Origin of the sequence: [Clostridium] hylemonae DSM 15053 (genome assembly GCF_008281175.1) — a bacterium.
Taxonomy (GTDB): domain Bacteria; phylum Bacillota; class Clostridia; order Lachnospirales; family Lachnospiraceae; genus Extibacter; species Extibacter hylemonae.
Genome location: NZ_CP036524.1, coordinates 2755259 through 2812929 on the forward strand (window position 1 = coordinate 2755259; position 57671 = coordinate 2812929).

Below are 57671 nucleotides of genomic sequence, written 5' to 3' on the forward strand. Positions count from 1 at the left end.
TCCCCCTGTCATGGCCAGTACACCCTTCCCCGCGGACCAGAGGGCCACAATGACCGTAACGGGAATGATCCCTGACGACTGATTATACACCTGGTTTACTATGGATGTGATGAGAGAATCCACAGAAGACGGAAATACCCGTATGACTGCGGTCATCACGTCCGCCTTCGTCACCGGCGTATACTGTACCATTGTTATCAAAAGAAGAATGATGGGGATAAGGCACAACATAAAAAAGAAGGCAGACTGCGCCGCATATGCCCCCACGTGATCGTCCGTGACTTCCTGTGATATCTCTTTCCCTTTTTTGTATAATTTTCTGTAACTTTTCATTGCTCACTCCTACTGCGTTCTCCTTATTTTACCCGATTTTTCCATCTTTGTCTATTGAAAAACAAAAGGTGATACGTTACTATATGATGTATACACAAAATACGGTAAGGAAGGTAGAAACATGCAGCTTTTAAAAGAACGAATCGTGAAAGACGGAACGGTAAAGCCGGGAAATGTACTAAAGGTGGACAGTTTTCTCAATCACCAGATGGATATCGACTTGATCAACGAGATAGGAAAGGAATTCCGCAGGAGATTTCCAAGTGACAAGATCACAAAGATTCTGACCATCGAGGCATCCGGTATCGGAATTGCCTGCATTGCAGCACAGTATTTCCACGTACCAGTAGTATTTGCCAAAAAAGCGCAAAGTATTAATATTGACGGGGAAGTCTACCATACAAAGGTGGAATCTTTCACGCACAAAAAAGTATACGATGTCATCCTCTCGAAAAAATTCCTGGATGCAGATGACCATGTCCTTGTCATCGATGATTTTCTCGCAAACGGCTGTGCGCTCATGGGTCTTCTTGACATCATCAAAGAGGCCGGCGCGACCATCGAAGGAGCCGGCATCGTTGTGGAGAAAGGATTCCAGCAGGGCGGCCAGATCATCCGCCAGAATGGTATTCATCTGGAATCCCTTGCAATTATTGAGACAATGACCGATACATCACTCACCTTCCGGGAATAGCCGGCGCGGCGACGCTGTCCATTCTTCAAATTTCACGACAGTAAGCGGCTTTGAATAGTAGTAACCCTGCACGAGCTCACAGTCAGCTTCCTTAAGAAAATCAATCTGCTCCTGCGTCTCTATTCCTTCAGCTACAACATGGATCCCCATATCTTTGGCAAGCCGGATGAATCCGGTGATGATGCTGCGGGCTTTGCTGTTTGTGATATCCATGAAAAACTCCCTGTCCAGCTTTATCGTGTCGATATCAAAATCCTTAAGCAGCGCCAGAGAGGAAAATCCGACGCCAAAATCATCGAGCGAACATAAGAAACCTTGTTCATGCATCTTCACTATTGTCTCCTTTACGAGCTCTCTCTGCTGTTCGTCGAATAATATAGACTCTGTCAGCTCGATCTCGATTATTCCGTCCGGTATTCTGTATTTCTCTTTCAGCGCCACAAACTCACTGAGAAAATTAAGATTTTTAAAGTGTACTCTCGAAAGATTTACAGATACCGGCAGAAGCTCTCTGTTATCCTGCATGCATCTGTACAGAAAAATGCACATTTCCTCAAAAACGTACAGGTCAAGTCTGCATATATTGTCACTCTTTTCAAACAGAGGGATAAATTCCGAAGGCAGTATCCTTCCCTTCTGCGGGTGGAACCATCTCACGAGCACCTCTGCCCCGCCGGGCCTGCCGTCGGAAAGCCTCACCTTAGGCTGCATGTATATTTGAAAATCATGATTTTCGACAGAACCGTCAAACAGAGCATTCAGCTCATGCTCTTCCCTTATCTTCTGCGTCATAGCCGGAGTGTAAAAACAGCACGCGCTGTTTCCATCATACTGTCTGCAAGCGATTCTTGCCCTGTCCTGAATAACCGCAATATTTAAGTCCGGCTCATCAACAACGCAGACTCCCCACTGCGCCGACAGATGATATTCTATAGCAGCATGTTCATTGAAGGCATTCATCGCCTCCGTCATCCGGGTCACTCTCGACTGAATGACATCCTCCCTGTTCTCCCGCATACAGATAAAGAAATGATCGGCTCCGGCCCTGGCATCTGTCTCTCCTTCACGGATATTTTCCATGATCTTTTTATAAATATGTATCAGAATGTCATTCCCTGTTTTCATTCCGAAATTCTCATTCATCATCTTGAAGTTTTTTATATTTAAAAATATGACCGCATGCGTACATGCCGGCGCTTTCTCTGCCAGAGATCTATATTTCATCCGAAAGGCGGCCTCATTCATTCCACCGGTAAGCGGATCTGTGAAAGCAGCTTTTTCCATTTCTCTTCTGCCCACTCTGTAGAAGCGCAGCACCATGGCAAGAAACAGACCGCACGCCAGTATGATGCCCGCCAGACAGAAAAATGTGTGAAATACATATGTATCTGTCTCCTGCGAAAGCAGATCAGCCGGAACAAGGGTGAGCAGCATCCAGCCGTTGACTCCCAGAGGACAGTACGACATAATAAGCCTGCTCTTGTCAACCGCTGTAAAGGAATATACCCCCGGACGTCCTGCTGCCCAGTCATCTCTCATCTTTGTGATGTCACTGCGGTCTTCTGTATCAGACCGAAAGATATCATCCAGCTGCAGAAACGGCTTTACATCTGTCGGTGAGATCACAACGGTCCCTTCACTGTCCACAATACAATTCAGCCCTTTGCCGGCAAAACTCTCCGACTGAATGAGCGCCTGCATATTCTCCTTTCTGCGCACTCCAACAAAAACTCCGTTGACCGTACCGTCTCTGCACAGCGGAACAGAAAAAAGCAGATTCTGTCCTTCCACACAGTCCACCGAAGGCCCCTTTCCAAAAGAATCCTGAATCGCCGGCATAGTCTTTAAGTCTTCTGCCGCACCGTCTCCGTAGATCGCTGTACCGTCACTGAAGATCACAGCATAAGAATCAAATTCTGTTTTCTCTGTCTCCTTCATTAAAGTATCAGCCAGCTCCTGGCTGTCCTGGTACTCAGAAGCGTGATCTGCCAGAAGAGACGCTGCCGTCAAAGATGACGCAAACTGCGACGATATACCGCCTGTCAGCTGATCGGAGACATCGGAGGCATAACCTTCCATACTTCGTTCGAGCGTCTTCTTTAAGTCCAAAGTCTTAAAGACCATGACCGCGATAATAAATATCACGATAACTGACAAGACGATCCAACGCCTTTTCCACATGACAGCACCACTTCTATCAAATAATAAATGATTTGTACTACGCATACTGTCCACTCCTTAACTCTAAAAAAATGATATCACTGATCAGACAGCACGACAATAATTAATCTGTGTACGTATGCATATAGTTCCTTGCCATTTTTTATATCCTTTTGTATAATTATCTAAATCCGGCGCAGGGAGGTAAGCGTGATGAATGTGAAGAAGACTTTAGCAGAACATGTCTACGGGGAACTGAAGGAGCAGATCGTGAGCGGACGTCTGAAATATGGAGACAGACTCCCGTCCATGAACAGTCTGTGCGTTTTTTACAATGTAGGGATACGCACGGTAAAAGATGTCATGCGCAGACTGAAGGAAGAAGGTTATATACGCACAGAAGAACGAAAAGCCGCTGCCGTTATTTATAAGGCCGCTCCAGAAGATTCCGGGATCCATTCCGTACTGCAGCGAAAAACTTCCATTCTCGCTGTACATGAAACGATCTATATACTGATTCCTCTGCTGTTGTCGTTTTCCGCCAGTCTCTTTGATGAAGAAGAATTGAGGCAGATGACGCGCCGCATCACGACATTGAGGCGGAGACATCCAAAAGCTTCGGAACAGGCCTGCCGGAACTGCATCTACACTATGCTGGAACGCTCACACAATCTGCTGTTCCGAGATCTGTTCTCCAGCCTGGAGACGTACGCCAGGCTGCCCTTCTTCCAGGATCACGGCCGCTTTCTGGAACTTGTACAGGAATATAATGAATTTGACAGTACCGCCTGGGTGATGGACTCTATACCTTCCAGAGATGCCCATGAAATAACCCGCCGCTTCCGGCTTATGTTCAAGGCTGTATCCTCGGCCATCCGCCGTTATCTCGATGAGATGCACATCCGATACGGTGATGTTTTGGAGGAGACATCTGTTGAATACGCGTGGGCAGCAGAACGAGGACGGGACCATTACTATACACAGATAGTCCGGGACTTAATTAATAAGATAGGTACCGGATTTTATAAAGAAGGTGCTTTTCTGCCGTCTGAGGCAGCCCTGGCCCGTCAGTACAAGGTGAGTGTCTCCACTGTGCGCAGAGCACTGTCCATGCTCGGTGAACTCGGCTTCTCGAAGACATTAAACGGCAAGGGTACCGTCGTATTTCTCCAGAGTGACAGCTCAACTTTTCAATGTATGAAAAACAAAACATACAGAAGAGATACCATGTTATATCTGAGCGGTGTACAGCTTATGGCCATTGCTGTCCATCCGGCAGCCCTTCTCGCATTTGACCACATCGACAGACAGACGATACAAAAGCTCCGGCAGCGTACTTCCCGGACCGGCTCCATACCACTAGCGGACCTCACACGCTGCGTCATAGACAACCAGACGCTCAAGCCGATGAAGACCATTCTGCAGGAGCTGGAGAAACTCATGAACTGGGGCTATTACTTCTCCTTCTTCAGCGAAGGACCTTCACATGCCGATCTGCTTACGAAATACAGTCTGACAGCGCTGGAGCATCTGGCCGGCGGCAGGAAAGACGCGTTTGCCTCCTCGCTGTCCGAATGTTACTGCCATATCCTCTCTTTTGTCCGGGATTTCATGTCACGATGCGGGCTGCCCGAAGCCGCCGGCCTCCTTACCCCCGGCATTGTCAGCATATGACGGCGCTTAACTGATAAAGGGTGCGTTTCCTGCTCTGAACAGGAAACGCACCCTTGTTGTCTCTGTTTATTCTATCGTGACATCATGGAAAAAGAGCGTGAGGATCTCTTTGTAGTCTTTCCCCTGTTTTGCCATCTCGTTTGCGCCGTTCTGGCTCATTCCGATGCCGTGGCCGTATCCTCCGCCCTTTATGACAAATGCGTCTGACGTCTTTTCGACCGTAAAGAAGGCGCTCGGCAGCAGCGCGCTGCTGTCTATGACCGTGCCGTCCTGCTTCGTTATCTGGTAGCCCTTTCCTCCCAGCGCCCTTCTGATCTTATTTTCCGTCTCTACGGTCACACTTCCGCTGCTGCCTGTCGCTTTTATCTGCAGCGCCACATCACCCGGCCCTTTTTTTGTCACCTCCACACTGGACAATGTCCCCACGTCCGTGCCGGTATTGAGCCCAACGAGATCGGACAGTGTCTGGATGGGAACTGACGCCTCCCATCTGTACCACGGAAGCCCTTTTTCGTAATCCGCTTTTCCGTCCGACACATTTACACTCTGCAGGTATCCGTTGCTGTCGTTCGGCGCTGTACCCCAGGCTTCCATGGATGTCGTCTTACCGCAGGAGGTGGAATAATAATATGTAGTAACGACTTCTCCCTGATATCGGACGACCTGGCCGGCGGTCTCAGCCACGGCCTTTGATGTCGATTCCTGTTCCTTGGAATTGCCGTACACCTGGTAGTCTGTACTGTCATTTACATGCGCTTCATACTCCGGATATCCGTAGTCTGCCATCTGGCGGTAGGCATAACTTCTGGCGCAGACCGCCTGCACCTTCAGCGCCTCCAGTTCATACGAAGCCGGCATCTCACTCGGCACCACGCCGCACAGGTACGTCTCCACAGGCAGTTCATTTATGATGACAATCCCCTCAGCGGTAGTGCGCAGTTCGATCACACCGCTGTAGGAGGGAGTGCCGTAACCTCTTTTGATGCTTGACAGCGTGACCTTTCCCTCCTTTGCCTGTATACGTATAGTTCCTTTCTGAAATCTGGCGTCATCCGGCGCTATCGTAAGACTGTCCGGCTTATCCCAGTCTTCCTTTTCCTCTCCGCACGTAAGTGTCATCCCTTTGTCAGACGACACCGTCACAGCCGGATGGACAATATTGCTGTATCCGTTATCCATAATAAGGACGCGTATATTCGGATTATCTATGGCCGTTTTTTCTTCGCTTCGGCCGCCCTTTGATTCCTCTGACTTTTTTTCCTTTCCGGGCGTTCCTGTACCTTTTCTTATGTCTGTTCCCTTTAACGCCGACACGAGCCCGACTATAATAAACAAGGTGACGAGAATCGCCAGCCCGTAATACAGATATTTTTCTTTTCTTCTATGTCTCACATTATGTACCTCTTGTCCACCTGTTTTTTCTATATTTATGACAGCATCCGTAAAATAGACCGGAATGCAGAAAAAAATGAATTCCCCCATATCACAAAAAGACAGCCGTATTATCTACGACTGCCCTTTATCTTTTGTGAGTTCCCCAAAATGCCGGTTCCTGTATTTTGACTCCTAGCCGCAGCCAGGTGGGTGTCCGCATCTGTTTTTCTGTCTTCCCCTGCGTAATCGGGGGCCTGACATATTTCAGAGATATAAGAGTCCCGTTTAAAGTTTTGTAGGTTCAAAATTACAGGAGTTGTCGTGCATCCCAGGTTTTCCTAAAATCATTATACTCTATTATCTCTCGTTTTTCAACAAAAATGTGCCGGCTGTGACAGCTGGCACATTTTTACAATTTTATGAGGATTGATTAAGCCAGTTCTTCTACCAGTTTATTGAGTGCTGCAAGCGCCTCGTCCGGCAGTTTATCATAACCGTCTTTTGCTGTTGAGAACTTCTCTACTGCATTTACACGGTTGAGCATAGCGTTCTTAAGCTGGGCTTTGTAGTCTGCGTCATTCAGGTCAGGAACAAATCCTTCCCACTCCATGATCTCGATATCTTCAAATGGTCCCCACTGTTTAAAGTCTGCTCTTCTCTCTACGATAGCTTCGAGAATTCCAAGCGTATCCTTTGGCTGAACCTTCTTGCCCATGAAATCGCCTGTATTGACGATATAGCAGTCTACGTCTTTTTCTTCCACGAGCTTTTTGAACTTCTCATAGTCGTTAACAAGAGGATAGGTTCTGAACGGGTTAGCGTATGGCACGATACGCAGTGCGTTCAAGTCTGTGCCTGCCGCAACACGCTCTGCCGTGGATGTCTTTGTCGCAAGTGTCGCACCCATCACAGATGCAAGGGCGGAGCCTTTTAATTTTACTACCGGCGGAATGGTAGGATCCTTCATGATCCAGAAAATGGCATTGACAGGTGCGTCTATCTTGTCCACGCGGTTTGGTGACCACAGCTTGGACTTGATGGCGCGTCCGTTACCGTTTCTGATATCCTCTGTCACAAGCTGGATCTTTCCGTCCTCATCTAATGTCGCAGAACAGTTCTGCGCGGATAATAAGTATTTGTTATCTTCGCAGCCTGTAGGATAATCCGCTGTCTTGTCAAAGTATGTCGGCTCTAACGCTACGGAAGCACATGTATCTGTGTTGATGATGAACGCATCGTCGTGCAGCACTGTGATAGGATACTTACCGTTGTGCTTTGCGTGTGTAAGAGTAGATTTACCGGAACCTGAAAGTCCAAATACGGAAGCAACATATTTGGAACCGTCAGAAAGTGTGTATTCCTTCTGTCCGCCATGGCAGGAAGCGTATCCGTTTCTGTTGGCGATCGCCCACGCCATTGTAAGCGTACCTTTCTTGTGTTCTCCGAAGTATCTCATGCCGAGGATACAAGCACAGTTTTCGGCTGTGTCGAAATAGCAGAGAGTGAGAGGATCGCTCAGACAGCTGTAGTCAACGTCAGGACGGTCCTGCGGGAACCACTGAGGATCGGAGAAAATATAGATATCAGGCTCTTTTCCGTCTCCAACTGCTTTGGAATTTTTGTACATCTTTACATATTCATCAGACATATACTGGAAGTTCAGCATCCAGTTGTACATGATGTTCTCTTCTCCCTCTGGAATAAGAAGGTGTGCCTTTACCATGAACTCTGTATCAAGACCTACATATACGGTCGCGTGATACATCGTCTTCCAGCGTGATTCGTAAACAGCATCCATCGTCACCTTGTCAAGCTTTGCAGCATCCACTCCCGGTTCTCCCTTAATGCGGCGCGCGCCTGCGTAACGTCCTGTCACTGCACCGTCGTTGAACAACAGTACCCTTGCATCGCTGTCAAGACCAAATTCTTCTCCCCTATATACGGGCATATCTGTAACGATTGTTCCCGGTGAATTCTTCGCCAGGTTGTATGCCTCTTTTAATGTGTTAACCGGAACAACATTATTTCCATAAAATGCTGCTTCAATTATAGAGCGTGTTTTGGAAAAACCAGTTTTTCCGGCACCAATTTCACTGATCGGATAATATGCTTTTGTTGCCATGTCTCTTTTCCTCCTTAAAATTCCAAATTTGATTCATTATCTCATTTTTCAGAAGAAAAGTCAAGACTTTAACAATGTTTTAACGAAGGTTTTTTGTTTTTATCATTCATTTATCTCTGAATTGTTGTATGTATTGTGTATATAATTTCAAAAAATGCAGGATTACAAATATAATCCTGCATTTTTCACCCTTTAAACACCAAAATATTTTTTATTGCACTTGCGGACCGCCACAAAAAACCAGATAAGCGCAACCCATACAAGAGCGAACATTATCAAAAATAATATGCCGATACCGCCCATATAAGAATTGTACAGGTCGAGCGCCCCATATGCCGTTACGATAATGCCCAGCGTCAGAAGCGGAGCGGACATCTCCCTGCAGTAGGCGTCCACGTCCTTGCATTTTTTGAATCTTGCATCCTTCGGCAGCAAGATCGTCGTATTGATCTCCTTTTTTGTCTTCATCATGAAGAAGGCATACAGACAGTACAATCCGCATCCAAGCCCAAATATTCCAAATATTCCATCTAACATCTGTCACACCTCTACTATTGTATATTTAATATCTCTTTTACAGTAACTTCCATCTTATCCGCATCACACTCCGTTCGGTGGAGCACGTCCGCATCCAGGATATCCGCGATGGCGCGGGGCATCTCCACTCCGGAAACCTTTTTAAGCTCCTCCAGAAGGCGGAATTCATCTTCCTCCCCATATTTGCTGTCAATGGAGGTCATAACGCTTTTTACGAACTTGAACGGGCTGGCCGTCGAGACGATGAGACATTTGCCGCTGTCCCCGGAGGTCTTCCTGTATTCATCACACACGTATGATGCCACAGCCGTATGCGTATCCAGTACATACCCGGTTCCGTCCCAGATATGTCTGATCTGCCTGGACGTCTGCTCCTGCGTTGCGTATCCGGCTTTGAAGTCTTTCAGCTTCTCCTTCATCTCCTCTGTCAGCGTATAACTTCCCCCGCTTTTCAGCTCGCTCATGAATGCGGCCGTCTGTTCGGAATCTTCTCCTGTAACAAGGTAGATAAGGCGCTCCAGATTGCTGGAGATCAAAATATCCATGGACGGGGAGGTGGTGAGCACAAAGTCTCTGTTTCTGTCATATGTTCCCGTCCGGAAAAAGTCAAACAGCACCTTATTTTCATTGGAAGCACACACAAGATGGTCGATCGGCACTCCCATCTGCCTGGCGTAATATGCGGCCAGTATATTTCCGAAATTGCCTGTCGGGACGACTACGTTGATCTTCTCTCCTTCAGACAGCTCCTCACCCTCAAGCAGCTTTGCATACGCGTAAACATAATAGACGACCTGGGGGATCAGACGGCCGATATTGATCGAATTGGCGGAGGAAAACTGATATCCGTTTTCGGCAAGCTTTCCGGCAAGCTCTTCGTTCTCAAACATTTCTTTGACACCGCTTTGGGCATTGTCAAAGTTACCGTGTATTGCGACTACATCTACATTCTTCCCCTTCTGCGTGACCATCTGCAGCTCCTGCACCCTGCTCACGCCGTTCTTCGGGTAAAACACAATGATCCTCGTACCTTCCACATCCGCGAATCCTGCCATGGCCGCTTTTCCGGTATCTCCGGAAGTCGCCGCCAGTATGACGATCTCATTCTCCACATTGTTTTTCTTCGCAGCGGTCGTCATGAGATACGGAAGGATAGACAGAGCCATATCCTTAAAGGCTATCGTTGAGCCGTGGAACAGTTCCAGGTAATATGTATCATCAACCTTTGTAAGCGGGGCGATCTCCTCTGTGTCAAACTTGCTGTCATACGCCCTGCCGATGCAGTCTTTCAGCTCTTCCTCCGTAAAATCAGTCAGAAACAGCTTCATCACCTCATAGGCAGTCTCCTGATAGCTCATATCCTTCAGCTTATCCATCGGAATATCAAGCGCCGGGATCCGCTCCGGCACAAACAGTCCGCCGTCCGGCGCAAGCCCTTTCAGCACTGCCTCAGACGCGGCCGCCTTCAAGTTGGAATTTCTTGTGCTCTTATAATGTAGATTCATCTTTCTCATCCTTTCACTTTGCTTTCCTGAATGCAATAAAAAGAATTGCACTGATTGCCATCAATATCGGATAAAACAAATATGGCATTATGTTAAATGGTGTCAGTCCCGTAAGGCTGGCCGCGGAGAGCAGCTGTGCCCCGTAAGGGATCAGTCCCTGCCCCACGGATGTGAATATATCGAGCAGAGACGCGGAACGTCTCGGTGATATATCAAATTCTTCACTGATATCTTTTGCGATAGGACCTGCCATAACGATGGCGACCGTATTGTTGGCCGTGCACATGTCGACAAGCAGAGAAAGCCCCGCGATTCCCGCCTCGCCTCCGCGCTGCCCCTTTATACTGCGCCTGATCAGGTTCAGGATGAACTGGATGCCGCCGTACTCTTTCACAAGTGACACGATACAGGCCACCACGATGGATATGACCGTGATATCGTACATGCCTGTCACGCCTTTCCCGACAGCGGAGAACATCTCTCCTGCGGCAAGGCTTCCGGTGCCGACACCGACAACAAGGGATACGACCGTTCCCCCAATGAGCACGACAAACACGTTCATGCCGATGAGCGCCCCCACAAGCACGAGGATATACGGAATGACACGGAGGATATTATAACCTCCCACAGCCACACTGGCGCTTCCGTTCCTTGTGATCACCAGAAAGATAATGATCGTGATAATTGCGGCCGGCAGTACGATGAGAAAGTTCTCCCTGAACTTGTCCTTCATCTCGCATCCCTGCGTCTTTACCGCAGCGATCGTCGTATCCGATATCATGGACAGATTGTCCCCGAACATGGCTCCGCACACAACCGCTCCGATACAGATCGCCAGGGAGAATCCTGTCTCCTCGCTGATACCTGCTGCGATCGGCGCAAGCGCGGCGATCGTTCCCATGGAAGTCCCCATGGATACAGAGATAAAACATCCGATCACGAACAGTCCTACCACTGCAATCTTGGCGGGCAGAATGGACAGGCCGAAACTGACCGTACTCTCCACTCCCCCGGCGGCCGTCACAGCGCCGGAAAATCCTCCGGCGCACAGGAAGATAAGGCTCATGGTAATGATATTCTCATCCCCCACCCCTTTGGCTATAACACTTATCTTCTCCTGAAAGCTCAGGCCTCTGTTCTGTATAAATGCTGCAAACAGCGCTATCAAAAATGCCACAATGGCGGGCATCGCATAAAAATCCCCTGTCACGATGCCGGAGCCAAGGAATATCACGAGAAATATTCCTATCGGCAGCAGCGCCGCCCCATTTCCTCTCTCATTTCCCATACCAGACTATCCTCACTATCTCTTTTTACCGTTTGTATAATTCACAAGCCCCCCGGCCGCGATAAGCTTCTGCATAAATTCCGGGAACGGCTGTCCCTGAAAGCTTTTGTCCTTCGTCTTGTTGTAGATCATTCCGCTGTCAAAATCAACTTCCACTTCATCGCCGGCCTCAATTCCCTGTGCAGCTTCCGGACATTCGATGATAGGCAGCCCGATATTGATCGCATTTCTATAGAAGATACGGGCAAATGTCTCCGCGATCACGCAGCTGACGCCGGCCTCTTTCAGACAGAGCGGCGCATGTTCTCTTGACGAGCCGCAGCCGAAATTCTTTCTGGCCACGATCATGTCACCTGGCTTAACTTTACCCGCGAATTCCGGATCGATATCTACCATGGCATGGGACGCCAGCTCTTTCCCGTCAAAGGAGTTCAGATACCGTGCCGGGATGATCACATCTGTGTCTACATTGTCCCCATATTTAAATACATGTCCTGACGCTCTCATTATCTGTCACCTGCTTTCTCTGGATTTGCAATATGACCCGCGATGGCGCTTGCCGCCGCCACTTCCGGGGATGCAAGGTAAATAAGGGAATCTACATGTCCCATTCTGCCGACAAAGTTCCGGTTTGTGGTGGAAACGCATTTTTCCCCTGCCGCGAGCACACCCATGTGCCCGCCCATGCACGGACCGCAGCTCGGTGTATTGAACGCGCAGCCGGCGTCAATAAAGATATCCACCAGCCCTTCGCTGATACACTGCTTATAGATCTTCTGCGTGGCAGGAATTATCATGGCGCGTACATCCGGATGCACTTTATGTCCCTTCAGCACAGCCGCCGCTCTTCTCATGTCTTCCATACGGCCGTTCGTACAGGAACCGATAACGACCTGGTCGATCCTGACCGGCTCCATAGCCTCGATCTCATCGATCGTCTTTGCGTTGCCCGGAAGATGAGGGAACGCCACCGTAGGACGTACTTTGGAGAGATCGATCTCCACCACCTCATCGTAGACGGCGTCCTCATCCGCCTCATATATCGTGTAGCTCTTGTCAGAGTGTTCCTTCATATATGTCTCAGCCTGTTCGTCAACGATAAAGATCCCGTTTTTCGCCCCGGCCTCGATCGCCATGTTCGCCATGGTAAAACGGTCGTCCATCGAAAGGTTCGAGATGCCTTTGCCCGTGAATTCCATGGACTTATAAAGCGCGCCGTCCACGCCGATCTTTCCGATAATATGTATGATGATATCTTTGCCGCTCACATACCGTGACGGCTTATTGCTCAGCACGAACTTTATGGCGGAAGGAACTTTAAACCACAACTCTCCGGTCGCCATTCCGGTCGCTATGTCTGTCGTGCCCACACCGGTGGAAAATGCTCCGAGCGCCCCGTATGTACATGTGTGCGAGTCCGCGCCGATGATGCATTCCCCCGCTACAGTGATACCTTTCTCCGGCAGCAGCGCGTGTTCGATCCCCATCTGCCCCACCTCATAATAATGTGTCAGCCCCTGGGCTCTGGCAAATTCGCGGATCGATTTGGAATTCTCCGCAGATTTGATATCTTTGTTCGGAGTAAAATGGTCCGGAACAAGGACCACCTTTTCCCTGTCGAATACTTTATCCGCCATCTGGTTAAATACAGGCACCGCCATGGGGCCTGTGATATCATTGGCCATAACTACGTCAAGCTTTGCCTCGATCAGCTGTCCCGCCTCCACATGGTCAAGTCCCGCATGTGCCGCAAGAATCTTCTGTGTCATCGTCATTCCCATATCTTGTGACGCCTCCTTCATCTACTTAGTCTTACGAGCTATTTTACCACAGGCTGTGATTGCGGCGCAAGAAAGAATGAGCAATATGATAAGAACCATCAAACTTTCTTCATCTCCCGTCTTCACGGCCTCTGCTTTTACCGTAACTTTCGGCGCAGGCTTCTCTTCTGGCTGCTCCGGCTCCTTTTTCACCTCTTCCGGTATTTCTTTTGGCTCCTCCTGCGGCTCTTTTGGTTCTTCAGGCTCTTCCACTGTGACAGTCTCTCTGTCTTTCACTTCATCGGCATTGTCCGCCCTCACAACGACTTCATTTTCAATCTCCCTTCCGATAACAGACGCATCGGTGATGACGACCTGGTATTCAACATAGAACTTCTCTCCTTTTTCTACGCTCTGTAAGAATTCCAGCGACTGGCCGGAGCGGATCGTATATGTGTTTCCTTCCGCCGAGATGACGGCATCCGGGACCGTGCGCTGTCCGGCATCCAGCAGGACGACAGAATTCTTCTGAAGCTTCACTCCTTCCGTCAGGATCGTATCTGAAATGACGACATTTTTGGCGACTGCGTCCTGTATGCGCTGTGTGACCTCGATCGTATATGTGATAACATCCCCCAGTTTATATGTCTTTCCGGTTTTATCCGCCTGTTTCTTTGTCTCAAGCTCCGGCTTCGGAAGCCATGATACCGCCAGAGAGGCGGGCGCAGTTCCCACTGTGACGAGCCTGCCTGCACCGATATTCTGTCCGCTTTCCCCCGGCTTTATGACAAGCGTCCGCCATGCCTGCCGGCGGCTGCCGTACAGCTCTCCCGATTCATACCGCTCCCCGTTAAACAGCCCGGCATCCGCCGACAGATAAAAACGGTCGCCGCCTGACACAGCCACATTTCCGGACGTTCTTGTCCCTTTTGTGACATTGACAAGCCACACCCCCTCCGGAAGCGGCACGGTCATACTGTTGTCCGCGTCGCCGACACAGGTTATCTCATCTGTCCGCTGCTGCTTTCCTTCTCTGTCAAACCAGCTCTGAAACTCTGTGCCGGAGAATGCGATATCCGGCTTCGGGATCGCCGGCCATTCTCTGATCCATGAGGCACACCGGACAACCTGATCCTTCATCTCTTCGTTCAGGCCGATAAATGCGTCGCTGTCCCCGCTCATACCGTCATAAATATAGGAAAGTACACAGTGGGACAGGCAGTAGGCATTTTCCTTTGTCTGCCACACCTGCGCAAGCGCGGGCTTCATATGTGTCTCATACCCCGGCCCTCCGTACACATAATACATGGCCTTGCTCAGAAGCTGGCTGTTATCGATGACCTGTGAGTCATAACTGCCGTCGGACGGCGGTACCTTGCCAGGTTCCAGGCAGTATCCGAGAACGCCGTCTATATAATAATAGTGAGTCGAGTATCCCTGATAATAAACTGCCTCCCCCTGTTCAAGAGTCACGGACGCCGCCCGCGCCTCTCCCTTCAGGATAAGACAAAAAAGCAGCAAAAATAAACCGGACGCAAACAGCCTCCATTGTCTGGCTACATATTTCATACACATTCTCCTTTTCTTTATCTCTTGAGGAAAATCAGGGATGAAAGCTCCCGAAACGGGGACGCCCCCTTTAAAGACCAGCAGAACTGCCGGCGATAGAATTACTTGACGAGTGTAAATATCATATCTGCTAATTCTGTTTTTGTCAATATACATTTGACGATTGACACTCTGTTTAGTAGAATAGGAGAAGTATCCTCCGTCTGCTGGCATGGCGGGGGACAGCATGTTATTTTATAAGGAGTGTAGAGAATGAACACAAGAGAAAAATTTTCATCACGGCTCGGTTTTCTGCTTATCAGCGCAGGCTGCGCAGTAGGACTCGGCAACGTATGGCGGTTCCCATATATCACCGGACAGTACGGGGGCGCTGCTTTTGTTCTGATATACCTTGTATTCCTGGTCCTTCTCGGTCTTCCGATCATGACTATGGAATATTCCGTGGGACGGGCGTCACAGAAATCCGCCGCCAGATCTTTTGAAGAACTGGAACCTGAGGGAACAAAATGGCATTTTATCAAGCTCGTCCCTCTCGTCGGCAACTATATGCTGATGATGTTCTACACAACGGTCGGCGGCTGGATGCTTGCCTATTTCTTCAAGACCGCGGCCGGCTCGCTGAGCGGCAAAAATGCACAGCAGATCAATGCTTCCTTTTCCGGCTTTCTGGCAAGTCCTTCGCAGCAGGTTCTCTGGATGCTTGTTGTCACCGTCATCGGATTTTTCATCTGTTCCAGAGGGCTCAGAAATGGAGTGGAGAAGATTTCAAAATACATGATGGGCGCGCTGTTTCTCGTCATGATCGTACTCGTTGTGCACAGCTTCCTGCTCAGCGGCGCAAAGGAAGGGCTTGCCTTCTACCTGATTCCTGATTTCGGCAGGGCGCTGGAGCATTATTCCCTCGGCGAGATCATCTTCGCCGCGCTCGGGCAGGCGTTTTTCACGCTGAGTCTCGGTATCGGGGCGCTGGCTATCTTTGGCAGTTATATCGGAAAAGACCACTCTCTCGTATCGGAGAGTCTTAACGTGGTCGTTCTGGATACGCTCGTCGCGCTGTTCTCGGGACTTATCATCTTTCCCGCATGTTTTACGTATAACATAGACGCGGGCAGCGGACCGGGACTTATATTTGTCACACTTCCGGCCACCTTCAATGAGATGGCCGGAGGAAGGGTCTGGGGCTCTCTGTTCTTCGCCTTTATGGCCTTTGCCGCCCTGACTACGATCATCGCGGTATTTGAAAATATCGTGGCATTTGCCATGGACTTCGGCTGGACCCGAAAGAAGGCAGTTGCCGTAAATGCGGTCGTCGTTATCCTGCTCTCCCTTCCATGCGCGCTCGGTTTCAATCTTTTGAGCGGTTTCCAGCCATTCGGCGCGGGAAGCACTGTTCAGGATCTGGAGGACTTTATCGTCTCCAACACACTGCTGCCGCTCGGCTCACTGCTCTATCTGCTCTTCTGTACATACCGGTACGGATGGGGCTGGAAGAACTACAGTCAGGAAGTAAACAGCGGAAAGGGACTGAAGCTTCCGAATTGGACAAAGGGCTACATCTCTTATGTCCTGCCGCTTATCGTTATCTTCATCCTCGTGGACGGTTATCTGGAAAAGCTCGGCTTTCCGGCCAATTACCTTCTCCCGGTATTCTGTCTTATATATCCGGGTTACCTGATGGTACAGTCCTATATGGTACACCGTAAAAAGAAGAAACTATAAAGCAAACGCAGCCTCTGCCGCACTGCCGGATATGTCCGGCAGCACAGGCATGGCTGCGTTTTTCATTATTTCCTTAATCTCTGCTGGAGTTCTTTCAATATGTCTTTATGCCGCCTCGATTCCATCTTCGGGAACGCCTTTAGCAGACGGTTGCTCACTCTCGTTCCATGTTCTGCCAGCTCCCTGTATTTTTCTTTCAGATCCGCCACACGGCCCATCTGTTCTTCCGTGGCCGTCTCCAGCTTTTCTTTGATCCCTTCCGTAACTTCCATCGTCTCCATCACGTTTTCGTGAATGTTCTCCCCTACCTTGTCGGAAAACTCCCGCAGTTCCGCCGCGATCTTCTCCATCATCTCGAGACGTCTGTTCAGCTTCAGGATACCGGACGCGGTAACATAAATATCTGAAATGAGCACCGCGCCGAGCACGGCGATGATCACAATGCCGACAACTTCCGGGATGAACGAAAGCCCCTTATGTATGAGCGGATGGACTACCTTCACGATGAATACGCAGGCCACGCCCCAGACAAGAGAAAAAACAAGACAGACGTATCCGCCTATGTTCAGCGGCTGGCCGGTATAATCCCACCATTTGTGATGAAATATCTTATCCATCAGAAAGCCGGTGATCCATTCGATCAGTGTGACGAGCACGGTGGACGTAAGATAAAGTAATATGAGGTTGTCCTTTACCGGGGCAAGAAACTGTACGACAATACCGACACCGACGCCGTAGATGGGACAAATGGGGCCGTTTAAGAACCCCCGGTTCACAAACTTATGCTGTTTCGTCGTGGCAAAAGCCACCTCTGTACACCATCCGAGAAAACCGTATGTGAAAAAGTATAGTATGAAAAAATAAATCTGCATAGATCCGCTCCGTTTCTGCCTCTGTTTTATAGTCTTTATAGTATACTTCACATTGCCATTTACGTCAAATAGTGGTATGATATCCATTGTAATAGATAATAATTATCAATAACAATTGTAGGAGCTGTTCACATATGACACTGAAACAAGGAAAAAACAATCAGACTTATGAGGTGAGATCGATCGATATTGAGCTAAGCCTGGAGCGCCGCCTCGAAGCGCTCGGTCTGACGGAAGGTACGCAGATCACGGTGCTCAACAACGACAAAAAAGGCTCTCTGACAGCCAAGTTCCGCGGAACCCGCTTTGCCATGGGCAGGCGGATCGCCGACCATATAGAGATCCGGGAGGTTAAGGCGCAATGAGAAAAACGATCAATGTAGGCTTTATTGGGAATCCAAACTGCGGAAAGACGACCCTGTTCAACGCGTTTACCGGCGCAAACCTGAAGGTGGCCAACTGGCCGGGTGTCACCGTAGAGAAGAAGGAGGGACGGGCCACATACAAAGGGCAGGAATTTAAGCTCATCGACCTTCCCGGTATCTACAGCCTGACGTCATATACAATGGAAGAAACAGTGTCGCGCGAATGTATCATGAGCGACGACGTGGATGTCATCGTGGACGTCATAGACGCCTCCAGTCTGGAACGGAATCTCTACCTCACACTCCAGCTCATCGAGCTTGGCAAACCAGTCGTCCTGGCGCTTAACATGATGGATATTGTGGAAGAGCGGGGGATGGAGATCGACCTCCACAGACTTCCGGAAATGCTCGGCGTCCCGGCCATTCCGGTATCTGCCAGAAAAAAGACCGGGCTGTCCATCCTCATGCACGCCGTCTCACATCACAAAGAATATGACAGGCAGGGACCATTGATCCACCACCATCCCGGCCTCAAATACTCACACCGGCATAACCACCACGACGAATATGCCATGGTGTACGAGGATTACATAGAGGACAAGATAGACCTTATCATAGCTGAGCTCAGCCGGTGCTATCCTGATCTGGAAAACAAGCGCTGGCATGCCATCAAGATCCTCGAGCAGGACAAAGGTGTCACAAACGCCTATCCGCTTGAACTCGGCAATACGGTGGACCGCAGCTATGAAAAGGATATCATCAACCAGAAATATAATTTTATAGAGGAGATCATTGCGGAGGTCCTCGTAAACAAGTCACGCAAAGAAGCTTCTACCGATAAAATAGACCGTATTCTTACGAGCCGGTGGCTCGGGCTTCCGATTTTTCTCGGAATTATGGCCCTTGTCTTTTTCTTTACTTTTACGATCGGGGACTGGCTGAAAGGATACTTTGAGATCGGGCTGGAGGCGCTGTCCGCGGCTGTTTCATCCGGCCTTGCCGCTGTAAATACAGGGGAGATGATGACCTCCCTTGTGGTGGACGGCATTATCTCAGGCGTGGGCGGGATCCTGACCTTTCTGCCCAATATATTTATCCTGTTTCTGGCGCTTGCCTTTCTGGAGGACAGCGGTTATATGGCCCGGGTCGCCTTTGTCATGGACGATATCATGAGTAAACTTGGTCTGTCAGGACGGGCCTTCCTTCCGCTGCTTCTCGGTTTCGGCTGTTCGGTTCCTGCCATCATGGCGTCCCGCGCGCTGGAGCATAAGAGAGACCGGTTCAAGACGATCCTCGTCACGCCGTTTATGTCCTGCAGCGCAAGACTGCCTATATATGTGCTGTTTTCTTCCATGTTTTTTGGAAAGCATGCCATGCTCGTATGCTATTCCATGTATGTGCTCGGCATCATCGTAGCCATCGCCACCGCCTTTATCCTGTCCAGGATAGACGGAAGCAGGGCAGAACACGCGCTGCTCATAGAACTGCCGGAATACAAAGCGCCGAATGCACGTACCATCGCCATCTATGTGTGGGAAAAGATAAAAGATTATCTGACCAAAGCCGGTACCGTCATCTTCATCGCCTCTGTCATCATGTGGGTCATACTGAACTTTGGTCCGGGCGGATACGTGACTGACATCACCGAGAGCTTCGGCTCTATCATCGGAAGGGCGGTGGTACCCGTCTTCCGGCCCGCCGGCCTCGGACAGTGGCAGATCATCGTGGCGCTCATCGCCGGAATCGCCGCCAAGGAAGTCGTCGTGTCAAGCTGCAGCGTACTGTTCGGCATCCAGAACATCACAACCGCCCACGGCATGGGCACAATGGTGACGACACTCGGTTCCATGGGATTCGGCGCCCTGAATGCTTATGCACTCATGGTATTCTGCCTGCTGTACGTACCGTGTACCGCCACCATCGCCACGATGCACCGGGAATTAAAAAGCTGGAAAGGAACCCTTGGAATTGTACTCTTTCAGCTTGTAACAGCGTGGACAATGAGCACAATAATCTTTCAAATCGGCAAATTGTTTTAGAGTTGAAAGGGGTCAGACCCCCTGCGTGCGCAGGGGTCTGACCCCTTTCGATTCTTACGATCATTGTAACTTTTTCAGTATATTCAGTTTATTCTTAAATGGTGCATAACGCACAGGTATGTCTATGAGCAGTGACTTTTTCATAATGCTCTTTTCGTGTGTGAAGGTATCGAAGCTGGCTTTGCCGTGGTAGCCGCCCATACCGCTGTTCCCGACACCGCCGAACGGCATGTGGGACGTCGCCAGATGCACTACCGTGTCATTGATACAGCCTCCGCCGTAGGAGACATTCCTCAAAATATAAGCTTCCCTTCTCTTTTCTTTTGTGAACAGGTATAACGCCAGGGGACGGGGTCTGGCATTGACCATAGCTGCCGCTTCTTTGATATCGTAGAAGGTGAGCACCGGAAGCACAGGCCCGAAGATCTCTTCCTGCATCACCGGACTGTCCCAGTTCACCTGGTCGACGACAGTCGGCTCGATCTGTCTCGTGTCGCTTCTGCTTCCTCCGCCGCATACAATGTGCGTCCCCCGCATAAGTCCGAGCACTCTGTCAAAATGCTTGTCATTGATCATCTTCGGATATTCCGGATTGTGGCACGCGTCTTTGCCGTACATTTTGTAGATATATTTTTCTATCTGCTTCAGCAGTTTGTCTTTCACGCTCTTCTGAACAAGTATATAATCCGGAGCTACACACGTCTGCCCGGAGTTCAGGAATTTTCCCCACACGATACGCTTTGCCGCCAGCTTAATATCCGCGGTCTCATCCACGATGCACGGACTCTTGCCGCCCAGTTCAAGACTTACCGGAGTGAGGTGCTTTGACGCCTTCTCCATCACATATTTCCCCACATTAACGCTTCCCGTGAAGAAAATATAGTCAAAACGCTCATTCAGGAGCGCCTCGTTTTCCTTTCTTCCGCCCGTGATCACACTTACATACTTCTCCGGAAACAGTTCACGGATCATCCTGGCCACAATGTCTGACGTGTGGGGGGAGTAAGCGGAAGGCTTTACTACAGCACAGTTGCCCGCGCAAATGGCGCCGACAAGAGGCGCGACCGTCAGCTGAAACGGATAATTCCATGGAGACATGATCAGCACTGCCCCATAAGGCTCCGGATAAATAAAGGAACTGGACGGGAATTGGGTGAGCGGCGTAGGCACCCGTCTCGGCTTCGCCCAGCGGCGCAGATGCTTCAGCGTGTACTTTATCTCCTCTTTTACGATCCCTATCTCTGTGGCGTAAGCCTCAAAGGGCGATTTGTGCAGATCCTTGTGCAGTGTTTCCATTATCGCCTCTTCATTTTTACATATCCAGGCGTTCATCCGCTGAAGCTGCGCTATCCTGAACCCCACGCTTTTGCACTCGCCTTCCCTGAAATACTCTCTCTGTTTTCTGATAATTTCTTTGTAATCCGTCATTTTCCTCCTCCTATGCCCGAATCTGATAATAAATTTCCTTCAGCTGTGCCTTTTTCATGATCTTCGGTACCGGGTAGAGCGGATTTGCCTCTCTGGCCGCCCTTTTTGCCAGCATGTCGATATCGTCTTCCCTGATGCCTTCCAGCTTCTCCGGCAGGCCCATCCGCCTGTTCATCGCCCTGATCTCCGCGATAAATGCCTCCGCCTTGGCCTGATCCTCCTCGAATTCCTGCCCGATCCTGACAATATCCGCCAATTCCGCAAGCTGGATATAAATACTGCTCCCATAGGCATCCAGCACGTACGGAAGTATGACCGCATTGGCAAGCCCGTGGGGAATGCCGTATTCTCCGCCGAGACTGTGGGCGATCGCATGAACATATCCGACGTATGCACGCGTGAACGCCGCTCCGGCCAGGAAGGACGCCTTCTGCATCTTCTCCCTTGCCTCCATATCTTCCCCGTCTCTGTATGCTTTCTCCAGATTACGGAAGATAAGCTTTACCGCTGATACACTGTCCTCGATCGTCTCTGCCGTGTTGCTGCGCCCTATGTACGCCTCCACCGCATGGGTGAGGGCATCCATCCCGGTGGCCGCTGTGATATGCTTCGGCAGTCCTCTGGTCAGCACAGGGTCGAGCACCGCATACCGGGGGATCAGAACAAAGTCGTTGACCGCATATTTTTCATGTGTTTTTTCATTTGTCAGCACTGCCGCAAGTGTCGTCTCACTCCCCGTTCCGGCCGTAGTCGGTATCGCGATGAGCAGCGGAATTGGTTTCAGGATCTTCAGCTCTCCCCGCATGGACGATATCTTTTTACGCGGCCTTGCCACTCTGGCGCCGACTCCTTTGGCACAGTCCATCGGGGAACCGCCGCCGAACGCGATGATCGCGTGACAGTCGTGTTCACGGTACAGTGCAAGCGCCTCCTCTACATTGGCGATCGTCGGGTTTGCCACTGTTTTGTCATATACCGTACAGTGGATGCCGGCTTCCCGGATCCACTCCACAAGCTGCCTGTGCAGTCCAAGGGCAGAAATACCCGGATCGGTCACAAGCAGGACATTTTTGATTCCTTTTTTCTGTATTATGGCAGGCAGCTTCTTGAGACTGTCCCTGCCGGTTATCATCTTTGGCTTTCTCCAGAAAGGCACACGGTCCATGACAAACTTCATCACCTTCTGAAACAGCCGGCACATCATACTATACATCGCTTCGTTTTCTCCTTTGTACTTTGTTCCTCATCATTATCCGGACATTAAACAGATGTATGAACATAAGAGAAGTCCTCTGCATACACTGCAAAGGACTTGTCTCATTATTTCATTCGCTCCAGATACGGGATCTCGATCGGATCGATCGGGTCTACCGGATTTTCCACCTGGCCTTTTTGTCTTCTTCTGTGACGCTTGAGCAGCTCGCCGCCCTTATTGTAGAACCAGAAAGAATATACAAGCAGCTTGTTCACCTTCCCGATCTTGTCTTTCGTTGTCTTGTTGTACAGCATTCCTCCCGCCTCAACAGGCACTTTCCTGCGTATGAGCGAGATAAGCTCCGTCTCACACGTCACATGCTCCGGCAGCACCGTATATCCTCTGCCGACACAGTCCAGCTTGTGGGAATCACTTCCTCCGATCCCCGGCTTTTTATATTTGCGGGCCAGCTTTGCCGCCCCTTCGTTAGATTCCTCCGGCTCACACGAATTAAACGCCTCCACAAAATCAAACCGTTTGATGATCTCCGGTGATTTATAAAACTTCTTTGTATTTGTAAAACTGAGATACTTCTCCCCGCAAGGATGAGCCGGCCCGAGGATTCCCCCGTGCCGGTGCACAAAATCGATCAGCACAGCTACAGGCAGACCGCGCAGTTCCAGCAGTCTCATCTTTACACCTTCCGGCATAATACAGATAATGTGCCCTGCATCACAAGTATCGTACTCTATCCCCTTGAGCACGACAAAGTCATCATGCACCTTGCCCTTCATGCTGTTTTTCCAATGGCGGTAGCCTTTATAGGTATCATGGTCTGTGATAAGCATTCCGTCAAAACCATTTTCCTTTAACTTTGTGATATATTCATCCAAGCTTACTCTGCTGTCCACCGAACCTTCTTTTACGTGACAGTGCATATCTATCTTCATCAGTAAGCCCCCTTTATTCATTTTTATGTTTATATTATATCACATCCGCCGCAAAATACAACTAAACACAGTCCATATGGGTTAATTTGCCTTGCCGTCCGGCGATAACGACTGCAGCAGATATTTGATGAGAATGCCGCATAACACCCAGACAGCCATGTACAAGTATTCTGAAATATGGATCTCCGTAAATCCAAACAAGACAACGGACGCCGCCTGCATCATGATCCCGGCTGTGAGCAGCACAATTTTTAAAATTCTGTACATAATAAAGCACCTCCCCTGTTATAGTTCACACTATAACAGAGGAGGTGTGTCATAAACAGGACTCAATCTTCGTCGTCCTCTTTTTCTTCCGCGTCATCGTCAAGTATCATTCTTGCCTTCTCTACCTCGGTTTCCCTGGATACTTGTTCTTTATATTTTTTTGCGTGTACCTTTTCCGTCTTACCGATCTTTCTGGAATGCATCATAAACTGGACGCTGATACCGATAACCGCCATGACGATCCCGATGCCAAAGCCTATCCACGCATTTGCCGCAAGTCCTGCAAGCTCGGCCGCAGCCACCCCCGCCGAGACACCGCCGGACAGACCGGTAACGATGATGACAAGCGGTTCGATAAAGATGACGGCAAGCACTGCAAACACAACCGCGACCGCGATGCTGATGATGAGCGGAATAAGTGAATCCGGCTTCAGCAGCATTGCGCATACGCCAAACACATAAGCCAGCACCATCAGAAACACTCCGAATTTATAGAGGAAAAATGCCATCGCGCCGAGAATAACGGCCCCGGCGATCACCACAGCCAGAAATGTGATCTTTGTCAGTCCAAGCCCGACCGCCACGGATACTCCGATCCCCGCGCCGATAACGGCCCCGGCGGCGGCAGTCAGTATTTTCACAAGCTTAAGTCCGAACAGACACACGAGTATTCCGATCGCAGCCGCAACAATGAGCGCCGTCGTCCCCTGTACAGCGCCTGAACCTGTGAGCTTCGACGTTCCGTCCAATGCATTGCCAATTATGTCATTTAAGTTTACCATTTCCATGATATCGTCTCCTTTGTCCCTTATTAATCATCCGTGCCGGCGGAACCGGTCATGTGCCGCAGGCATAAGTATCTATGATTCCCTGAAGAAGTCTCCTGTGCTCCCCGGCAACCGCCTCAGGTGAAACTATTATAACATCTTTTCCTAATCCTGTTAACCACCCAAAAAACTGTTCACTCACAGCAACCTGGACCCTGGCCGTAAAAAAACCGTCCCCGTCTCTTTTTACTGCGGCCGATTTTCCGAACCGGTCAATGACTACCCCGATCAGACGGTTTGGGAAACGGATGGATACCGTTTCTTCCTTCCCCGCGAACATCCCAAAAGTTTTTTTCGAGTACCGGGCCGGATCAAAGTCCCGGAATATCTCCGCCCCTTCTCTGTTCTCCTTCAGGACCTCTATTTTCAGCATTTTATCCACTCTGAAATGCCTCAGAGCGTTCTTGTCCGCATCATAGCCTATCAGATAATAATTTTCTTCCGTCCAGTTGAGCGCCCACGGACTGATATAATAGAATTTCCCTTCATTGCGCAGTACAGTTGTCTTGTCCAATGTCCACTGTGTATACTGGAATCTTATCTTAGAATTCCCCGAAATGGCGGCGTGTATCTTGTCCACATTGTAATAAATGCTCTCATTCATCGTCTTGATCCGGTCGGAAACATACACCTGTCTCTGCAGACAGGATGCTTCATGCCTGCTTGCCAGCGCTTCAATTTTTTTGATCAGGCTTCTGGACTTCTTCTCTGTGATAAAACGTGAGGACTGCACCGCATCCACAAGCAGCTTAAGCTCCGGCAGTTCAAAGCAGTGGCTCGCAAGATAGTACCCTTCCGGCTGTTCTTTTTTATACTCTATATCCATGCCGTACTGTCTGAGCGTCTCAATATCGCTGTATATGCTTTTCCTGGCGGCCTGGATGCCGTTTGCTTCCATGGCAGTCAGAATCTCTTTCATTGTTATCGAATGTTCCGTATCTGTCTGCCTCTCCAGCAGATCCATCAGAAACAGCAGTTTTATTTTCTGGTTATAAGCTTTCGGCATATCGTTGTCTCCATCGCATTTTGCTTTGCCCGGCAAGATCGGCCCGGTACAGCTTTTTTATTACGCATCCTATTATAGCAGGACACAAAAGGACAGTAAAGATGGGCATCAATTATATTACATAAATGACACCCATCCTTACTTTGATTCTTCAATCATTCTTTTACCCTTTCTGTTGGTAAAATTTTTTTCTCTGATCAACTTGGATCAGATTCATAGTTTAATTTTTTGGCGGTCCGTACCTTCCTTTCTTAAACTATTTCTTTGAATTCTGCTTTCACTCTTCGATAATATTTTTAATAACCCGTTTTGTTTGATACATCATACTTACTGAACTTCTTACATCCAATCAATACTTCTATTCTTCCGAATCTCCTTATCAACCAACGTTATTAAAAATTATCTCTGTATGAATGCGTCCTTCAAATTTTAATAATAAACTCACTTCCAACAAATGTTTTATCTGTTTTCTTATCTTGTTTATTATTTATGTCATTATAATACACCAGTTAATTCTATTTGTCAATATCTTTTTTATAAATAATTATATTTTCTGTTAATTTATATCCTGCACGTGTATTAAACACATATTTCCCCGCAAAACCGCTTCACAGGGCAGACGAAAGACCGCATCCTGCGGATACGGTCTTTTATCTGAATATATACGTACCTTCACCCCGGGAAAACAGGCGGAGCCGGCATATAAATTTACAGCAGCTTATGGAACGCCACCGGTTCAATTCGTGTACCTTACAGACTCCTGGATATGTCTTCACACACTTTCATTGCCTCGATCACGGCACTTCTGAACCCTCTCTCCTCCAATACGCGGACTGCCTCGATCGTCGTCCCTGCCGGGGAGCAGACCATGTCTTTTAGTTCTCCCGGATGCTTTCCAGTCTCCAGTACCATCTTGGCACTTCCGAGCACTGCCTGCGCCGCAAACTTATACGCCTGCGGTCTCGGCATTCCGCCTGATACGGCGGCATCGGCCATGGCTTCAATAAGGACGAACACGTAAGCCGGTGAACTGCCGCTTACGGAAACTACCGCGTCCATGAGGCGTTCCGGCACGACTTCAACCTGGCTGAAACTCTGAAGCAGCGTCTTTACATATTCCATCCCTTTATCGTCCATATGCTCATTCGGGCATGCAGCCGTCATACCTTCTCCGACCATCGCAGGTGTGTTCGGCATCGTGCGGACGATCTTTACCGGTCTGCCGAACTTCTCTTCGAGCCACGCAAGCGTCTTTCCGGGCGCAATCGTGATTATAATCTGATCATCTTTAATATCGCCCTTTATCTCATTGATCACGTCCTCATAGAACTGCGGCTTTACAGAAAGAACGATGACTTCTGCCTTTTCCACAACTTCTTTGTTACTGTCAGTCACATGGATGCCAAACTGTGTCCGCGCTTTCTCTCTGCCCGGGGCAAACAGATCTGCTCCAATGATCTCCTCCGCCGGAATGATCTGTTTCTCAATGATTCCTCCCATGATGGCAGACGCCATATTACCTGTACCGATAAATCCCAATTTCATGCTGCATACCTTCCTCTCTCAACATAGTTTATTTCTTGAACTGCAGGTGTTTCATATGATATGTATTTGTATACATTAGAATAATTTGTATACAATTTTTCTATACTTAATATAGCACTGCATTTTTCAAAAGTCAACATATATTGAAAATAATATTGTTTTTTCCTTTAAAACACGTTATAATTTGTATACAATATGAATCAGTGTATACTAATCGTTTTCATCCGTCTGAATATATTTATCTAATAGAAAAGAGGTGCCCTATGGCTGAAAAAACGATCTCTCTGGCCGACCAGGCTTATGAAAAAATAAAATCAAATATCCTGAAACTGAGCTACCCGCCCGGAATGTCCCTTACTGAGGCTATGCTCACAAAAGAACTCGGCATGAGCCGGAGTCCCGTGCGCACCGCAATACGGATGCTGCAGGCGGAAGGTCTTATCGTTACGGACTATTATAAATCCATGACAGTGAAGGAGATCACAGATAAGGACATCAACGAGATCTACCAGCTGAGAGAACTACTGGAGGGCGAGGCCTTTAAAATGATATTTTCCGAAAAGCGCCATGAAGAGTTTTCCTACCGCATCGAGGAGAAGATCGTGCGCATGTGCGCCGCGGCGGGAGACGTCTACGAGTGGGAAGTGGCGGACACTGCCATGCATATGGAGATCGTCAGCATATTTGAAAATGAGCGTATCAACAAAATTTATGAAAGTAATCTGTCGGAGCTCATACGAATGGGACAATATTCTATAAAAAACGGAATGCATATACCGAAAACGAATGAGAATCTAAAGAAGATGGTGCGTTACATGAGAAAAGGGGATTATGAAAGATCATTTGAAATATTGAAGGCAGATCATTTTGGAATCGGCAAAAACAGTGCACTGAAAAAAAACAGCGTTTAAGACTGTGCCCGAAAACGGCCCCGCTCGCATCACACGATGCGGCGGGGCCGTTGTTTCGGGCATATTTACTTTACACACCCATTTCTTCGATATATCTGCAGGCCGCAAGGGCCGCCACCGAACCGTCCGCTGCTGCTGTCGTGAGCTGGCGCACTTCTTTTGTGCGGCAGTCTCCCGCTGCAAAGATGCCCGGACAGGAAGTCATACAGTCTTCTGCCGCAAGAATATAACCTTCTTCATTCAGCTTTACTGTCTCCTCAAACGGATCGTTGTTTGGCTTTTGTCCTACTGCTATAAAAACTCCCTCTACTTTAAGTTCTGAGGCTTCACCTGTCTTCTTGTTCAGGATGCCGACACTCTCTACCGCATCTGTGCCCTTGATCTCAGACACAACGCTGTCAAGTACAAATGATACATTCTCTCTTTCACTCAGTGACGCCACAAGATGCTTCTCTCCCCGGAATTCATCCCTCCGGTGGATCACATACACATGGCTGCAGTATTCGCTTAAAAAGACTGCATCCTGAAGCGCAGTGCTGCCTCCTCCTACAACAGCTACATCGCTGCCTTTAAAGAACGCCCCGTCACACACCGCACAGTATGATACTCCCGCCCCAACAAGCGCCTCTTCACGCGGTACTCCAAGATGGCGGTGCGTTACCCCGGTTGCCAGGATCACTGTCCTGCATGGTATCTCCGCATCTTCTGTCACGACGATCTTGTTCCCGCCGTCTTTTCTGACAGCTTTCACCTTCGTATATTCCAGCTCTGCCCCAAGGGCAGATACCTGTTCCGCCATCGCTGTTGCAAACTCACTGCCGCTTACTTCTGCGATTCCGGGATAATTCTCTACGTGAGGAGATAACGTAATTTGCCCACCGAAGGTTGTTCCTTCGATGAGCAATACTTTTTTCCCCGCACGCAGTCCATAGATCGCAGCTGTCATTCCGGCGGTGCCGCCTCCGACAATTACAATATCATACATAGGACTACCTCCTCATAAGAGTAATCTAATTACTCTCTGTATACTTTTTAATGTTCGATGCATTGGCAAGCTTTTCCACACCGTTCTCATCTATGACGATAAGTGTCGGCGCCTGCTTTATGCCATATTTCTCCACGAGATCCGCATGTTCTTCTGCATCTACAAGCATATAATCTATGTGTGCCTTTTCCAGCATGGCTTTTGCCATCGTACAGTTCGGGCATGTCTTTGTAGTGAAAAGGATCTTCTGCGGTTCTCCTGCCTCCTGCTTTGGCACTTCATCAATATGTTCCCCGGATTTTGAAGTAATATGCAGCTTGGAATGACTCAGGTCATAAACCTTTCTGTCCTTGAATTCCTGTGATTTACCGTCGTTCCAGTTCTGGACCGGACGGTAATAACCGGTGATCCTGCTGTATACTTCCGTCGTCTCGCCGCATTCCGGGCAGCTGTACTCTTCTCCGTTGATATATCCGTGGTTCTTACAGATCGAATAGGTCGGAGACATCGTATAGTAAGGAAGCCTGTAATTTTCCGCTATTTTCTTCACAAGTGAAGCTGCCGACTTCCAGTCAGGAAGCTTCTCGCCGAGGAACGCGTGGAACACTGTTCCGGATGTATATAGCGTCTGCAGTTCGTCCTGGATATCAAGCGCCTCAAAGATATCTTCCGTATACCCTACCGGCAGGTGGGAACTGTTCGTGTAATACGGTGTCCCGTCTCCTTCTGCCGCCGTGATGATGTCCGGGAATTGTGCCACATCGTGCTTTGCAAATCTGTACGTTGTGGACTCTGCCGGCGTCGCCTCCAGATTATACAGCTCGCCGTATTCTTCCTGATAACCGGAAAGCCGCTCCCTCATGTGATTCAGCACTTTCTTGGAAAATTCCTGCGTCGCTGTGTCTGTCATATCCTTTCCGATCCATTTTGCGTTCAGGCCTGCCTCGTTCATTCCTATCAGACCGATGGTTGAAAAATGATTGTCAAACGTTCCGAGATATCTCTTTGTATACGGGTAAAGTCCTTCGTCCAGAAGCTTAGTGATGACCGAACGCTTCACATGAAGCGAGCGTGCCGCGATGTCCATCATTTTGTCCAGACGCGTGAAAAACTCTTCCTCATCCGCTGACTGGTAGGCTATTCTCGGCATGTTGATCGTCACAACGCCTACAGAGCCTGTGCTTTCGCCGCTGCCGAAAAAGCCGCCTGATTTCTTGCGCAGTTCCCTCAGGTCAAGGCGAAGTCTGCAGCACATACTTCTGACGTCGCTTGGCTCCATATCACTGTTGATATAGTTGGAAAAATAAGGTGTCCCGTATTTTGCCGTCATTTCAAATAAAAGCTTGTTGTTCTCTGTCTCGGACCAGTCGAAATCACTCGTGATGGAATAGGTCGGGATGGGATACTGGAATCCACGGCCGTGCGCGTCTCCCTCGATCATGATCTGGATAAATGCCTTGTTGACCAGATCCATCTCTCTCTTACAGTCGCCGTATGTGAAGTCCATCTCTTTACCGCCCACGATAGCCGGCATATTGACAAGGTCATTCGGCACCGTCCAGTCGAGCGTGATATTGGAAAACGGCGCCTGTGTGCCCCAGCGGGACGGAGTGTTCACACCATAGATAAATGATTCAATGCATTTTTTCACATCTTCATACTGCAGGTCATCCACCTTTACAAACGGGGCAAGATATGTGTCAAAAGAAGAAAATGCCTGTGCGCCTGCCCATTCATTCTGCATAATACCGAGAAAGTTGACCATCTGGTTGCAGAGCACGCTCAGATGCTTTGCCGGTGAGGATGATATCTTTCCCGGAATGCCGCCGAGTCCTTCCTGGATAAGCTGCTTTAACGACCACCCTGCACAGTAGCCTGTGAGCATGGACAAGTCGTGGATATGGATGTCAGCGTCTCTGTGTGCCTGTCCGATCTCATCATCATAGATCTCCGACAGCCAGTAGTTCGCAGTGATCGCCCCGGAGTTGCTGAGAATGAGTCCGCCCACGGAATATGTGACCGTTGAATTCTCCTTGACGCGCCAGTCCGTTACCTTCACATAGCTGTCCACGATCTCTCTGTAGTCCAGCATGGTGGAATTCAGATTACGTATCTTCTCTCTCTGTTTTCTGTATAAGATATAGCCCTTCGCCACATCTGCATATCCCGCCTTGATCAGGACTGCCTCAACGCTGTCCTGGATGTCCTCCACCTGAACGAGCGAATTCTTTATCTTTGGTTCAAAATCAGCGGTAACCTTCAGCGCCAGCAGATCGATAATATCCTGATTATACTCTTTCTCCTGTGCGGCAAACGCCTTGCTGATCGCCTCGCTGATTTTTGTGATGTCAAACTTTGCTATCTGACCGTCTCTTTTTGTTACTTGATACATGATAGAGCCTCCCCACTTATTCTTTTTTTCTTCCGTTCTTTATACAAATATCATTTTCATTTGTCGGTTCTTTTATCTTACCACTCTTCTGGTATGACAGTCAACAAAAATAACAACATATTGTGCGTTTTTTTGATTCTTTCACAACATGTTGTTATTGTATAGTTATGCTATAACCCGCGTATTTCCGCGGTCTGCACGTATTTTTCCACCACTTCCAGCGCCTGTTCCATAATTTCCCTGTTGTATCCGTGAAGCCCTTCCTGTATGAGATCTCCCGAATCTACAAACTGCTGGAGGTAGTACCGCTGCGCTCCCCTGATCCACCTGCCGATGGACTCAAAATCCGAGCGCTGGTGAAACTCCAGCACAACGGTGGTGCGGAATTCATAGGGCACGGCGTCACTTAGAAGATACTGGACGCTTCGGTGTATGTTCCGTATGTCATAATCCCTGATACCGATCGTCTTCCCGTAACTCTCCTGGGAATTCTTGATGTCCATGGCTACATAGTCCACAAGTTTTTCGTCCACGAGTCTCTTGAGCTTATCGGGAAAGCTTCCGTTTGTGTCAAGCTTTACCGCGTACCCCATCTCCTTGATCTGCCTCAGAAATGGTTCTATATCAGACTGTATCAGCGGCTCACCTCCGGTAACGCATACCCCGTCCAGCACTCCCATGCGCTTTTTCAGAAACGCAGACACCTCTTCCTGCGTTATCTCTTCGTTCTTATAAGTATCTACCACAAGTGAAGCGTTGTGGCAGAAGGGACACCGGAAATTACATCCTGCTGTAAATATGGTACAAGCCACTTTGCCCGGATAATCCAAAAGTGTAAGCTTCTGTAAACCTTGAATCACCATACATCTTCCTCTTTCCTGTAACATATTTCTATGTCTTATTGAACGCCGGCAGTTCTATAAATCTGCCTTATGAAACATATTATGCCTTAAAATGTTCCATCATGACCGGCATGCATTCTCTGCTGTACCTGGTGAGGGAGTAGCTTCCCTTGTTGAGGCACCAGTCGGATACGAGCGCCCTCTCACACATGGCATAGTATTTCACGATCTCCCTGACTGTCCTGTCGGCGCGGATCTGTCCCCGCCTCTGCCCCTCCTCCACAACTTTGGTGATGAGCTTATAATATTTGCGGTTACTGTCAAGCAAGTGTACCTGACCGTCCGCCACAAGCTGGGTGGAGTAAAGAGACGCGAGCAGGTCAAGGCTTATCTTCTCTTCCATCATAGCGTGCATCTCGGCATTCAGATACAACAGCTTTACAAAACTGTTCATGCCTGTATCCATCTTCTGTTCCAGCTCCTCATAGTAATCATCCAGTATAAACGCCAGTGTATTCAGCAGTTCATCTTTCGTGTTGAAATAATAATAAAAAGAACCTTTCGACGTCCCTGACAGTTCAATGATATCATCCACGGTCGTTCCATTGTATCCTTTGTCATGAAACAACTGCCACGCCGCCGATACGATTCTGCTTTTAACACCTTTCTTGTCTTCACTTTTCCCCATGTCGTCCCTCTTTCTCTCTTCCTGTCGGTATATATGTATATAAAACATTCTAACATAAAAGCATTTATTTGAATAACTACTTTTTCCATTCATGGCACAATAACTTATCTGGACTCAAAGCCGGCCTCCCGCTCCAGAGGGATCCCCTCCCAGTCTATCCAGTCTATCTCGATGAAACTGTTGTTATTTATGCCGGTGAGCAGTTTATTTATCATGGGCTCCCGCCCCTGAACCTCCATCGTCACGGTTCCGTCCCACTCATTTTGCACCCAGCCGGTGAGCCCGAGCGACCTTGCAAGATATTTGGCCGTGTAGCGGAAGCCCACGCCCTGGACTCTGCCTTTAAACACGTACCGTCTGCGGATCTCTGCCATCTTATCCCCACTTTCCACATTAGTTTTCCATCCTATTGTAGACTTTTTTACAGAGAAAATCAATTGGGGACAGGGTGAAACGCGGCTGGGGACGGAGGTTTTTTAAAAAACCTCCGTCCCCAGCCGCGTTTCACCCTGTCCCCAGCCGTTTAACTAAAGCTCTGTTCTGTCCGCTCGATGATTTCGTCCTGCAGCGCCTTGCTCAGATTTCTGAAGTGGTCGCTGTAGCCTGCCACGCGCACGATCAGATCCTTATAATCTTCCGGATGCTCCTGCGCCTGTATGAGTGTCTCTTTATCGATAACGTTAAACTGAATGTGGTGTCCGTCCATGTTGAAGTAGGTGCGCACGAGATTGGCCATCTGGTCAAGCCCTTCTTCTCCGGCAACTACACTCGGTGTGAACTTCTGGTTCAGCAGTGTTCCGCCTGTCTGAAGGTGGTCCATCTTGGCACACGATTTCACGACAGATGTAGGACCGTTTGTATCCGCGCCTTTTTCCGGAGAGATTCCCTCGGATACGGGCTTGTGGGCCAGACGTCCGTTGGGGCTTGCCATCATGACGTCACCGAAGTATACGTGGCACGTGGTTGGCAGCATGTTGATGCGGTACATACCGCCGAGCATATTCGGCCGTCCCGTCACCTGGCTTCTGTAGTATTCAAACACATCTTTCATGATGCTGTCTGCATAGTCGTCGTCATTTCCGTATTTCGGCGTCTTGTTGCACACAATATTCCAGATCCTGTCATGCCCTTCAAAATTATCCTCCAGCGCCTGCATCAGCTCTTCCATCGTAAATGTCTTCTTTTCATATACGTTGTACTTCACAGCGGCCAGACAGTCTGTGATCGTTCCGATCCCTACTCCCTGGAGATATTTTGTATTGTATCTTGCGCCGCCTCCATTGTAGTCTTTCCCTTTGGAGATACAGTCGTTCGTGATGATGGATAAGAACGGCACCGGCATATTTTCTGCGTATATCTTCTCGATAACATTGCTTCCCTGCACTTTGATATCAATGAAATATTTCATCTGCTTTTTAAATGCGTCGTAAAGTTCTTCGTATGTCTCGAAGTCCGCCGCATATCCGAGCTCAAGGCCGAGCTGCTGCCCGCTTACTTTATCGTATCCGTTGTTCAGTGTCAGTTCAAATATCTTCGGTATATTAAAGTATCCGGTGAGAATATATGCCTCGTTGCCGAACGCCCCTGTCTCCACACATCCGCTCGTGCCGCCGCGCCTTGCATCCTCCAGTGATTTTCCTGCGTTGAGCAGCTCCTGTACGATAGCTTCTGTGTTGTAGAATGCCGGCTGTCCCCAGCCTTTGCGTGAGATCTCACAGGCACGTTTGAGGAACTTCTGCGGTGTCTTTCTGCTGATCTGTACATTGGAACTTGGCTGCAGCAGCTTCATCTCATCCATGCAGTCCAGTATGAGATAACTTACATTGTTCACGCCATTCTCTCCGTTTGGAGCGATTCCGCCTGTGTTGAGGTTTGCAAAATCTGTGTATGTGCTGCTCTCTTTCAGCGTGATCCCAACCTTCGGCGGTGCCGGCTGGTTGTTGAATTTAACCCACAGACACTCTAGCAGTTCCAGCGCTTTCTCATCATCCAGAACGCCCGCTTCCACATCCTTTTCATAAAATGGATTCAAATGCTGGTCAAGACGCCCCGGGCTGTACGCATCCCATGGATTCAGCTCACTCGTGACACCGAGATGTACAAACCAGTACATCTGGATCGCCTGCCAGTATGTCTCTGGCTTATGAGCCGGGACAACGTCACAGTTGGCCGCGATCTGAAGCAGTTCTTCCCTGCGCTTTGGATCTGTCTCCTTCTGAGCCAGGTCTCTTGCGAGAGCCGCATACCGTTCACCGAGGATCATAATGGCGTCGCAGGCAATTTTCATGCCCTCCAGCTCATTTTTCTTATCCAATGCCTCCGGATCATGAAAGAAATCCAGTTTATCTATGGATGCCTGGATATCCTCCTTATAATCGAGAAATCCCTTTTCATATATTTTCACAGAACCAACCGTATGTCCCGGTCCGCGCTGCTCCATAAATTCTGTAAACAGTCCTGCTTCGTACGCCTTCTTCCACTCCGGTGTCATCTGTCTCAGGATCTTGTTGCGGATGCATCTCTTATCCCAGAACGGGATCATCACCTTTTCCTGTGTCTCAAAATCTTTTTCTTTTACCTTAAAGCTTATGAGTTCCCGGTCATTCATGACATGCATATCTTCCATCGTATGGCAGCACAGTTCCGGGAATGTAGGAGATGCCTGGGGAGAGTCGCCTTTCTCGCCCACAATGAGCTCTCCCTCTCCTATGTATAAAGTCTTCGCTGCAAAATAATCTTTCAGCACCTGCGCGCGCAGTTCCGGAACAGAGAGGGCTCCCTCGTATGTCTCATACGTCTTTGTCATACTTTCGGCCCGCTCCATGTCAATATGTGCCGGTGTGTCCAGGCTGAGCTTTCTGAGTTTCCTGATGCGTTCGTTCATTCCTCTTTCTTCCATTTTCTTAACCTCCTATTTTTACATTCTGGAATCCTGATTGTTTAAACAGTGTCACAAACTGCTCCATCTCTTCGCCGGACGGCGCGTGAAGCTTAGTTCCGCCATATGTAAGCCCAAGCTTTTCATATTTTCCTGAGCCTGTATTGTGGTAGGGGAGAAGATTTATATTCGCCACCCTGATCTGTTTCTCCCTGAGGTATCTGATGATCTCTTCCATATCTTCTTTCGTTCCGTTTACTTCCCGTATGACCGGAATACGGATATATATACGGGCGCCTTTGCTGCTGATCCGTTCCAGATTCTCCAGAATCTGTTCATTCCCCATGCCCATATACTTTTTATGTATCTCGTTGTCCATCGTCTTGATGTCATACAAAAAGGTATCTGTATATGGGAGCAGCCGTTCAAAATTTTCGTACGGCGCCTGTCCGCACGTATCTATGGCCACCGATATGCCCATCCTGTCAAGCCTTTTTACAAGTTCTTCTACGTAATCCATATCCGCCATCATGACTTCCCCGCCGGACAGTGTTACTCCGCCGCCGGATTCTTCATAGAACATCTCGTCTTTTCTCAGCTCTTTTACCAGTTCACTGACCGTATATTCTTTCCCTGCCACTTCCCGCAGATTCAGGTTACAGCTGTCCACACATGTGCCGCAGCCGGTACAGAGCTTCCGGTCTGTGACCATCTTTCCTGCCTCTTCCCGCACGGCATTCTGCGGACAGACCACGGCGCAGCTTCCGCACCCGGCACACCGCTCACTGTCACAGAGCAGCTGGGGCTTAAAGCACTGCGTCTCCGGATTGTGGCACCAGAGGCATTTCAGCAGACACCCTTTAAAAAATACCGTCGTCCGTATCCCGTCGCCGTCGTGGATAGAATACTTCTGGATGCTTGTTATCAAACTCATTTCTTCACCTCACACGTTGTTCGTTTGTTATTAGACTAACGTTCGTACTTTAGTCTAAACATAGCAAAAAAACAGCTCCTTGTCAATAATTTATCAAGGAACTGCGTATCATTTCATGAAATTCAATATATTATATCCAGTATTTTTGTGCACATTTCACAAAGCATCTTTCGGCGCGCCGACGCCGTAAGGAAGGTCAAACAGTGATATCTGCATATCTCTGCCGGACTGTACCTTACGCTCCACGATCGTCTCATCTCCGCGCAGATGTCCGACAAGAAGCGGTGACTCCGGGTCGTGCTGAGCATGCTTCTTCTTAGCGCTCTCAGCGCCTCCTGTAGCGTAACAATACCGGCATCCGTTGACACAGGTGTCGTACATCCCAATATCAATACTCTCCGCGCATCTGCATTCTTTTCTCTGTCCGGCGTCCTTTTTCAGATCAAGTTTATAGCCGATGATCTTGCGTATTTTCTCCTTATCGATACAAGCGCTGTGATGTATGCCGTACCTCTCCAGATTTATTTTCTCAGCGCAGGTGTACAGCGGGAGTTTGTACTTCCCGGCAATTTCGGACAGCCCCTTTGCCGCCTCCAGCATATCTTCCTCTTCCATCTCCGGATAAGGATTCTCTCTGCAGCCGTCCATGAAACTGATGATACACCGGTCTGTATAATTGTGAAGCCATTCGCACATCATCTCAAACTTTTCCAGATGATAGCCAAGCGTGTACTTTCCGCTCAGGATGATCGGATCAAATCTCCAGTCGACCCGCTCTCTCCCGAGACGCTCGGCAAGCAGCACAAAAGTGGCCATCGATTCCTCTGTTGAAGGTATATTTTCCTCCATGTCTTTCTCATAATCTGTGACAGTCATCTGAAAGCAATACCGGTATCCAAGCCGGTCGATCTCCTTGAGACCGGGCAGGAGCGGCTCCGGATTCTTCGTCCAGAACACAATACAATCAACCGTATCCGGTGACAAGGCGATACGGCTGATCTTTTTCCTGTTGTATGGATTTGGCACTAATATCTCCCCCGCTTTCAGGCGGTTGACAAACCAGTCCGGATAACACGCGGGGATATCGGTTCTTCTGCTTGCGCTGATTATCATCTCTGCTCTCCTGACTCCTTTAATTCTTATAATATACTGAAAAAATAAAGTTGTCAAAGGAAGAAAAATTCCATTCCCCGGAGCCTGCCATGCCTAGCTCATACTGTCTTCTTTATAGTGCTCAATCCTGTAATCGATCACTCCCATCACAGCGACTGCCGCCAGTGCGGAAAACATCAGCGGAACGCTCAGCCAGAACGGCAGTTCATAATGAAATACAAATTTCAGGGACAGCATAACAGGCATATATATCAGAAATACGGTCTGCCATATTCTGTTGCACATATTCCTGTAGCTTTCCAGACGGTAGATTTTATCCAGCTTCATTATCTTCACTCCTCTCATCTTAAAGAAATCGTTCTGCATATCCATCAGAGTTACATCCAGCTCATCAAACGTGTCGTTCCTATGCATAAGCTCGTCACAGAGACCTCTCGCCTCGGACAGCTCTGCCAGCTCTCTTTCAAGCGCTGCCTTTCTCATACCGACAACGTCCGAAACTGTCCGTTTGCCTTCTTTTACCAGCTTGATATCCTTCACCGGAACGCCGAGCACTCTCAGGAATTTGATCTTTTTCAGATCTTCCACATCCTGCATGCTGTACTCCCGGTAATTATTTTCCTTATTTCTCTCCGGAGCCAGAAGGCCTTCGTCCTCATAATAACGGATGTTTGCTTTTTTCATATCTACGAGATTTTCTACTTCTTTAATTGTCAAATGTATTCCTCCTTACATGTATCTAACACCTTAAAGTAACTTGAATGTCAATAGTTTTCTGCATTGTTAACTATATTTTTTATCAGGTTGACAATCTTTTGATTTTCAGATATACTGCCTACAGAATCATTTATGAGGAGGCTGCTATGAACGAAAGAAAATTATCCATTCAAGATATCTGTACTATCAGTCTGTGTACTGCAGTTACCGCAATTATGGCACAGATATCCATACCTATGCCGATGGGGGTGCCGATGACCATGCAGACGTTTGCTGTTACGCTCGCGGCGGTCATACTCGGCGCCAAAAAGGGCGCTGCCGCTTCGCTTATCTATGTACTGCTCGGCGCCGCAGGCGTACCGGTCCTGGCTAACTTTACCGGCGGTTACCAATATCTCATCGGTCCTACCGGAGGATTTCTTCTTACCTTTCCTGTTATGGCATATATCATCGGACTTGGCGCAGAAAAGTTCCGGCGCGCAAACAGCGGCTTCATTATCTGCCTTATCCTGGGAACTGCTGTGAACTACATCGGCGGCATCGCGATGTTCTGCCTTGTGACGGGCAGCAGTGTGTGGGCCGGCTTCACCGCCTGCGTACTTCCGTTCATCCCGACCGCAGTGATAAAAGCCGGACTCGCCGCCGCGATCGGGCTTAAGATCCACAGAAGGCTGGTGAGCGCCGCATGCGTCTGAGACCCCACCACCTGCTCTGTACGCAGGGCTACTCCGGCAAAGGCTACAGCCCGGAATTTGTAAAGAATATGGATGCAGTCGTCCGCCGTCTGCGGACAGAGCAGAAGACGCCGATAGAGCTTGTCTTCTCCACAGATGATCTCTGTTCCTGCTGTCCCGATATGCTTGCCTGCGATCTGTGCCGGGAAAACGAAAAAGTGAAGCGGTTTGACCGCAAGACTGCCGAATATTTCGGGCTCGAGGAAAAGACATACATATACCAGGAACTGACAGCCCACATACGCAGTCATATCACCCCTGAAATACTGGAAGACATATGCGGCGGCTGCAGCTGGTACCCTGTGAGCGCCTGCCGCAAAAACATAACCGGTAAAAAATAAGTTCCATCTGTCCGGGCATAAAAATCAGGCCGGAACCTGCACGCATCATGTAGGGTTCCGGCCTGTATTATATTCATCCGCTCCGGACCGTTCCGGTACAGACAGCTTCTATCCGAAATTCTTTTCCACCAGCCTGCAGTATTCTTCGTATGCCTCCACACCGCCAAAGCTGTCTGCAAGTGCATCCCGGATTCCCTTATAGTACCAGCCGATCATCGCTTTGTCTTTCATGCGGAACCTCTCCCACAGCTTTTCTCCTTCCACAGGATAGTCTCTGTCAATGTCTCTCATGTTAGACAGTTTATCCGCAAGCCCTATCATCTGGACTTCCACCGGTGACCTTCCGATATGGCGGATCGTCGCGCCTTTCCGCTCCACCCATGTCTTGGATTTGTCCTCACTTTCCTGAGCGACCATCACCGCCACCCTGACACTGAATTCTTTCGCGAGCACTTCCTCCGTAATGCCTTCACAATCCTCGATCGTATCGTGAAGCACCGCCGCGCTTATGACCTCTTCGTCTTTCGTCATAGTGGACACAATATCCCCCACCTCGACAGGATGGACGATATATGGCCGCCTCGTCCCTTTTCTGAACTGTCCTTCGTGTGCCCTCGTTGCAAATTCAATCGCTTTGTCGATCATACTGCTGTACCTCTTTCATTCATAAGGTTCTTAAGTTTCTGCATCTTCTTCAATTTCCTCACGAAGCCTTGCTTTTTCCCTTTTGTGGAACAAGTCAAAGATACATGGAACTACGACTAAAGTTAATATGGTTCCGTATATCAGGCCCCCGATGGTGACGATCGCCATCGGCTGCACCATATCTGCCCCCATCCCGACTCCGACAGCCAGCGTCGACAGGCCGAGTATGGTCGTGAGCGCCGTCATGATAATGGGGCGCAGTCTCGTTCTCCCCGCTTCCACCAGCGCATCGTGGCGGGACAGCCCTCCTGCGATCAGCTGATTCGTATAATCTATAAAAACAATACCGTTGTTGACGATAATACCCGACAGCATGACAAATCCTACCATAGCGATCACACTGACCGCCTTCCCTGCGATCCACAGGCCGAACAGACCGCCCGTAAATGCCAGCGGTACGGTGAACATGACGATAAACGGAGAGCGGAGCGACTGAAACTGTGCAACCATGATAAGATACATGAAGACAAGAGCCAGTCCGAGCATTTTAAAAAGTTCCGTCATAGACTCGTTGATAGTCTCATCTTCTCCAACCATCTTCACTTCATAGCCGTCCGGCACATCATATGCTTTGAGCGCCTTATTTACACGGCTGCTCACAAGACCGATATTGTCCCCGTCCTTTACCTCCGAGGTGACAGACATGTATCTGCTCTGATCCTTCCTGCTGATCGCCTGCAGGCCGGAAGCGTCCTCAAATGCAGCGATATCGGAAAGCTTCACTTCCTCCGAAGTCCCGTCCTGTTTCTCTGCCGTAACTGTAAGCTTCCGTATATCTTCCCGTGACAGGCTTTCGTCGGCATCATCCACCACATAGATATCAAAATCCTCTGTATCTGTAGAGAGGGAGGTTGCCTTCTGGGCTTCCGATAGTCTTTTGTTCAGACTCTGATACACCTGCGCGACCGTAAGTCCATGCTCCGTAGCTTTTGTCTTATCTACGATCACGCGGAGTTCTTCTTTGTTATCCTCCGTTCCGTCGGTTACGTTCTGTGTCCCTTTGATATCCTCCAGCATACTCTTGATGTCGCCCGCGATTTTCTGCAGTTTATCCAGATCCTTGCCTTTGATCTGGACATTGATCCCCGAACTTCCAAGTGCGCTCATATCCATATTCGACATATTGACGGTCAGTTCTCCGTCCATGTCTTTTGTCACTTTCTCTATCTCTTTCTTCAGTTCATTGTTGGACATGGAAGGCTTATCACCTGTAATAGCGTAAAATTCTACCATATTTGATGAAGACGATGTTCCCATCATATTTGATGAAGAGACCATTGCCCCTATATCTTTGACGTCTTTCAGCCCGCCGACCCGGTCCATCACCTTATCGGCAGCTTTTGCCGTATCTTCAAGACTTGTGCCTTTTTCCATCTCCAGCGTCATGCTGATCTCCGTGCTCTCCATCTGAGGCATAAATTCCGTTCCTCTTGAGATGGCGAGCGCGCCGCTCGCCACGAACAGCACGAACGCGCCTGCCAGTACGAGAACCTTTCTGTTAAGCGCTTTTGAGAGCATGCTGCCGTACCAGTCTTTGATCCTAATAAACAGGCGGGATTCTTTTTCCTCTGTCTTCTTTAACAGGCCTGCAGATATCATCGGTACGAGCGTCAGCGCCACGATAAGGCTGGCCAGGAGTGAATACGCGATCGTAAGTCCCATATCCACAAACAGCTGGCGTGTAATACCGGAGGTGAACACGATCGGAAGGAACACGCATATCGTCGTAAAGGTGGATGCCGTTATGGCTCCTCCTACCTGTCTGGCTCCTTCGATGGCCGCCGTTTTGGCTGACGCGCCTTCCTCATTCCGCATCCGGTAGATATTTTCGATCACTACAATGGAATTATCTACCAGCATTCCCACGCCGAGCGCCAGGCCTGACAGGGATATGATATTAAGCGTCACACCCGAGAAATACATGGCAACGAGGGCAGTCATGATACTGATCGGTATGGAGCAGGCGATGACAAACGTCGGCCGTATGCTCTTTAAAAATACAAGCAGTATGATGATCGCAAGCACTGCTCCGTAAAGCAGATTCTTAAGAACGGAATTGACGATCAGGTCAATGTAGACTCCCTGATCCATCAAAGTCACCGCATTTATTTCCTTGTGCTCCTTACTGATAGACTGGAGCTTTTCCAGAACGCGGTCACTCACATCACCGGTAGAGTACCCGGTCTGCTTCTGTATGCTCAGCATCATGCCGGACTTTCCGTTGATCTTGGCATATGTCTCATCTGAATTGCTGACAAGCTCTACATTTGCAACGTCCGTCAGCTTCACCGGGTCGATGCCCTCCATGTCAATGAGTACAAGATTCTTTATGTCTTCGATGCTCTTAAACTTATCGCCCACACGTACGAGATAGTCCAGCCCGTTCTCCGTCACATATCCGGCCGGCATGCTGAAGTTCTCGGCTGCCAGCAGTGTCTTCACCATATCGGCGTTCAGCATGCCGCTTAAGTCAGCACTGGCTGACGCTTCTCCTTTTGCAGCCTCCATCTGGGCTTCCTGGGACTGTATCATGGCCTCTCCGGCCGCAAGCTGCGCTGCGCCTTCCCCGAGACCCGCCGCGGCCTGAACCTGAGCGGATGCCAGCTGGCCTCTCGCCTCCGCCAGCGACATGGCCCCGTTGTTGACCTGCTTCTGCACAGCTTCCAGCTGCTGTCTGCCGGCTGTCACTTTCCCCTGTCCTTCTTTTAAGGAAGCCTCCTGTTCTGTAAGCTGTGCTATGGCGGCTTCCAAAGCGGCCTTCGTTGCATTACAATTATCTATTTCAGTCTGAAGCTGAGCGATAGCATCAGCATTAGCTGCCGGATCCTTTTGCAGATCTGCCATCTGCGCCTGAAGCTGATCACAACTTACATTAACCGTTTTAAGCTGCGCCTCCGCTGCCGCCTTCGAGGCCTGAACCGCTGCAAGCGACTGCTGAAGCTGCGTATCCGTCACGTTCAGCTCTGCCATCTTTTCCGTGATCTCCAGCTGCGCCTGCTTGATCTCCTCCGCCTTCTGCGAGATCTGAGCTTCTGCTTCACCGACACCGGAAGATGCCTGGGCCTTGCCGGCAGCCAGCGCGGCCTTGCCGTTAGCCACCTGATCCTTAGCCTGCTGAAGCGCGGAGGCTGCTTCGTTCATCTTTTCTTCCAGCGCAGCTTTGACGTCTTCATTTAACGCTTCTACCTTCTGTTCATTTACCGTGACCTGCACAGTTTCCTCGATGCTGCCGGCAGTGGATACCGAGGCTACGCCTTCCACACTTTCCACTTCAGGAAGCACCTGTTCTTCGATGATGCGCGTCGTCTCTGCCGCATCTTCCCCCGATGCGCTCACTGCCGTGATAAGTACAGGCATCATACTTGGATTCAGTTTCATAATAATGGGATTCGTTACTTCATCCGGCCAGAAACCGCTGATTTGATCCAGTCCTTCTCTCATCTCTATTGTGACAGAATCCATATTGGCCGTCTGGTCAAATTCGAGAATGACTGTTGAAGCATTTTCATTAGACACAGATTGTACATTCTTGATATTGCTCACCGTTGCCATCGTCTGTTCCACAGGCTTTGTGACAACTGTCTCCACTTCCTCCGGACTGGCTCCCGGATATGTCGTCATAACTATAGCATAAGGCAAATTCATACTCGGAAGCAGATCTACCGTCATATTTCCAAATGACACAATACCGAGGATTATGATCAACACAACTCCTACCACTACAGTATAAGGTCTTTTTACGCTGAATTTTGATAACATTGATGTCCCTCTTTCTAAGTTTTAGCCGCGCCTGGCATATACAGCCCGATCATGCCGCCGCCCGCACAGGCAGTCCAATCGCTGATACGTAAATAATAGCACTTGAGGGTTTAAATAGCAACGATTCCGGTATATAATAATTGCAGGAAAAATACGATTTTAGATTTATTTTATAATTGGTTTAAAAAACAGAAGGAGGATACGACAAATGTCAAAATATGTCCTGATCACAGGCGCTTCCAGAGGTATTGGAAAGGCTGCCGCCGTTCTCTTTGCCGCCAGAGGTTATCATGTGTTTATCAACTGCCGCCGTTCTGCCGGCGCGCTTGAAGAGGTCAAAAGAGAAATAATATCTGCAGGCGGTTCCTGCGACATGGTGACAGGTGACGTAGGGGACCCGGAAGATGTAGACAAAATATTCTCCTTTATATACAGCAGGTGCGGCTGTCTGGACGTGCTCATCAACAACGCGGGATGTGCCCACATCGGTCTGTTAAGCGACATGACCGACGGGGAGTGGAGCCGCGTTATCCAGACGAATCTGTCTTCTGTATTTTACTGTTCGCGCGCCGCGGTTCCTCCCATGGTGCGCAGAAAGCAGGGTAGGATCATCAACATCTCTTCCATGTGGGGTACGCTCGGCGCTTCCTGCGAGGCCGCCTACTCCGCGTCAAAAGCCGGGGTACACGGTCTCACAAAAGCGCTCGCAAAGGAGCTGGCGCCGAGCAGCATACAGGTAAATGCCCTGGCCTGCGGCGTCATTGATACAGAAATGAATGCTCAGCTGGATGAGGAAGAACGGCTGGCACTTGCAGATGAGATCCCGGCCGGCCGATTCGGCACTCCAGCCGAAACTGCTGAAATGATCTGGAACATAGCAACTGCCCCGCCATATATGACGGGGCAGATCATAGGTATAGACGGGGGCTTTTAACACAGATCGAGCTCTACCGGACAGTGGTCTGAACCCATGACATCCGTGTGTATCCTGGCATCCTCCAGGCGCTCTTTCAGACTTTGTGATACACAGAAATAATCAATGCGCCAGCCCGCATTCTTTTCCCTTGCCCGGAACCGGTAGGACCACCAGGAGTAGATCCCCTCCTCATCCGGATAAAAGTAGCGGAATGTATCAACAAAACCGGACGCTTTTATCTTGCGGAACTTCTCTCTCTCTTCATCGGTAAATCCCGCATTCTTTCTGTTTGTTTTCGGATTTTTCAGATCGATCTCTTCTGCTGCCACATTTAAGTCTCCGCAGAAAATAACCGGTTTCTTTTCTTCCAGCTTCTTAAGATAAGCAAGAAAAGCATCCTCCCACTCCATCCTGTACGACAGTCTGGCCAGTTCACTCTGGGAATTGGGCGTATACACTGTCACAAAATAGAATTCCTCAAATTCCAGCGTGATGACCCGGCCTTCTTTATCATGTTCTTCTATTCCGATACCGCACGTAAAAGACAACGGTTCTTTCTTTGTAAACACGGCGGTCCCGGAATATCCTTTCCGCTCTGCATAATTCCAGTATTGAAAGTAACCGGGTGTCTCCAGTTCAAGCTGCCCCTCCTGCATCTTTGTCTCCTGTATACAGAAAATATCTGCATCCGCCTCCTGAAAGAAGTCCATGAAACCTTTCTGCACACAGGCACGAATTCCATTTACATTCCATGAAATGCACTTCATTTATTGTCCTCCAATTATGTCTAGTCTTATTAATAATACACTTTTCTCAGAAACAGACCTCTCGCCGGCGCAAGAAAGCCTGCCAGACTTCTGTCCTCCGCCGCGATCACGACCGGGAGCATGGCTGAGTCCCTTTTGCCGGTCCCGATCTCCAGCAGCGTGCCGGTCAGTATCCTGACCATATGATAAAGGAAGCCTGTCCCGTAATAGGTGATACGGACTTTATCTCCCGTGCTTACAATTTTTATATTCGTGATCCTGCGGACCGGGTCCCTGCACTCCTTGTCATCCGTAAAGCTTGTAAAATTCTTCACTCCGACAAGATACTCGACCGCATTGCGCATCGCCTCGATATCCAGTTTCTCAGGATAATGGTAACAATATCTGCGGGAAAAAACATCCGGCTTCTCACGACAGTCGATGTAATATTCATACTTCTTGCCCTTTGCGCTCTTGCGGGCGTGGAATCCGTTTTTGACGAGCTCTGCCTTGACGATCCTGATATCCTCCGGCAGATATCTGTTCAGTGAATCCTTAAACTCCTGCGGATCATAAAGCTTGGACAGCTTGACGCTCGCCACCTGTCCGCGGGCATGTACCCCGGCATCTGTTCTTCCCGAGCCGTCCACATGCACTCTGTAACCAACCAGTTTCCCAATGCTCCACTCCAGCACGAACTGGATCGTATTGTCTGTCGTGGCCTGTCTCTGCCATCCCTGATATCTGCTTCCGTCGTACGATACGGTTAATTTATACGTTCTCATCTGCATCTCACCCAATCTGAATCTACGTCTGTTCTCTGTTACTTATCATCATCTGTTTGCCCGATTATTATGTATGCTTTTTGAACCGCTTACGTTCAATAAGTATGTCAAAAATAGATTTAAGTTCCATTTAAGCTCCTGTTCTCCTGAACAGAATAAAAAGGAAGAAGCAAATGAATCCTTTGCTTCTTCCTTATTCTAACACTATACGACATATTTCGTAAATACCTTCTTACACGTATTCCTAATTATCCAGGATTTTTTTCAGCTCATCCATAAAAGTATTGACATCTTTGAACTCTCTGTACACAGAAGCAAACCTGACATAGGCCACCTCATCCAGACTTTTCATCTCTTCCATGACGATCTCACCGATCGTACTGCTTGGGATCTCCTTTGCCTCAAGGCTGAAGATCTTCGTCTCGATGGCGTCAACCGTCTTCTGGATGGCATCCGCAGATACCGGGTGCTTATAACATGCGCGCAGGACGCCGTTCTCTATCTTCTTGCGGTTGTACTGTTCTCTGTTGTTATCTTTTTTGATAATGATGAGCGGGATCGTCTCCACTTTTTCATATGTGGTGAACCGCTTGCCGCACACGTCGCAGGAGCGTCTTCTGCGGATGGAACTTCCGTCCTCCGCCGGTCTGGAATCTATGACTCTTGTATCTAGGTGGTTGCAGTATGGACACTTCATCTTGACCCAAATCCTTTCTTCTGTAATACATATAGTATATCTGCTGTACGGACAGAAGTCAAACAACATTGCCAGTTTTTCCCTTTATTTTTTCTCCTCATGAATTTCTACCAAAATGACATCCGGACCGATTCTTTTGATGCACTTGCACGGGATAACATACTCGCTCCCGTCCCCGAAAAAACCGCAGAATTTTCCTGACTTCGGAATAATGATCGCCTCCACGTGGCAGCCGCAGTCATCCAGTATCAGATCCGCCACAAATCCCAGTCTCTTACAGTCACATGTATTGATCACTTCTTTATCCTGAAGCTCACTCAGTCTCATACAATATCCGCCTCCCGAATCGCGCAGAATGCACAAGGGGGCCAGACCCCTTTTGAAAGGGGTCTGACCCCCTCCGGCCGCATCTGCTTCTTGTTTACAGTATATGCAGCCGGATATAAAGTGTCAGACATTCATAACTTTTTCGCTCTGGAAAGCTTTTACGATCACGCCGAGGAGTACGCCGCCGATCACAAGCGTCTCGATGAGTGTTATGCCGTACTGCAGCATAGACACATTCTGCCCAAGTATCCCCTTCATCACGAGCGCACTGTTATACAGCGGTATATAATAGTCCGTCTGTGTCGGGTCGCCGGTGGTGAACATCGTCAGCAGCCCTACCACAAGCACGAGCATATATGCCGGCATCACATATGTACTTGCCTCCTTGGTCGACTTGGCAAATACGGAGATAAGGGCGATGATACTGGAGTACAGGAAGGCTATCGCCACAAGCAGCGCTCCGAGCATGACTACCTGCTGTACACTCAGGCTGATATTCAGCCCGTCGGCTCCCGAGCCGGTCATGGACTTCATCATCAGAGGCGCACAAACTACCATCGCAATGACATAGATGAGGGAAGATATCCCGGAGATCGTCATGAGTGAAAATACTTTTCCAAGGACGATTGAACTTCTCTTTACCGGTGATACGAGGAGGCTTGCCATCGTTCCTCTCTCCTTCTCGCCCGCGATCATATCAGTGCCGATACCCATGGCTCCCGCAAATAACAGAATCGTAATAAAATATGGAAGCATCATTCCGATCGCCTTGCCGCTGGCTTTATCATCATCCTGTATGATCATTTCATCGTTGTCTGAATTTACCGTAAACACCGTGAGCTGAGTCAGATCTCCGACGCGCCCCGCCAGAAGTGTCTGGCGGTATGCCTCCAGTACGCCTCCTGATATCTCTTCATAGGCCGCCTTGGAATAATCCTCAGACGGATTGTAATAAGTCTTCACCTGGGGCACAGCCATACCCGGCTCATAATCGCGGACCGCGCTCTCAAAGCTGTCCGGAAATTCTATGATCAGATCTGCCCTGCCTTCGAGGATATCTTCTTTCGCTTTTTCCATCCCGCCGCCGTCTATCCTCTTTGATTTGAATTCCTGTCTGCTCTCACCGAGAAAGGCTTCAAAACTGGAAGGTTCGTTTGCCACATATACAACTGCTTCGTGTGATTCAATATCATCTTCCATATTGGTAATAAGTCCGCTTATGATCGTCATGATCAGTACCATGATCAATACTGGGAGAAAAAATACGGAAAACACCATCTTCTTGTCTTTAAAAATTCTGGCCATCTCTTTGCCGAATATCTGCTTGATTCCATTCATCTTACATTTCCCCCTTTCGTTCCTTATATAATTCAAAGAACGCATCTTCCAGATCATCTGTGCCGGTCATATTAAGCAGTTCCTGAAGTGATCCCTCCGCCACTTTACTGCCGTCTATTATCACGCCGATACGGTCACAAAGCTTTTCCGCTTCGGACATGATATGCGTCGATACGATGACAAGCTTTCCGTCTTCTCTCAGCTTCCGCAGATAATCTGTAACACTCCTGGCCGTGACAATATCAAGCCCGTTCGTCGGTTCATCAAAGATGACAATATCAGGGTCGTGTACGAGGCTGACCGCGATCGCCGCCTTCTGCTTCATTCCGGTGGAAAGCTCCTTGATCTGCTTGTGGGCAAAATCTTTGATCCCGAAATATGTAAACAGCTCTTCCTTGCGCTTCTCCAGCACATCCTGCGGAACGTTATGCAGCCTGCCGAAAAATCCGAACATGTAGTCCACGTCAAACTGTTCATCCAGCTTTATATCGCTTGTGAGAAATCCGATGCTCTCTCTCACCGCCTCCGGTTCTTTCTGTACTTCGTGGCCGCCGACATAGATCTCGCCATCCGATGGCTTGATCAAAGTAGCGATACATCTGAGTGTTGTCGTCTTTCCAGCGCCGTTTGGTCCCAAAAGGCCGTATATCTCCCCTTCGCGCGCGGTCAGGCTCAGATTATCCACAGCAGTCTTCTTCGGATTCTTTGTCTTGGATTCCAGCATCTGCTTCTTATTCAGTTTATAGATTTTCGTCAAATTCTTAATCTCGATCATAACCCTGCTCCTCATTTTTTCTGTATTATTATGTTAATACAATAATATTTCTTTTTCTCCTGTTTGTCAACATAATTATAACGAACGGGACGTAATTATTTTCATCACACCGCCGCACACCGCAGAAAATGCCGTCACGACTACAAGCGTATAAAATACAATATAATTATAATATCCGGCAATGACGGCCGCCGTCATGAATACGGCGATACATGTTCTGTATGCTTTCGCCTGGCCTTTTGTACATATTTCAATTGTCCGCTCGTCATGTTCTTTAATATACAGCTTCCGCAGATATTCCCGGCTCCCAAGCGCCTTAGCGGACACAAAGATCCCGTAGAACATTACACCGGCCCACACAGTGAACAGTCCGGCCTGGAACCCCTGAAAGAAGCTCCCCGCATGTTCGGACGGGTCCATCGCATCGGCCCTCATGTAGCTTATCACGATCACCGCGACGGATACTAATGCAAATATACTTTCTAATATTATGCTGCGTTTTAATTTTTTCCTATACTCTTCCATATTCAAATATCCTCCACATCTGAAAAGTCAAACACATCTTCTATCATTACGCCGAAGAACCGGGCTATCTTATATGCCAACACGAGAGATGCCGTGTACTTTTCCCGCTCCAGCGAGATGATGGTCTGCCGGGTGACTCCGACCGCCATGGCCAGTTCTTCCTGTGACAGTTTATGCGCCTTCCTGAGCTCCTGTATCCGGGTTTTCATATATCTTTTATCCTCTTTCTCTGTTTTGTACAGTACGCTTTACACCTTTAGTATAGTTTGCTTTACATAATATGTCAAGTGTATTTTACATTAAATTCAGTGCGGAGAGCGCAGAAACGGGAAGGCACCAGGCCTTCCCGTTAAATGTATTTCGCTTATTTCTTATTCTTCGATATCTATAACAGACACCGGACAGCCGTCTCTTGCGTCTTTTGCTGTGCTTTCGCATTCCGGCGCCACGTCGGCATACGCCTCTGCAATACCGTCATCATCAAAACGGAAAACTTCCGGGCAGACAGCCACACAGGCTCCGCAGGAAATACATCCTTCATTTACTCTGGCTTTCATGGGTCATTCCTCCTCGCATTTTTCCATAGTATGTCCCGCAAAACTCCAGGTTATTCAAATTTATTTTATGACTGTGCCGGTCTTTCCCTTCAACGCTTCTTCCAACTTGTCAAATGATGTGATGAGCGCGCTCCGGCCTTCCCTCTTTTCAATGAATGCCACAGAAGCGCTGAACTTTGGAAGCATGTTATATTTTCCGAAATGGCCTGCCTCCATATATTCTTTCGCCTGCTCCAGCGTGATCTCTCCAAGCTCTTCTTCCTCCGGCCTTCCGATATTGATCTTAACCTTCTCCACACTCGTGAGAATGATCAGCTCATCCGCATCGATCTCCTCTGCCATCTTCCCGGCAGCCAGATCCTTTTCTATCACTGCGCTGGCGCCCTTTAGATGGTTGTCCTGCTGCAGCACAGGTATCCCTCCTCCGCCGCACGCAATGACGATCTGGTCCGCATCCATGAGGGCCTTGACAGCGTCGATCTCCACGATACTCACCGGATTCGGGGCTGACACAACGCGGCGGTACCCCTTTCCAGGCTCTTCCACAACATAGTTTCCTTTTCTGCGCTCTTCGTTGGCCTCCTCCGCCGTCATATAGCGGCCGAGTACCTTCGTCGGTGTATAAAAAGCTTCATCATAAGGGTCGACAACGACCTGTGTCAGTATCGTGCTGACCGTTCTGTATATCCCCCGGTTCAGCAATTCCTCACGTATACCGTTCTGCAGGTCATAACCGATATACCCCTGGCTCATGGCAGAACAGACAGACATAGGCGCCGCCGTATAATCCTGATGCACCCTTCCAAATTCATTCATAGCGGTGTGGATCATACCGACCTGTGGTGCATTACTGTGGGTGACCGCCACCTGATATCCGGCTTCTATCAGCCCGGCGATCGTTCCGGCTGTATATTTCACCGCTTCTTTCTGTTCCGGCAGCGTCGTTCCAAGCGCCCTGTGTCCCAGTGCTACTACTACTCTCTTTTTCATAATCTATACCTCGTTTGATTTAATGGCGTACATAAAATATAAGAAAATTATATTATCTTTTTACGATAAATGCAACGCCTTTATTTCCATTATATCTCCGTATAAAGCCCCGGAAGCAGCGGTTTCGGCATATATGAATCAAAAAACGTCAGCCTTCCGGAAGGCGAAACGCTGACTGTCTTGGGTACTTCAATGCAGCTTGTGCCTGTGAGATAAGAAATGCAAAATCATTTCTTGATTTTTTCCGCCTCATGGACTATAATATTTCTTGTGCAGATATATGCGCAGATGTAGTTCATCGGTAGAATGCCAGCTTCCCAAGCTGGAGAGGCGGGTTCGATTCCCGTCATCTGCTTTGGCAGAAAATATTCAATGAAAAAAGCAATCAGACCTTTTTACCAGGTTTGATTGCTTTTATTCTTACTGTTGAAATTTCTGTATAATTATCACGATACTCCGCACACTAACAGCGGAGGTGATTCCATGGCATCTTATGTTGCCCCTGCAATAAGGGATAAGTTTGAATCATTGTCTATCAACTTGAAAAACTGTATCCTGGAACGTGACGTCCGTCTGGAGAATATACATGACCTGATCCATGTTCTTGAGGATATAGTTAAAGATGGGGAAGCAGAGTAATCTGTTTCCCCATCTTTCATAAAACTTGTCGATTATGGACTATTCTCGTCTGTTTATTTCTATTTTTATCTTTTTCGTTCCTTTTATCCCTATTTTATTGTTACATTAGATACAATTACTTATTGCCCTCAATTATTATGGAAGGAGGAAGAAGTGTGGAAGAAATCAACAGCCTTATATTTAAGCTTGGGATTCGCTCAACATACCAAGGTTTCTATTATCTGCAATATGCTCTTCATCTATGTATGCTTGACGAACGTTATCTGCTTTCCGTATACAAATCGCTGTATGTAGACGTAGCCAGAAAGTATAACACGAGCAGGGATAACGTCGAGCATTGTATCCGTACCGTAGTGTCAAACTGCTGGTATAAGGGCAATCAAAATTTTCTCGTACAGATAGCAGGATATCCGATTACTCAAAAGCCTACTAACGGAGAATTTATCGATATTCTGTATCATTATTTAAAGGCGCAGGAAAATTGACCGTCTGAAAGTAAGCTTAACGTTAGCCCAATGCATACATAAAACTCCAGGAACCCATTAATTTGTCAGGTAAAAAAAGCGGCGCTCTTCGCCGCTTTTTAATTATACCCATACGACTTCACAGTCTGCAACAGCCGCCTTTTATTCCTGCCCCGAGCGGCGCGCCAGTTCATAAACTTTCTGAAGCGCTTCCTCAGCCTCCACTGGATAATCGGGCTCTAAAGGCTTCTTGTCATTCCCGGAATCGGGGCGGTGAAAATATTTGTAAGACACGGTAAACATAAGTTTTGCGTTCGGTGTCTGGAACTGTAGCAGATCACCATAACTGGACGGCATCCCCCCTGACACCTCCCCCACCACATACCCGAGTTTATTATCTGCGATAGCGACAGCAAAATCTGTGGCAGCACTGAACGTTCCTGATGAAGTGAGTATATATATCGTGCCGTCAAAAACGAGCTCTCCTCCGCGCTCATTGGCGATTTTTTCTTTCTTATCTGTAATAAGAAACGGTCCGTACCTCACATCCACGTCACCGTATACATAATAATTGTCAACATTGATATAACGCAGAAATTCATTGATCACCTTAGAGTTTCCTCCGCCGTTGTCCCTCACATCTACCGCAATGTTTTCAATCTGCTTCTTCTTCACCTCCGTAAAAAATTCTCTTAAAGTATTTGCGTACATCTCGTCATATATACATTCCTTAAGGGTGAGAACCGCTGTGTTTTTCTCTTCATACACGTGATAGCTTACAAAAGGCTCTGTATCCTGGGGATTTATATTCTTATTCTCAAAGCGCAGCGTTTTCTCCACCTGACCGGCCGGTGTCTCCAGAACTACCGCAGTATCTTCTGATACGTCCGCGCCGAGAAATCTCAGATAGTCCTTCCTCACTATCCGGTTCTCATATAAAACAGAAGCAAATCCTTCCAGTTCATAAGATGACAGCCCGAGAAATGTCTTATAAAGGTCTTCTTCTCTGACACCTCCGATAGACAGTATACGGCTGCCGTCATACTCTCCTCCGACACATATAAGGTTTTCCCCTGTTTTTCTGCACCGGAACAACAGCCGCGGCACTGTTTGCGCGTAATAGGGCATAACCGATGTGTGCCCGTCCTTCATACGGGCCATGATTCTGGATATGGACCGCCATAATTCCAGCATACTGACACTGCTGCCCATCGCCTCTTTTTCTTTGTCTCCCTGCCGCTTTACCTCATCCGGGAGCCCTTTGATACAGGCAGGATGCCTTGATTCGATATGAGACAGGATATAATCTATATCCTCCACCGCCTGTTCTTTCGTCAGCATGTCATCTACAGCCAGGGAAGCCTCTGCTTCTTCCGCTGTTCCCCGGTGCGGATTCATCCATATTTGATAGGCTGCAAAAAAGAGGATCATAATTGTAAATATGGCAAGCAGAACCTTTCCAAGTGTCTTATTTCTATTCTCCATATTCCCTCCCGTTCATCCCTTTTTTATATATAATACAAGTATACCTTACAAATTTCTCATAATCAATTATGGATGCTTTACACTCTGCGGCAATTGATAAAATAAAACTCCCTGCTTACTGCCTTCTCCTATTTAAAGAGTATCCCCAATTTTGCCGGCGGCTTCCATAAGCGACAAATACAGATTGTTTTCTACACTGTAAATGTGCTGGATCGAATCCGACATTTTCTTCAGGAGTGCCGTATCTCCTTCAAGAGAAAGCTGCCACAGATCATCGGCCAGGTCATCCCACTGTTCTGAGACACGGATAAACTGTCTGCCTGCATGGGCGACTTTGTCATTCTGCAGTATATCTGACGCTTCCAACAGAAATCCTCCGTACATTCTGCGGAACAATCCTCCCCCTGTACCGCCCGCTTCATTGATCTGAAAATAATTTACCATTCCGGTCTTCTTCAGTTTATCTGGACTGAATTTTTCCCATCTTAATATTTCCCTTGAAAACTTCATGATTCCGCTCATTCCAAGAAGCCGCGCGGGAGGCGTGAGCATCCCTTGGCATGTCTCTGTTATGGCCTCCTGCAAAACGTCTTTTCCCACATTCGTGTAACCGCTGAAATCAAATGTCAGATATTTATTGTTGGCCGGAAACGGCCTGTGTGAACTGCTTCGTGCCTCTTCCAGCTCGCGGAAACTGACAAGATGATAATCTTCTGCAGTCCGGCCTCCTGGAATTCTGATAGGATTATCATGATTGTCCCGGTCGCTTATCCGGTACTTCTTCTTTAAATCATCATAGCCGTATAATACAACCGCATGTCCTCCAAAATGACTGTCACGGTCCATGCCCAGATAACTCATGTAAGGCATATCGACATAGATCAAGACCGGATCGTCCGCATCGATCATGCGCTTTGCCGCGTCACTGACTCTGGCATAATTTTTGCCCGACCTGCACTTTATCGTAATATTGAGCCGCTCCGCCAGTTTTTTCTCAAATTCAAATACTTTTATTCTTCCGTTTACCATTGGTGCTGTGGAAAAATTCATATACAAAAATGACAGACCGGAAGCGAGACCGAATATCATTTCTTCTGACATCGGGTATCCATAATAAGTGAAGATCTGTTTTAACGAATTCGTAATGCAGTGCCTGCCTCCCTGTGGTTTGAAGTTTTTTACAATTGATTCCATTTTTTTACTCCTTAATAAAATTTGATGGGCAGAATAATTTCGGTAATATAATTTGCAGGATTTCCTTTAAAAATCATTCCGGGACCTTTGACATAGATTTCTCTTGACGGTGTCAAGGTCTTCAGACCGTGCTTATTTGCGAACTCGAACATCGCTTTATATGCAAGATACAGCGTATCATAGCCTCCGTAGTGTACCGTCCTCAGCCCTCTCAGCCCTGGCAGCTTCCTGCAGGATACATGGGCGCCGGCTATCCTGTTCTTTACAGGCAAACATATTTCAATATCCGCATTTTCCACACAGGCCGTGTCATAATAGCAGTTAAACAGCCTGCCGCTCCTGTTGCCGCCCACCGCTTTGTAGAGGAGCGGAACATACTTATCCATATCACTGTACCAGCCTGTAAACCGGATAGAAGCGGCAAACACCCCGCCGATGTCCACCGTGCCGATCTGATAAGCATTTACCGGATGCCCGGTTCCCGGCAGAAATACATTTCTGCCGATTTTTTGTAACAGCTCCTTCTCTCTGGCAATATTATTTTTTATAAACTCTGCCTTTTCCTGCAGAATAAACGCAAGCTCCGCCTCATTTTCCACCGTATCCGCTATCTCCCTGATTTCCATAATAGAAAAATCCAATGAACGCAGGAAACTGATAAGCCTCGCTTTTTTCAAGTCTTCATCACTATAATACCGGTACTGGTTTTCCTCGTTTCTGAAAGAAGGTTTCAGAATCCCCTCTTCGTCATAGTAGCGCAAAGCCTTTACGGTTAATCCTGATATTTTAGAAAACTGACTGATCCTGTACATAACTGCCCTCCTGTATAATCATAAACTCTCCTCCGCGCCGGAAGGTCAAGCCCGACCGCGCCTGTCTGCGTAATTATTTAAAAAAGACACAATTACTCCGGGAGGTCCAGAGAATTGTGTCCTATCAATATACCACATTCTGTGATTTCACGTATTCTTTTTCTGATCTATTCTTTCGTCTATCTTTTTTTTGATCTCTTTAATTTTTTCTTCGTCTATTTCTTCTTTGCCGGCAATGTCTGTGAGTATATCTATCGCCCCGCACGCCCTTCCAAACAAGATATCGTGAAACTCCCGGTACTTTGCCCTTACCTCGGCTAACGTCCTGCAGTCGTCAAATTCTTTCAGATTCAGTATATCATGTTTTTTCATACCATAATTACCTCCACATTAATCATAACTCTTTATGCATCTGTATTTTCGTGGTAATATATGGAATTTTTTTCGGTATGGTTTTAACATCTTACTACACTTTTTTGCAATTATCCTAATGTATCTTATTTGTGATAGTCATGGTCTCATTCTGTACCCAAAACACATGACAGAGGAGCCTGTTTCCAGGCTCCTTACCAACTTCCTTATAATCTCTGGCAAATAATGGTTGTTTCAACCGTAACATTTACATCAGTTCCTGCAATATTAAGTACATCTGTTGTTACTGATGTCCCTGAAAACCTGGCATAAGCAACTACTGTATGGTTTGTCTGGTTTGTTGACAAAGCCAGAAACTTATAACCTGAAGGCACCGTATACGCATTCACCTTCCCTATAACCTGGCTGGTACCCGTAAAAACATTTGTAAAAGTATGACTTATGATATTGTCTTTTAATATTTTACCTTGCCGGGCATCCAGTGCATACCCTTCTTCCGTCGTCTCAAGGTTGTTTGCGATATTCACCGGACCGGTCGGTCCCTGCTCTCCTTTGTCTCCCTTGGGTCCCTGGATTCCCTGCGGACCCTGTGCTCCAACTGCACCGGTATCTCCCTTGTCACCTTTTGGACCTTGTGGGCCGGCTGCTCCCGGGTCGCCTTTTGGTCCCGCCGCGCCGGTTGGACCCTGAGCTCCGGCAGCGCCGGTATCTCCCTTGGGTCCGGTAGCCCCCTGCGGTCCTGTGGCGCCGGTCGGGCCCTGCGGGCCAGTTAATCCCTGTGGGCCGGTAGCTCCCTGCGGACCTGTGGCTCCAGTTAGACC

The 57671-nt window shown here is 48.4% G+C and carries 55 protein-coding genes, 1 tRNA gene and 1 other RNA gene (2 of these 57 running past the window's edge); 12 read left to right on the forward strand and 45 right to left on the reverse strand.

The window, feature by feature from the left end; all coding sequences use genetic code 11:
- Positions 1-333, reverse strand: the start of a protein-coding gene (locus LAJLEIBI_RS12855; protein WP_006442525.1) for a YihY/virulence factor BrkB family protein. 519 nt of this gene lie to the left of the window's left edge; only the first 333 of its 852 coding nucleotides appear in the window; its start codon is at positions 331-333; its stop codon lies off the left edge, out of view.
- A gap of 121 nt (positions 334-454) precedes the next feature.
- On the opposite strand from LAJLEIBI_RS12855, the gene LAJLEIBI_RS12860 reads away from it, so the two are divergent.
- Positions 455-1027 carry a xanthine phosphoribosyltransferase gene (locus LAJLEIBI_RS12860; RefSeq protein WP_006442526.1) on the forward strand — a complete coding sequence of 191 codons (573 nt, stop codon included), beginning with the start codon at positions 455-457 and terminating at the stop codon, positions 1025-1027.
- On the opposite strand, the gene LAJLEIBI_RS12865 is transcribed toward LAJLEIBI_RS12860, so the two are convergent.
- Positions 1007-3208 carry a bifunctional diguanylate cyclase/phosphodiesterase gene (locus LAJLEIBI_RS12865; protein WP_006442527.1) on the reverse strand — a complete coding sequence of 734 codons (2202 nt, stop codon included), beginning with the start codon at positions 3206-3208 and terminating at the stop codon, positions 1007-1009. The genes LAJLEIBI_RS12860 and LAJLEIBI_RS12865 overlap by 21 nt on opposite strands.
- A 192-nt stretch (positions 3209-3400) precedes the next feature.
- Between LAJLEIBI_RS12865 and LAJLEIBI_RS12870 the strand changes: the two genes are divergently transcribed.
- The gene (locus LAJLEIBI_RS12870; RefSeq protein WP_006442528.1) at positions 3401-4861 is read left to right on the forward strand and encodes a GntR family transcriptional regulator; all 1461 of its coding nucleotides are present in this window, start codon (positions 3401-3403) and stop codon (positions 4859-4861) included.
- A 66-nt stretch (positions 4862-4927) separates the two neighbouring features.
- Here LAJLEIBI_RS12870 and LAJLEIBI_RS12875 read toward each other — a convergent pair whose 3' ends face one another.
- The 9 genes from LAJLEIBI_RS12875 to LAJLEIBI_RS12915 form a co-directional block, all read right to left on the reverse strand.
- The gene (locus tag LAJLEIBI_RS12875; protein WP_006442529.1) at positions 4928-6343 is read right to left on the reverse strand and encodes a SpoIID/LytB domain-containing protein; all 1416 of its coding nucleotides are present in this window, start codon (positions 6341-6343) and stop codon (positions 4928-4930) included.
- A 48-nt stretch (positions 6344-6391) separates the two neighbouring features.
- A non-coding RNA gene (gene ssrS / locus LAJLEIBI_RS12880) (6S RNA) lies at positions 6392-6573 on the reverse strand.
- Positions 6574-6665: 92 nt separating this feature from the next.
- Positions 6666-8357 carry a phosphoenolpyruvate carboxykinase (ATP) gene (locus tag LAJLEIBI_RS12885; RefSeq protein WP_006442530.1) on the reverse strand — a complete coding sequence of 564 codons (1692 nt, stop codon included), beginning with the start codon at positions 8355-8357 and terminating at the stop codon, positions 6666-6668.
- A gap of 192 nt (positions 8358-8549) precedes the next feature.
- Positions 8550-8894, reverse strand: a complete 345-nt coding sequence (locus LAJLEIBI_RS12890; protein WP_006442532.1) for a hypothetical protein — start codon at positions 8892-8894, stop codon at positions 8550-8552.
- Positions 8895-8908: 14 nt separating this feature from the next.
- Positions 8909-10399, reverse strand: coding sequence for a threonine synthase (gene thrC, locus LAJLEIBI_RS12895; protein WP_040434844.1), 1491 nt, complete (start codon positions 10397-10399; stop codon positions 8909-8911).
- A 13-nt stretch (positions 10400-10412) separates the two neighbouring features.
- Complete coding sequence (locus tag LAJLEIBI_RS12900; protein WP_006442534.1) at positions 10413-11687, reverse strand: Na+/H+ antiporter NhaC family protein; 1275 nt, start codon at positions 11685-11687, stop codon at positions 10413-10415.
- Positions 11688-11702: 15 nt separating this feature from the next.
- A complete protein-coding gene (gene leuD, locus LAJLEIBI_RS12905) occupies positions 11703-12194 on the reverse strand; it encodes a 3-isopropylmalate dehydratase small subunit (protein ID WP_006442535.1) in 492 nt (163 codons plus the stop codon).
- Positions 12194-13468: a 3-isopropylmalate dehydratase large subunit gene (gene leuC / locus LAJLEIBI_RS12910; RefSeq protein ID WP_040434846.1), complete on the reverse strand. Its 1275-nt coding sequence runs from the start codon at positions 13466-13468 to the stop codon at positions 12194-12196. The genes leuD and leuC overlap by 1 nt, the downstream gene beginning before the upstream one ends.
- A gap of 21 nt (positions 13469-13489) precedes the next feature.
- The gene (locus LAJLEIBI_RS12915) at positions 13490-15016 is read right to left on the reverse strand and encodes an isopeptide-forming domain-containing fimbrial protein (protein ID WP_040434848.1); all 1527 of its coding nucleotides are present in this window, start codon (positions 15014-15016) and stop codon (positions 13490-13492) included.
- Positions 15017-15268: 252 nt separating this feature from the next.
- Between LAJLEIBI_RS12915 and LAJLEIBI_RS12920 the strand changes: the two genes are divergently transcribed.
- Entirely contained in the window at positions 15269-16735 is a 1467-nt protein-coding gene (locus LAJLEIBI_RS12920; RefSeq protein WP_006442538.1) for a sodium-dependent transporter, read from the forward strand.
- A 65-nt stretch (positions 16736-16800) separates the two neighbouring features.
- Here the strand turns inward: LAJLEIBI_RS12920 and LAJLEIBI_RS12925 are convergent, their stop codons facing one another.
- On the reverse strand, positions 16801-17607 hold the full coding sequence (locus LAJLEIBI_RS12925) for a putative ABC transporter permease (RefSeq protein WP_040434850.1): 807 nt from the start codon (positions 17605-17607) through the stop codon (positions 16801-16803).
- A 134-nt stretch (positions 17608-17741) separates the two neighbouring features.
- Here LAJLEIBI_RS12925 and LAJLEIBI_RS12930 point away from each other — a divergent pair, with 134 nt between their 5' ends.
- Both LAJLEIBI_RS12930 and feoB read left to right on the forward strand, forming a co-directional pair.
- Positions 17742-17972, forward strand: a complete 231-nt coding sequence (locus LAJLEIBI_RS12930; RefSeq protein WP_006442540.1) for a FeoA family protein — start codon at positions 17742-17744, stop codon at positions 17970-17972.
- On the forward strand, positions 17969-20011 hold the full coding sequence (gene feoB / locus LAJLEIBI_RS12935) for a ferrous iron transport protein B (RefSeq protein WP_006442541.1): 2043 nt from the start codon (positions 17969-17971) through the stop codon (positions 20009-20011). The genes LAJLEIBI_RS12930 and feoB overlap by 4 nt, the downstream gene beginning before the upstream one ends.
- A 60-nt stretch (positions 20012-20071) precedes the next feature.
- On the opposite strand, the gene LAJLEIBI_RS12940 is transcribed toward feoB, so the two are convergent.
- From LAJLEIBI_RS12940 to proC, 7 genes are all read right to left on the reverse strand, one after another.
- On the reverse strand, positions 20072-21439 hold the full coding sequence (locus tag LAJLEIBI_RS12940) for an aldehyde dehydrogenase (protein WP_006442542.1): 1368 nt from the start codon (positions 21437-21439) through the stop codon (positions 20072-20074).
- Positions 21440-21449: 10 nt separating this feature from the next.
- Positions 21450-22652 (reverse strand): iron-containing alcohol dehydrogenase, encoded by a 1203-nt coding sequence (locus LAJLEIBI_RS12945; protein WP_006442543.1) that lies wholly within the window; start codon positions 22650-22652, stop codon positions 21450-21452.
- 107 nt (positions 22653-22759) lie between these two features.
- Complete coding sequence (locus tag LAJLEIBI_RS12950; RefSeq protein WP_040434854.1) at positions 22760-23584, reverse strand: PHP domain-containing protein; 825 nt, start codon at positions 23582-23584, stop codon at positions 22760-22762.
- An 81-nt stretch (positions 23585-23665) separates the two neighbouring features.
- Positions 23666-23851 carry a hypothetical protein gene (locus LAJLEIBI_RS12955; RefSeq protein ID WP_006442545.1) on the reverse strand — a complete coding sequence of 62 codons (186 nt, stop codon included), beginning with the start codon at positions 23849-23851 and terminating at the stop codon, positions 23666-23668.
- A gap of 62 nt (positions 23852-23913) precedes the next feature.
- Positions 23914-24639, reverse strand: a complete 726-nt coding sequence (locus tag LAJLEIBI_RS12960) for a hypothetical protein (protein ID WP_006442546.1) — start codon at positions 24637-24639, stop codon at positions 23914-23916.
- A gap of 49 nt (positions 24640-24688) precedes the next feature.
- Positions 24689-25684, reverse strand: coding sequence for a helix-turn-helix transcriptional regulator (locus LAJLEIBI_RS12965; protein ID WP_006442547.1), 996 nt, complete (start codon positions 25682-25684; stop codon positions 24689-24691).
- 750 nt (positions 25685-26434) lie between these two features.
- Positions 26435-27229 (reverse strand): pyrroline-5-carboxylate reductase, encoded by a 795-nt coding sequence (proC, locus tag LAJLEIBI_RS12970; protein WP_006442550.1) that lies wholly within the window; start codon positions 27227-27229, stop codon positions 26435-26437.
- A 263-nt stretch (positions 27230-27492) separates the two neighbouring features.
- On the opposite strand from proC, the gene LAJLEIBI_RS12975 reads away from it, so the two are divergent.
- Positions 27493-28140 carry a GntR family transcriptional regulator gene (locus tag LAJLEIBI_RS12975; protein ID WP_006442552.1) on the forward strand — a complete coding sequence of 216 codons (648 nt, stop codon included), beginning with the start codon at positions 27493-27495 and terminating at the stop codon, positions 28138-28140.
- A gap of 70 nt (positions 28141-28210) precedes the next feature.
- Here the strand turns inward: LAJLEIBI_RS12975 and trxB are convergent, their stop codons facing one another.
- From trxB to LAJLEIBI_RS13020, 9 genes are all read right to left on the reverse strand, one after another.
- Complete coding sequence (gene trxB / locus LAJLEIBI_RS12980; RefSeq protein ID WP_006442553.1) at positions 28211-29125, reverse strand: thioredoxin-disulfide reductase; 915 nt, start codon at positions 29123-29125, stop codon at positions 28211-28213.
- A 25-nt stretch (positions 29126-29150) separates the two neighbouring features.
- Complete coding sequence (locus LAJLEIBI_RS12985; RefSeq protein WP_006442554.1) at positions 29151-31517, reverse strand: ribonucleoside triphosphate reductase; 2367 nt, start codon at positions 31515-31517, stop codon at positions 29151-29153.
- Positions 31518-31687: 170 nt separating this feature from the next.
- Positions 31688-32380: an anaerobic ribonucleoside-triphosphate reductase activating protein gene (locus tag LAJLEIBI_RS12990; RefSeq protein WP_006442555.1), complete on the reverse strand. Its 693-nt coding sequence runs from the start codon at positions 32378-32380 to the stop codon at positions 31688-31690.
- Positions 32381-32459: 79 nt separating this feature from the next.
- A complete protein-coding gene (locus LAJLEIBI_RS12995) occupies positions 32460-33047 on the reverse strand; it encodes a TetR/AcrR family transcriptional regulator (protein WP_040434856.1) in 588 nt (195 codons plus the stop codon).
- Positions 33048-33151: 104 nt separating this feature from the next.
- Positions 33152-33421: an acylphosphatase gene (locus LAJLEIBI_RS13000; RefSeq protein ID WP_040435444.1), complete on the reverse strand. Its 270-nt coding sequence runs from the start codon at positions 33419-33421 to the stop codon at positions 33152-33154.
- A 149-nt stretch (positions 33422-33570) separates the two neighbouring features.
- A complete protein-coding gene (gene hypD, locus LAJLEIBI_RS13005; protein ID WP_006442558.1) occupies positions 33571-35946 on the reverse strand; it encodes a trans-4-hydroxy-L-proline dehydratase in 2376 nt (791 codons plus the stop codon).
- Positions 35947-35950: 4 nt separating this feature from the next.
- Positions 35951-36859, reverse strand: coding sequence for a trans-4-hydroxy-L-proline dehydratase activase (locus LAJLEIBI_RS13010; protein ID WP_006442559.1), 909 nt, complete (start codon positions 36857-36859; stop codon positions 35951-35953).
- Between the two features lie 156 nt (positions 36860-37015).
- Entirely contained in the window at positions 37016-37972 is a 957-nt protein-coding gene (locus tag LAJLEIBI_RS13015) for a DUF1848 domain-containing protein (RefSeq protein ID WP_006442560.1), read from the reverse strand.
- Positions 37973-38065: 93 nt separating this feature from the next.
- On the reverse strand, positions 38066-38689 hold the full coding sequence (locus LAJLEIBI_RS13020) for a MerR family transcriptional regulator (RefSeq protein WP_050765485.1): 624 nt from the start codon (positions 38687-38689) through the stop codon (positions 38066-38068).
- Between the two features lie 146 nt (positions 38690-38835).
- Between LAJLEIBI_RS13020 and LAJLEIBI_RS13025 the strand changes: the two genes are divergently transcribed.
- Together LAJLEIBI_RS13025 and LAJLEIBI_RS13030 are read left to right on the forward strand one after the other, a co-directional pair.
- Positions 38836-39384 (forward strand): biotin transporter BioY, encoded by a 549-nt coding sequence (locus LAJLEIBI_RS13025; RefSeq protein ID WP_040434858.1) that lies wholly within the window; start codon positions 38836-38838, stop codon positions 39382-39384.
- A complete protein-coding gene (locus tag LAJLEIBI_RS13030; protein ID WP_006442563.1) occupies positions 39375-39764 on the forward strand; it encodes a DUF1284 domain-containing protein in 390 nt (129 codons plus the stop codon). The genes LAJLEIBI_RS13025 and LAJLEIBI_RS13030 overlap by 10 nt, the downstream gene beginning before the upstream one ends.
- Positions 39765-39872: 108 nt before the next feature.
- Here the strand turns inward: LAJLEIBI_RS13030 and LAJLEIBI_RS13035 are convergent, their stop codons facing one another.
- Positions 39873-40409: an HD domain-containing protein gene (locus LAJLEIBI_RS13035; RefSeq protein WP_006442564.1), complete on the reverse strand. Its 537-nt coding sequence runs from the start codon at positions 40407-40409 to the stop codon at positions 39873-39875.
- 30 nt (positions 40410-40439) lie between these two features.
- Positions 40440-44228, reverse strand: a complete 3789-nt coding sequence (locus tag LAJLEIBI_RS13040; RefSeq protein ID WP_006442565.1) for an efflux RND transporter permease subunit — start codon at positions 44226-44228, stop codon at positions 40440-40442.
- A 208-nt stretch (positions 44229-44436) separates the two neighbouring features.
- On the opposite strand from LAJLEIBI_RS13040, the gene fabG reads away from it, so the two are divergent.
- A complete protein-coding gene (fabG, locus tag LAJLEIBI_RS13045; protein ID WP_006442566.1) occupies positions 44437-45162 on the forward strand; it encodes a 3-oxoacyl-ACP reductase FabG in 726 nt (241 codons plus the stop codon).
- On the opposite strand, the gene xth is transcribed toward fabG, so the two are convergent.
- The 10 genes from xth to arcC form a co-directional block, all read right to left on the reverse strand.
- Positions 45159-45911: an exodeoxyribonuclease III gene (gene xth / locus LAJLEIBI_RS13050; RefSeq protein WP_006442567.1), complete on the reverse strand. Its 753-nt coding sequence runs from the start codon at positions 45909-45911 to the stop codon at positions 45159-45161. The two genes, fabG and xth, sit on opposite strands and share 4 nt — an antisense overlap.
- 29 nt (positions 45912-45940) lie before the next feature.
- Positions 45941-46675, reverse strand: coding sequence for a tRNA pseudouridine(38-40) synthase TruA (gene truA, locus LAJLEIBI_RS13055; protein WP_040434861.1), 735 nt, complete (start codon positions 46673-46675; stop codon positions 45941-45943).
- 244 nt (positions 46676-46919) lie between these two features.
- Complete coding sequence (gene nrdR / locus LAJLEIBI_RS13060; RefSeq protein WP_149301923.1) at positions 46920-47372, reverse strand: transcriptional regulator NrdR; 453 nt, start codon at positions 47370-47372, stop codon at positions 46920-46922.
- Between the two features lie 84 nt (positions 47373-47456).
- The gene (locus LAJLEIBI_RS13065; protein ID WP_006442570.1) at positions 47457-47699 is read right to left on the reverse strand and encodes a YlmC/YmxH family sporulation protein; all 243 of its coding nucleotides are present in this window, start codon (positions 47697-47699) and stop codon (positions 47457-47459) included.
- Positions 47700-47822: 123 nt separating this feature from the next.
- On the reverse strand, positions 47823-49037 hold the full coding sequence (locus LAJLEIBI_RS13070; RefSeq protein ID WP_006442571.1) for an ABC transporter permease: 1215 nt from the start codon (positions 49035-49037) through the stop codon (positions 47823-47825).
- Between the two features lies 1 nt (position 49038).
- Positions 49039-49812, reverse strand: a complete 774-nt coding sequence (locus LAJLEIBI_RS13075) for an ABC transporter ATP-binding protein (protein ID WP_040434863.1) — start codon at positions 49810-49812, stop codon at positions 49039-49041.
- 75 nt (positions 49813-49887) lie between these two features.
- Positions 49888-50337 carry a hypothetical protein gene (locus LAJLEIBI_RS13080; RefSeq protein WP_006442573.1) on the reverse strand — a complete coding sequence of 150 codons (450 nt, stop codon included), beginning with the start codon at positions 50335-50337 and terminating at the stop codon, positions 49888-49890.
- Positions 50338-50339: 2 nt separating this feature from the next.
- Positions 50340-50546 carry a helix-turn-helix transcriptional regulator gene (locus LAJLEIBI_RS13085; protein ID WP_006442574.1) on the reverse strand — a complete coding sequence of 69 codons (207 nt, stop codon included), beginning with the start codon at positions 50544-50546 and terminating at the stop codon, positions 50340-50342.
- A gap of 162 nt (positions 50547-50708) precedes the next feature.
- Positions 50709-50894, reverse strand: coding sequence for a ferredoxin (locus LAJLEIBI_RS13090; protein WP_006442575.1), 186 nt, complete (start codon positions 50892-50894; stop codon positions 50709-50711).
- Between the two features lie 60 nt (positions 50895-50954).
- A complete protein-coding gene (gene arcC, locus LAJLEIBI_RS13095; protein WP_006442576.1) occupies positions 50955-51884 on the reverse strand; it encodes a carbamate kinase in 930 nt (309 codons plus the stop codon).
- A gap of 284 nt (positions 51885-52168) precedes the next feature.
- Here arcC and LAJLEIBI_RS13100 point away from each other — a divergent pair.
- The 3 genes from LAJLEIBI_RS13100 (at position 52169) to LAJLEIBI_RS13105 (ending at position 53008) form a co-directional block, all read left to right on the forward strand.
- Positions 52169-52239: transfer RNA gene (locus LAJLEIBI_RS13100), tRNA-Gly, on the forward strand.
- Between the two features lie 128 nt (positions 52240-52367).
- Positions 52368-52523: a hypothetical protein gene (locus LAJLEIBI_RS18110; RefSeq protein WP_006442578.1), complete on the forward strand. Its 156-nt coding sequence runs from the start codon at positions 52368-52370 to the stop codon at positions 52521-52523.
- 137 nt (positions 52524-52660) lie between these two features.
- Positions 52661-53008: a sporulation initiation factor Spo0A C-terminal domain-containing protein gene (locus LAJLEIBI_RS13105; RefSeq protein ID WP_006442579.1), complete on the forward strand. Its 348-nt coding sequence runs from the start codon at positions 52661-52663 to the stop codon at positions 53006-53008.
- Between the two features lie 141 nt (positions 53009-53149).
- Here LAJLEIBI_RS13105 and LAJLEIBI_RS13110 read toward each other — a convergent pair whose 3' ends face one another.
- The 5 genes from LAJLEIBI_RS13110 to LAJLEIBI_RS18710 all read right to left on the reverse strand — a co-directional run.
- Entirely contained in the window at positions 53150-54472 is a 1323-nt protein-coding gene (locus tag LAJLEIBI_RS13110; protein WP_006442580.1) for a S41 family peptidase, read from the reverse strand.
- Positions 54473-54604: 132 nt separating this feature from the next.
- Entirely contained in the window at positions 54605-55666 is a 1062-nt protein-coding gene (locus LAJLEIBI_RS13115) for a BtrH N-terminal domain-containing protein (protein ID WP_006442581.1), read from the reverse strand.
- An 11-nt stretch (positions 55667-55677) separates the two neighbouring features.
- Positions 55678-56478 (reverse strand): MerR family transcriptional regulator, encoded by an 801-nt coding sequence (locus tag LAJLEIBI_RS13120; protein WP_006442582.1) that lies wholly within the window; start codon positions 56476-56478, stop codon positions 55678-55680.
- Between the two features lie 147 nt (positions 56479-56625).
- On the reverse strand, positions 56626-56850 hold the full coding sequence (locus LAJLEIBI_RS13125) for a hypothetical protein (RefSeq protein ID WP_006442583.1): 225 nt from the start codon (positions 56848-56850) through the stop codon (positions 56626-56628).
- Positions 56851-57056: 206 nt separating this feature from the next.
- Positions 57057-57671, reverse strand: the 3' portion of a protein-coding gene (locus LAJLEIBI_RS18710; RefSeq protein WP_006442584.1) for a collagen-like domain-containing protein. The gene runs 228 nt beyond the window's last position; only the last 615 of its 843 coding nucleotides appear in the window; its start codon lies beyond the right edge, outside the window; the stop codon is at positions 57057-57059.

Bases quoted from the DNA above. Each gene is read 5' to 3' on its own strand.
- LAJLEIBI_RS12890 (WP_006442532.1), bottom strand. From the start codon at position 8,894: ATGTTAGATGGAATATTTGGAATATTTGGGCTTGGATGCGGATTGTAC.
- LAJLEIBI_RS12940 (WP_006442542.1), bottom strand. From the start codon at position 21,439: ATGACGGATTACAAAGAAATTATCAGAAAACAGAGAGAGTATTTCAGG.
- LAJLEIBI_RS12990 (WP_006442555.1), bottom strand. From the start codon at position 32,380: ATGGTGATTCAAGGTTTACAGAAGCTTACACTTTTGGATTATCCGGGC.
- LAJLEIBI_RS13030 (WP_006442563.1), top strand. From the start codon at position 39,375: ATGCGTCTGAGACCCCACCACCTGCTCTGTACGCAGGGCTACTCCGGC.
- nrdR (WP_149301923.1), bottom strand. From the start codon at position 47,372: ATGAAGTGTCCATACTGCAACCACCTAGATACAAGAGTCATAGATTCC.
- LAJLEIBI_RS12915 (WP_040434848.1), bottom strand. From the start codon at position 15,016: ATGAAATATGTAGCCAGACAATGGAGGCTGTTTGCGTCCGGTTTATTT.
- proC (WP_006442550.1), bottom strand. From the start codon at position 27,229: ATGAAATTGGGATTTATCGGTACAGGTAATATGGCGTCTGCCATCATG.
- LAJLEIBI_RS13115 (WP_006442581.1), bottom strand. From the start codon at position 55,666: ATGGAATCAATTGTAAAAAACTTCAAACCACAGGGAGGCAGGCACTGC.
- hypD (WP_006442558.1), bottom strand. From the start codon at position 35,946: ATGGAAGAAAGAGGAATGAACGAACGCATCAGGAAACTCAGAAAGCTC.
- LAJLEIBI_RS12885 (WP_006442530.1), bottom strand. From the start codon at position 8,357: ATGGCAACAAAAGCATATTATCCGATCAGTGAAATTGGTGCCGGAAAA.
- LAJLEIBI_RS18110 (WP_006442578.1), top strand. From the start codon at position 52,368: ATGGCATCTTATGTTGCCCCTGCAATAAGGGATAAGTTTGAATCATTG.
- LAJLEIBI_RS12925 (WP_040434850.1), bottom strand. From the start codon at position 17,607: ATGCAGATTTATTTTTTCATACTATACTTTTTCACATACGGTTTTCTC.
- LAJLEIBI_RS13110 (WP_006442580.1), bottom strand. From the start codon at position 54,472: ATGGAGAATAGAAATAAGACACTTGGAAAGGTTCTGCTTGCCATATTT.
- LAJLEIBI_RS13015 (WP_006442560.1), bottom strand. From the start codon at position 37,972: ATGATAATCAGCGCAAGCAGAAGAACCGATATCCCCGCGTGTTATCCG.
- LAJLEIBI_RS12875 (WP_006442529.1), bottom strand. From the start codon at position 6,343: ATGGGGGAATTCATTTTTTTCTGCATTCCGGTCTATTTTACGGATGCT.
- LAJLEIBI_RS12945 (WP_006442543.1), bottom strand. From the start codon at position 22,652: ATGTATAGTATGATGTGCCGGCTGTTTCAGAAGGTGATGAAGTTTGTC.
- LAJLEIBI_RS13025 (WP_040434858.1), top strand. From the start codon at position 38,836: ATGAACGAAAGAAAATTATCCATTCAAGATATCTGTACTATCAGTCTG.
- LAJLEIBI_RS12955 (WP_006442545.1), bottom strand. From the start codon at position 23,851: ATGTACAGAATTTTAAAAATTGTGCTGCTCACAGCCGGGATCATGATG.
- xth (WP_006442567.1), bottom strand. From the start codon at position 45,911: ATGAAGTGCATTTCATGGAATGTAAATGGAATTCGTGCCTGTGTGCAG.
- leuC (WP_040434846.1), bottom strand. From the start codon at position 13,468: ATGGGAATGACGATGACACAGAAGATTCTTGCGGCACATGCGGGACTT.
- LAJLEIBI_RS12865 (WP_006442527.1), bottom strand. From the start codon at position 3,208: ATGTGGAAAAGGCGTTGGATCGTCTTGTCAGTTATCGTGATATTTATT.
- LAJLEIBI_RS12930 (WP_006442540.1), top strand. From the start codon at position 17,742: ATGACACTGAAACAAGGAAAAAACAATCAGACTTATGAGGTGAGATCG.
- fabG (WP_006442566.1), top strand. From the start codon at position 44,437: ATGTCAAAATATGTCCTGATCACAGGCGCTTCCAGAGGTATTGGAAAG.
- LAJLEIBI_RS13070 (WP_006442571.1), bottom strand. From the start codon at position 49,037: ATGAATGGAATCAAGCAGATATTCGGCAAAGAGATGGCCAGAATTTTT.
- feoB (WP_006442541.1), top strand. From the start codon at position 17,969: ATGAGAAAAACGATCAATGTAGGCTTTATTGGGAATCCAAACTGCGGA.
- truA (WP_040434861.1), bottom strand. From the start codon at position 46,675: ATGAGAACGTATAAATTAACCGTATCGTACGACGGAAGCAGATATCAG.
- LAJLEIBI_RS13120 (WP_006442582.1), bottom strand. From the start codon at position 56,478: ATGTACAGGATCAGTCAGTTTTCTAAAATATCAGGATTAACCGTAAAG.
- LAJLEIBI_RS12900 (WP_006442534.1), bottom strand. From the start codon at position 11,687: ATGGGAAATGAGAGAGGAAATGGGGCGGCGCTGCTGCCGATAGGAATA.
- LAJLEIBI_RS12860 (WP_006442526.1), top strand. From the start codon at position 455: ATGCAGCTTTTAAAAGAACGAATCGTGAAAGACGGAACGGTAAAGCCG.
- LAJLEIBI_RS12965 (WP_006442547.1), bottom strand. From the start codon at position 25,684: ATGCCGAAAGCTTATAACCAGAAAATAAAACTGCTGTTTCTGATGGAT.
- leuD (WP_006442535.1), bottom strand. From the start codon at position 12,194: ATGAGAGCGTCAGGACATGTATTTAAATATGGGGACAATGTAGACACA.
- LAJLEIBI_RS12985 (WP_006442554.1), bottom strand. From the start codon at position 31,517: ATGTATCAAGTAACAAAAAGAGACGGTCAGATAGCAAAGTTTGACATC.
- LAJLEIBI_RS13035 (WP_006442564.1), bottom strand. From the start codon at position 40,409: ATGATCGACAAAGCGATTGAATTTGCAACGAGGGCACACGAAGGACAG.
- LAJLEIBI_RS13080 (WP_006442573.1), bottom strand. From the start codon at position 50,337: ATGGAAGAGTATAGGAAAAAATTAAAACGCAGCATAATATTAGAAAGT.
- LAJLEIBI_RS12975 (WP_006442552.1), top strand. From the start codon at position 27,493: ATGGCTGAAAAAACGATCTCTCTGGCCGACCAGGCTTATGAAAAAATA.
- LAJLEIBI_RS13040 (WP_006442565.1), bottom strand. From the start codon at position 44,228: ATGTTATCAAAATTCAGCGTAAAAAGACCTTATACTGTAGTGGTAGGA.
- LAJLEIBI_RS12950 (WP_040434854.1), bottom strand. From the start codon at position 23,584: ATGAAGATAGATATGCACTGTCACGTAAAAGAAGGTTCGGTGGACAGC.
- LAJLEIBI_RS13125 (WP_006442583.1), bottom strand. From the start codon at position 56,850: ATGAAAAAACATGATATACTGAATCTGAAAGAATTTGACGACTGCAGG.
- LAJLEIBI_RS12920 (WP_006442538.1), top strand. From the start codon at position 15,269: ATGAACACAAGAGAAAAATTTTCATCACGGCTCGGTTTTCTGCTTATC.
- LAJLEIBI_RS13010 (WP_006442559.1), bottom strand. From the start codon at position 36,859: ATGAGTTTGATAACAAGCATCCAGAAGTATTCTATCCACGACGGCGAC.
- trxB (WP_006442553.1), bottom strand. From the start codon at position 29,125: ATGTATGATATTGTAATTGTCGGAGGCGGCACCGCCGGAATGACAGCT.
- LAJLEIBI_RS12870 (WP_006442528.1), top strand. From the start codon at position 3,401: ATGAATGTGAAGAAGACTTTAGCAGAACATGTCTACGGGGAACTGAAG.
- LAJLEIBI_RS13000 (WP_040435444.1), bottom strand. From the start codon at position 33,421: ATGGCAGAGATCCGCAGACGGTACGTGTTTAAAGGCAGAGTCCAGGGC.
- LAJLEIBI_RS13090 (WP_006442575.1), bottom strand. From the start codon at position 50,894: ATGAAAGCCAGAGTAAATGAAGGATGTATTTCCTGCGGAGCCTGTGTG.
- arcC (WP_006442576.1), bottom strand. From the start codon at position 51,884: ATGAAAAAGAGAGTAGTAGTAGCACTGGGACACAGGGCGCTTGGAACG.
- LAJLEIBI_RS13075 (WP_040434863.1), bottom strand. From the start codon at position 49,812: ATGATCGAGATTAAGAATTTGACGAAAATCTATAAACTGAATAAGAAG.
- LAJLEIBI_RS12960 (WP_006442546.1), bottom strand. From the start codon at position 24,639: ATGGAAATGGTAAACTTAAATGACATAATTGGCAATGCATTGGACGGA.
- LAJLEIBI_RS12995 (WP_040434856.1), bottom strand. From the start codon at position 33,047: ATGGGGAAAAGTGAAGACAAGAAAGGTGTTAAAAGCAGAATCGTATCG.
- LAJLEIBI_RS13065 (WP_006442570.1), bottom strand. From the start codon at position 47,699: ATGAGACTGAGTGAGCTTCAGGATAAAGAAGTGATCAATACATGTGAC.
- LAJLEIBI_RS13085 (WP_006442574.1), bottom strand. From the start codon at position 50,546: ATGAAAACCCGGATACAGGAGCTCAGGAAGGCGCATAAACTGTCACAG.
- thrC (WP_040434844.1), bottom strand. From the start codon at position 10,399: ATGAATCTACATTATAAGAGCACAAGAAATTCCAACTTGAAGGCGGCC.
- LAJLEIBI_RS13105 (WP_006442579.1), top strand. From the start codon at position 52,661: ATGGAAGGAGGAAGAAGTGTGGAAGAAATCAACAGCCTTATATTTAAG.